The organism is Viridibacillus sp. FSL R5-0888, from assembly GCF_038009105.1.
GTDB lineage: Bacteria > Bacillota > Bacilli > Bacillales_A > Planococcaceae > Viridibacillus > Viridibacillus arenosi.
This window is the reverse complement of sequence record NZ_JBBPAU010000001.1, coordinates 4,037,006-4,094,676: the sequence shown is the minus strand read 5'-3', so window position 1 is coordinate 4,094,676 and position 57,671 is coordinate 4,037,006. Positions and strand designations below refer to the sequence as shown.

59 protein-coding genes, 1 other RNA gene and 2 riboswitches (2 of these 62 running past the window's edge) are annotated in these 57,671 nt (G+C 35.1%); of the genes, 48 read left to right on the top strand and 12 right to left on the bottom strand.

Going from position 1 to position 57,671, the window contains the following annotated elements:
• Nucleotides 1-40, top strand: a riboswitch (Lysine riboswitch) (it extends 139 nt beyond the left edge of the window).
• Nucleotides 41-147: 107 nt separating this feature from the next.
• Nucleotides 148-1,608 (top strand): amino acid permease, encoded by a 1,461-nt coding sequence (locus tag MKY02_RS20220; RefSeq protein WP_038180553.1) that lies wholly within the window; start codon nt 148-150, stop codon nt 1,606-1,608.
• Between the two features lie 152 nt (nt 1,609-1,760).
• Here MKY02_RS20220 and MKY02_RS20215 read toward each other — a convergent pair whose 3' ends face one another.
• Nucleotides 1,761-1,949 carry a hypothetical protein gene (locus MKY02_RS20215; RefSeq protein WP_038180550.1) on the bottom strand — a complete coding sequence of 63 codons (189 nt, stop codon included), beginning with the start codon at nt 1,947-1,949 and terminating at the stop codon, nt 1,761-1,763.
• Nucleotides 1,950-2,191: 242 nt separating this feature from the next.
• Nucleotides 2,192-2,293, top strand: a riboswitch (purine riboswitch).
• A gap of 192 nt (nt 2,294-2,485) precedes the next feature.
• Here MKY02_RS20215 and MKY02_RS20210 point away from each other — a divergent pair.
• The 6 genes from MKY02_RS20210 (at nt 2,486) to MKY02_RS20185 (ending at nt 9,219) form a co-directional block, all read left to right on the top strand.
• Nucleotides 2,486-3,073: a xanthine phosphoribosyltransferase gene (locus tag MKY02_RS20210; protein ID WP_038180547.1), complete on the top strand. Its 588-nt coding sequence runs from the start codon at nt 2,486-2,488 to the stop codon at nt 3,071-3,073.
• Nucleotides 3,070-4,362, top strand: a complete 1,293-nt coding sequence (locus MKY02_RS20205; protein WP_143691037.1) for a nucleobase:cation symporter-2 family protein — start codon at nt 3,070-3,072, stop codon at nt 4,360-4,362. Before MKY02_RS20210 ends, MKY02_RS20205 begins: the two co-directional genes overlap by 4 nt.
• Nucleotides 4,363-4,529: 167 nt before the next feature.
• Entirely contained in the window at nt 4,530-5,495 is a 966-nt protein-coding gene (locus tag MKY02_RS20200; protein WP_038180545.1) for a bile acid:sodium symporter family protein, read from the top strand.
• Between the two features lie 283 nt (nt 5,496-5,778).
• Nucleotides 5,779-7,014, top strand: coding sequence for an amidohydrolase (locus MKY02_RS20195; RefSeq protein ID WP_038180541.1), 1,236 nt, complete (start codon nt 5,779-5,781; stop codon nt 7,012-7,014).
• A gap of 2 nt (nt 7,015-7,016) precedes the next feature.
• Nucleotides 7,017-8,231, top strand: a complete 1,215-nt coding sequence (locus MKY02_RS20190) for an amidohydrolase (protein WP_038180539.1) — start codon at nt 7,017-7,019, stop codon at nt 8,229-8,231.
• 106 nt (nt 8,232-8,337) lie between these two features.
• Nucleotides 8,338-9,219: a DMT family transporter gene (locus MKY02_RS20185; RefSeq protein ID WP_340711641.1), complete on the top strand. Its 882-nt coding sequence runs from the start codon at nt 8,338-8,340 to the stop codon at nt 9,217-9,219.
• Nucleotides 9,220-9,222: 3 nt separating this feature from the next.
• Here MKY02_RS20185 and MKY02_RS20180 read toward each other — a convergent pair whose 3' ends face one another.
• A complete protein-coding gene (locus MKY02_RS20180; RefSeq protein WP_076034236.1) occupies nt 9,223-9,780 on the bottom strand; it encodes an SLOG family protein in 558 nt (185 codons plus the stop codon).
• A gap of 431 nt (nt 9,781-10,211) precedes the next feature.
• Between MKY02_RS20180 and MKY02_RS20175 the strand changes: the two genes are divergently transcribed.
• The 3 genes from MKY02_RS20175 (at nt 10,212) to MKY02_RS20165 (ending at nt 12,238) form a co-directional block, all read left to right on the top strand.
• Nucleotides 10,212-10,673, top strand: a complete 462-nt coding sequence (locus MKY02_RS20175; RefSeq protein WP_038180533.1) for a MarR family winged helix-turn-helix transcriptional regulator — start codon at nt 10,212-10,214, stop codon at nt 10,671-10,673.
• Entirely contained in the window at nt 10,660-11,130 is a 471-nt protein-coding gene (locus tag MKY02_RS20170) for a glutathione peroxidase (RefSeq protein ID WP_038180530.1), read from the top strand. Before MKY02_RS20175 ends, MKY02_RS20170 begins: the two co-directional genes overlap by 14 nt.
• Nucleotides 11,131-11,329: 199 nt before the next feature.
• Nucleotides 11,330-12,238 carry a methyl-accepting chemotaxis protein gene (locus MKY02_RS20165; protein ID WP_038180526.1) on the top strand — a complete coding sequence of 303 codons (909 nt, stop codon included), beginning with the start codon at nt 11,330-11,332 and terminating at the stop codon, nt 12,236-12,238.
• A gap of 146 nt (nt 12,239-12,384) precedes the next feature.
• Here MKY02_RS20165 and ssrS read toward each other — a convergent pair.
• Nucleotides 12,385-12,580, bottom strand: a non-coding RNA gene (gene ssrS / locus MKY02_RS20160) — 6S RNA.
• A gap of 114 nt (nt 12,581-12,694) precedes the next feature.
• Between ssrS and MKY02_RS20155 the strand changes: the two genes are divergently transcribed.
• The 11 genes from MKY02_RS20155 (at nt 12,695) to MKY02_RS20105 (ending at nt 21,335) form a co-directional block, all read left to right on the top strand.
• Nucleotides 12,695-13,570 (top strand): LysR family transcriptional regulator, encoded by an 876-nt coding sequence (locus tag MKY02_RS20155; RefSeq protein ID WP_076034238.1) that lies wholly within the window; start codon nt 12,695-12,697, stop codon nt 13,568-13,570.
• Between the two features lie 173 nt (nt 13,571-13,743).
• Nucleotides 13,744-15,072 (top strand): LLM class flavin-dependent oxidoreductase, encoded by a 1,329-nt coding sequence (locus MKY02_RS20150; protein ID WP_076034239.1) that lies wholly within the window; start codon nt 13,744-13,746, stop codon nt 15,070-15,072.
• A 77-nt stretch (nt 15,073-15,149) separates the two neighbouring features.
• Nucleotides 15,150-15,902: an amino acid ABC transporter ATP-binding protein gene (locus MKY02_RS20145; protein ID WP_038180518.1), complete on the top strand. Its 753-nt coding sequence runs from the start codon at nt 15,150-15,152 to the stop codon at nt 15,900-15,902.
• Nucleotides 15,903-15,926: 24 nt separating this feature from the next.
• Nucleotides 15,927-16,943 (top strand): LLM class flavin-dependent oxidoreductase, encoded by a 1,017-nt coding sequence (locus MKY02_RS20140; RefSeq protein WP_038180515.1) that lies wholly within the window; start codon nt 15,927-15,929, stop codon nt 16,941-16,943.
• A 39-nt stretch (nt 16,944-16,982) separates the two neighbouring features.
• Nucleotides 16,983-17,252 (top strand): glutaredoxin family protein, encoded by a 270-nt coding sequence (locus MKY02_RS20135; RefSeq protein WP_038180513.1) that lies wholly within the window; start codon nt 16,983-16,985, stop codon nt 17,250-17,252.
• A gap of 49 nt (nt 17,253-17,301) precedes the next feature.
• Entirely contained in the window at nt 17,302-18,108 is an 807-nt protein-coding gene (locus MKY02_RS20130; RefSeq protein ID WP_038180511.1) for a transporter substrate-binding domain-containing protein, read from the top strand.
• A gap of 26 nt (nt 18,109-18,134) precedes the next feature.
• Nucleotides 18,135-18,839, top strand: a complete 705-nt coding sequence (locus tag MKY02_RS20125) for an amino acid ABC transporter permease (RefSeq protein WP_038180508.1) — start codon at nt 18,135-18,137, stop codon at nt 18,837-18,839.
• Between the two features lie 18 nt (nt 18,840-18,857).
• Nucleotides 18,858-19,565 carry an amino acid ABC transporter permease gene (locus MKY02_RS20120; protein ID WP_038180506.1) on the top strand — a complete coding sequence of 236 codons (708 nt, stop codon included), beginning with the start codon at nt 18,858-18,860 and terminating at the stop codon, nt 19,563-19,565.
• 26 nt (nt 19,566-19,591) lie between these two features.
• Nucleotides 19,592-20,107 (top strand): GNAT family N-acetyltransferase, encoded by a 516-nt coding sequence (locus tag MKY02_RS20115; RefSeq protein WP_038180503.1) that lies wholly within the window; start codon nt 19,592-19,594, stop codon nt 20,105-20,107.
• A 16-nt stretch (nt 20,108-20,123) separates the two neighbouring features.
• A complete protein-coding gene (locus MKY02_RS20110) occupies nt 20,124-20,723 on the top strand; it encodes a nitroreductase family protein (RefSeq protein WP_076034240.1) in 600 nt (199 codons plus the stop codon).
• Nucleotides 20,724-20,834: 111 nt separating this feature from the next.
• Nucleotides 20,835-21,335 carry a flavin reductase family protein gene (locus tag MKY02_RS20105; RefSeq protein WP_038180497.1) on the top strand — a complete coding sequence of 167 codons (501 nt, stop codon included), beginning with the start codon at nt 20,835-20,837 and terminating at the stop codon, nt 21,333-21,335.
• A gap of 106 nt (nt 21,336-21,441) precedes the next feature.
• On the opposite strand, the gene MKY02_RS20100 is transcribed toward MKY02_RS20105, so the two are convergent.
• Nucleotides 21,442-22,071 carry a YfbR-like 5'-deoxynucleotidase gene (locus MKY02_RS20100; protein WP_038180495.1) on the bottom strand — a complete coding sequence of 210 codons (630 nt, stop codon included), beginning with the start codon at nt 22,069-22,071 and terminating at the stop codon, nt 21,442-21,444.
• 320 nt (nt 22,072-22,391) lie between these two features.
• Between MKY02_RS20100 and MKY02_RS20095 the strand changes: the two genes are divergently transcribed.
• The 9 genes from MKY02_RS20095 to MKY02_RS20055 all read left to right on the top strand — a co-directional run bounded on the left by MKY02_RS20095 (nt 22,392) and on the right by MKY02_RS20055 (nt 31,787).
• On the top strand, nt 22,392-22,829 hold the full coding sequence (locus tag MKY02_RS20095; RefSeq protein WP_076065534.1) for a hypothetical protein: 438 nt from the start codon (nt 22,392-22,394) through the stop codon (nt 22,827-22,829).
• Nucleotides 22,830-23,005: 176 nt separating this feature from the next.
• Entirely contained in the window at nt 23,006-23,197 is a 192-nt protein-coding gene (locus MKY02_RS20090) for a hypothetical protein (RefSeq protein ID WP_076034243.1), read from the top strand.
• 349 nt (nt 23,198-23,546) lie between these two features.
• Nucleotides 23,547-24,026: a PaaI family thioesterase gene (locus tag MKY02_RS20085; protein WP_038180489.1), complete on the top strand. Its 480-nt coding sequence runs from the start codon at nt 23,547-23,549 to the stop codon at nt 24,024-24,026.
• A gap of 123 nt (nt 24,027-24,149) precedes the next feature.
• Nucleotides 24,150-24,521 carry a helix-turn-helix domain-containing protein gene (locus MKY02_RS20080; RefSeq protein WP_038180486.1) on the top strand — a complete coding sequence of 124 codons (372 nt, stop codon included), beginning with the start codon at nt 24,150-24,152 and terminating at the stop codon, nt 24,519-24,521.
• A 556-nt stretch (nt 24,522-25,077) separates the two neighbouring features.
• Nucleotides 25,078-25,872, top strand: a complete 795-nt coding sequence (locus MKY02_RS20075; RefSeq protein ID WP_038180484.1) for a LysM peptidoglycan-binding and 3D domain-containing protein — start codon at nt 25,078-25,080, stop codon at nt 25,870-25,872.
• Nucleotides 25,873-26,028: 156 nt separating this feature from the next.
• Nucleotides 26,029-26,583: a superoxide dismutase family protein gene (locus MKY02_RS20070; protein WP_076034245.1), complete on the top strand. Its 555-nt coding sequence runs from the start codon at nt 26,029-26,031 to the stop codon at nt 26,581-26,583.
• Nucleotides 26,584-26,688: 105 nt separating this feature from the next.
• A complete protein-coding gene (mprF, locus tag MKY02_RS20065) occupies nt 26,689-29,268 on the top strand; it encodes a bifunctional lysylphosphatidylglycerol flippase/synthetase MprF (RefSeq protein ID WP_076034246.1) in 2,580 nt (859 codons plus the stop codon).
• Nucleotides 29,269-29,398: 130 nt separating this feature from the next.
• On the top strand, nt 29,399-30,154 hold the full coding sequence (locus tag MKY02_RS20060) for an ABC transporter ATP-binding protein (protein WP_076034300.1): 756 nt from the start codon (nt 29,399-29,401) through the stop codon (nt 30,152-30,154).
• Nucleotides 30,147-31,787: a hypothetical protein gene (locus tag MKY02_RS20055; RefSeq protein WP_076034247.1), complete on the top strand. Its 1,641-nt coding sequence runs from the start codon at nt 30,147-30,149 to the stop codon at nt 31,785-31,787. The genes MKY02_RS20060 and MKY02_RS20055 overlap by 8 nt, the downstream gene beginning before the upstream one ends.
• A gap of 13 nt (nt 31,788-31,800) precedes the next feature.
• On the opposite strand, the gene MKY02_RS20050 is transcribed toward MKY02_RS20055, so the two are convergent.
• Complete coding sequence (locus MKY02_RS20050; protein ID WP_051448586.1) at nt 31,801-32,091, bottom strand: hypothetical protein; 291 nt, start codon at nt 32,089-32,091, stop codon at nt 31,801-31,803.
• Between the two features lie 178 nt (nt 32,092-32,269).
• On the opposite strand from MKY02_RS20050, the gene MKY02_RS20045 reads away from it, so the two are divergent.
• From MKY02_RS20045 to nhaC, 3 genes are all read left to right on the top strand, one after another.
• Nucleotides 32,270-32,404: a hypothetical protein gene (locus MKY02_RS20045; protein WP_268746455.1), complete on the top strand. Its 135-nt coding sequence runs from the start codon at nt 32,270-32,272 to the stop codon at nt 32,402-32,404.
• 258 nt (nt 32,405-32,662) lie between these two features.
• Nucleotides 32,663-33,769 (top strand): amidohydrolase, encoded by a 1,107-nt coding sequence (locus MKY02_RS20040; protein ID WP_340711640.1) that lies wholly within the window; start codon nt 32,663-32,665, stop codon nt 33,767-33,769.
• A 210-nt stretch (nt 33,770-33,979) separates the two neighbouring features.
• Nucleotides 33,980-35,431, top strand: coding sequence for a Na+/H+ antiporter NhaC (nhaC, locus tag MKY02_RS20035; RefSeq protein ID WP_038180472.1), 1,452 nt, complete (start codon nt 33,980-33,982; stop codon nt 35,429-35,431).
• Between the two features lie 43 nt (nt 35,432-35,474).
• On the opposite strand, the gene MKY02_RS20030 is transcribed toward nhaC, so the two are convergent.
• Nucleotides 35,475-36,719, bottom strand: a complete 1,245-nt coding sequence (locus MKY02_RS20030) for a hypothetical protein (RefSeq protein WP_340711639.1) — start codon at nt 36,717-36,719, stop codon at nt 35,475-35,477.
• A 95-nt stretch (nt 36,720-36,814) separates the two neighbouring features.
• On the opposite strand from MKY02_RS20030, the gene MKY02_RS20025 reads away from it, so the two are divergent.
• The 8 genes from MKY02_RS20025 (at nt 36,815) to rbsK (ending at nt 44,290) form a co-directional block, all read left to right on the top strand.
• Nucleotides 36,815-37,924, top strand: coding sequence for a mandelate racemase/muconate lactonizing enzyme family protein (locus tag MKY02_RS20025; RefSeq protein WP_076034250.1), 1,110 nt, complete (start codon nt 36,815-36,817; stop codon nt 37,922-37,924).
• Between the two features lie 19 nt (nt 37,925-37,943).
• Entirely contained in the window at nt 37,944-38,630 is a 687-nt protein-coding gene (locus MKY02_RS20020) for an N-acetyltransferase (RefSeq protein WP_076065532.1), read from the top strand.
• Nucleotides 38,631-38,768: 138 nt separating this feature from the next.
• Nucleotides 38,769-39,728 (top strand): nucleoside hydrolase, encoded by a 960-nt coding sequence (locus MKY02_RS20015; protein WP_038180464.1) that lies wholly within the window; start codon nt 38,769-38,771, stop codon nt 39,726-39,728.
• A gap of 539 nt (nt 39,729-40,267) precedes the next feature.
• Nucleotides 40,268-40,867 carry an ECF transporter S component gene (locus tag MKY02_RS20010; protein ID WP_038180462.1) on the top strand — a complete coding sequence of 200 codons (600 nt, stop codon included), beginning with the start codon at nt 40,268-40,270 and terminating at the stop codon, nt 40,865-40,867.
• Between the two features lie 107 nt (nt 40,868-40,974).
• On the top strand, nt 40,975-41,718 hold the full coding sequence (locus tag MKY02_RS20005) for an energy-coupling factor transporter transmembrane component T (protein WP_038180459.1): 744 nt from the start codon (nt 40,975-40,977) through the stop codon (nt 41,716-41,718).
• Nucleotides 41,715-42,575: an energy-coupling factor ABC transporter ATP-binding protein gene (locus MKY02_RS20000; protein WP_038180454.1), complete on the top strand. Its 861-nt coding sequence runs from the start codon at nt 41,715-41,717 to the stop codon at nt 42,573-42,575. Before MKY02_RS20005 ends, MKY02_RS20000 begins: the two co-directional genes overlap by 4 nt.
• Nucleotides 42,568-43,380: an energy-coupling factor ABC transporter ATP-binding protein gene (locus MKY02_RS19995; protein ID WP_076034253.1), complete on the top strand. Its 813-nt coding sequence runs from the start codon at nt 42,568-42,570 to the stop codon at nt 43,378-43,380. Before MKY02_RS20000 ends, MKY02_RS19995 begins: the two co-directional genes overlap by 8 nt.
• A 13-nt stretch (nt 43,381-43,393) precedes the next feature.
• The gene (gene rbsK / locus MKY02_RS19990; protein WP_038180448.1) at nt 43,394-44,290 is read left to right on the top strand and encodes a ribokinase; all 897 of its coding nucleotides are present in this window, start codon (nt 43,394-43,396) and stop codon (nt 44,288-44,290) included.
• Between the two features lie 85 nt (nt 44,291-44,375).
• On the opposite strand, the gene MKY02_RS19985 is transcribed toward rbsK, so the two are convergent.
• The 3 genes from MKY02_RS19985 to MKY02_RS19975 all read right to left on the bottom strand — a co-directional run bounded on the left by MKY02_RS19985 (nt 44,376) and on the right by MKY02_RS19975 (nt 46,837).
• Nucleotides 44,376-44,624 carry a hypothetical protein gene (locus MKY02_RS19985; protein WP_038180446.1) on the bottom strand — a complete coding sequence of 83 codons (249 nt, stop codon included), beginning with the start codon at nt 44,622-44,624 and terminating at the stop codon, nt 44,376-44,378.
• Between the two features lie 48 nt (nt 44,625-44,672).
• A complete protein-coding gene (locus tag MKY02_RS19980) occupies nt 44,673-45,962 on the bottom strand; it encodes an Nramp family divalent metal transporter (protein ID WP_038180443.1) in 1,290 nt (429 codons plus the stop codon).
• Nucleotides 45,963-46,126: 164 nt separating this feature from the next.
• Nucleotides 46,127-46,837, bottom strand: a complete 711-nt coding sequence (locus MKY02_RS19975) for a Fe-S oxidoreductase (protein WP_038180440.1) — start codon at nt 46,835-46,837, stop codon at nt 46,127-46,129.
• 1,019 nt (nt 46,838-47,856) lie between these two features.
• On the opposite strand from MKY02_RS19975, the gene MKY02_RS19970 reads away from it, so the two are divergent.
• From MKY02_RS19970 to tatC, 4 genes are read left to right on the top strand one after another with little or no spacing between them, the layout of a single operon-like run.
• Entirely contained in the window at nt 47,857-48,597 is a 741-nt protein-coding gene (locus MKY02_RS19970) for a gluconate 2-dehydrogenase subunit 3 family protein (protein WP_038180437.1), read from the top strand.
• Between the two features lie 17 nt (nt 48,598-48,614).
• The gene (locus MKY02_RS19965; RefSeq protein WP_038180436.1) at nt 48,615-50,327 is read left to right on the top strand and encodes a GMC family oxidoreductase; all 1,713 of its coding nucleotides are present in this window, start codon (nt 48,615-48,617) and stop codon (nt 50,325-50,327) included.
• Nucleotides 50,328-50,347: 20 nt separating this feature from the next.
• Nucleotides 50,348-50,551, top strand: coding sequence for a twin-arginine translocase TatA/TatE family subunit (tatA, locus tag MKY02_RS19960; protein ID WP_038180429.1), 204 nt, complete (start codon nt 50,348-50,350; stop codon nt 50,549-50,551).
• Between the two features lie 15 nt (nt 50,552-50,566).
• A complete protein-coding gene (gene tatC, locus MKY02_RS19955) occupies nt 50,567-51,445 on the top strand; it encodes a twin-arginine translocase subunit TatC (RefSeq protein ID WP_038180427.1) in 879 nt (292 codons plus the stop codon).
• Nucleotides 51,446-51,586: 141 nt separating this feature from the next.
• On the opposite strand, the gene MKY02_RS19950 is transcribed toward tatC, so the two are convergent.
• Nucleotides 51,587-52,168, bottom strand: coding sequence for a TetR/AcrR family transcriptional regulator (locus MKY02_RS19950; RefSeq protein WP_340711638.1), 582 nt, complete (start codon nt 52,166-52,168; stop codon nt 51,587-51,589).
• 275 nt (nt 52,169-52,443) lie between these two features.
• Between MKY02_RS19950 and MKY02_RS19945 the strand changes: the two genes are divergently transcribed.
• The 3 genes from MKY02_RS19945 (at nt 52,444) to MKY02_RS19935 (ending at nt 55,867) form a co-directional block, all read left to right on the top strand.
• Nucleotides 52,444-53,703, top strand: coding sequence for an MFS transporter (locus tag MKY02_RS19945; RefSeq protein ID WP_038180424.1), 1,260 nt, complete (start codon nt 52,444-52,446; stop codon nt 53,701-53,703).
• 100 nt (nt 53,704-53,803) lie between these two features.
• Nucleotides 53,804-54,895 (top strand): LLM class flavin-dependent oxidoreductase, encoded by a 1,092-nt coding sequence (locus MKY02_RS19940; RefSeq protein ID WP_076034254.1) that lies wholly within the window; start codon nt 53,804-53,806, stop codon nt 54,893-54,895.
• Nucleotides 54,896-54,928: 33 nt separating this feature from the next.
• The gene (locus tag MKY02_RS19935; RefSeq protein ID WP_038180420.1) at nt 54,929-55,867 is read left to right on the top strand and encodes an alpha/beta hydrolase; all 939 of its coding nucleotides are present in this window, start codon (nt 54,929-54,931) and stop codon (nt 55,865-55,867) included.
• Nucleotides 55,868-56,299: 432 nt separating this feature from the next.
• On the opposite strand, the gene MKY02_RS19930 is transcribed toward MKY02_RS19935, so the two are convergent.
• Both MKY02_RS19930 and pepT read right to left on the bottom strand, forming a co-directional pair.
• A complete protein-coding gene (locus tag MKY02_RS19930) occupies nt 56,300-57,271 on the bottom strand; it encodes a DMT family transporter (protein WP_076034256.1) in 972 nt (323 codons plus the stop codon).
• 25 nt (nt 57,272-57,296) lie between these two features.
• Nucleotides 57,297-57,671 carry the 3' portion of a peptidase T gene (gene pepT, locus MKY02_RS19925; protein ID WP_038180415.1) on the bottom strand. The gene runs 852 nt beyond the window's last position, so 375 of the gene's 1,227 nt are visible here — the last part of the coding sequence; its start codon lies beyond the right edge, outside the window — the gene reads right to left on this strand; the stop codon is at nt 57,297-57,299.

Sequence of the window (57,671 nt, the reverse complement as noted above, 5' to 3'; positions counted from 1 at the left end):
AACTGTCACGTCTTAGCAGGCGTGTTGAGCTATCTTTATCAAGGTTGATGGGCATATTTCGATACCATCGCATATTCCTTGTGATGGTATTTTTTATGACATCAAGTTAACCTTCTTGCAATGAAAAATGGAAAGAGGAGATTCTTAATGAGTAATAAAAATAATGGCCAAAGCGTAGAAACGCAAGGTCTTAATAGAGGATTGAAAAGTCGTCACGTGACGATGATTTCACTTGGAGGAACAATCGGTACAGGGCTGTTCTTAGCAAGTGGTGGAGCTATCCACGAAGCGGGTCCAGGTGGAGCGTTATTAGCATATTCTTTAATTGGTATTATGGTGTTCTTTTTAATGACAAGTTTAGGGGAAATGGCAGCATTTATGCCTGTATCAGGTTCATTTAGTACTTACGCATCTAAATTCGTTGACCCAGCGCTTGGCTTTGCTCTTGGTTGGAACTACTGGTATAACTGGGCAATTACGATCGCAGCAGAAATTGCAGCGGTATCATTAATTATGAAATTTTGGTTCCCAGACGTATCATCATTTGTCTGGACAGCAGGATTTTTAGTAATCATCTTCACTTTGAATGTCTTATCGATTAAAAGCTTTGGTGAAAGTGAATATTGGTTTTCACTAATTAAAGTCGTTACAATTGTTGTCTTTATCATCGTTAGTTTCTTGATGGTATTTGGTTTGATGGGTGGACAAGACCCAGTTGGATTCAAAAATTTCTTCATTGAAGATGGTCCATTCCATGGTGGTTTCTTCGCAATGTTCGGTATTTTCTTAGCAGCAGGTTTCTCATTCCAAGGAACTGAGCTACTTGGGATTACTGCGGGTGAAACAGATGATCCAGGAAAAAATATTCCGAAAGCTGTTCGTCAAGTTTTCTGGCGTATCCTTTTATTCTACATTTTAGCAATTTTAGCGATTGGCTTATTAATTCCATTTACTGATGAACGTTTAGCTAGTAGTGATATTACAGTTAGTCCGTTCACATTAGTATTTGAAAATGCAGGTATCGCGTTTGCAGCTTCAGTTATGAATGCGATCATTTTAACGGCGATATTATCTTCAGGAAACTCTGGTTTATATGCATCTTCACGTATGCTTTGGGAGCTTGCTAAAGACGGTAAAGCACCAAAAATGTTTACCAAACTAAACAAACGCGGTATTCCGATGGCAGCACTAGTAGCAACTTGTTTAGTTGCTTGTGTATCATTCATTGCATCATTCTTCGGTGATGGTGTTGTCTATATTTGGTTGCTAAATGCCTCAGGTATGTGTGGGTTTGTGGCTTGGCTAGGGATCGCAGTAAGTCATTACCGATTCCGTAAAGCATATATCATACAAGGTCGCGATTTAAACGAATTACCTTATAAAGCAAAATGGTTCCCGTTCGGTCCGATTTTTGCCTTTGTACTTTGTGCAATTGTTGTTGTTGGTCAAAACTATACAGCATTCACAGGTGACCATATCGATTGGTACGGTATGCTTGTTTCATATATCGGATTACCAATTTTCTTAGCCATTTGGTTCGGCTATAAAATTGTTCATAAAACGAAAGTCGTAAAACTAGAAGATTGTGACTTTGATAGTCACCGTTAACCTAAAAAACTACGTAGCCTTTAGGCTGCGTAGTTTTTTGTTTAATTAATTTATACCCATTTGCACTATTAAACATATTCATGAACGTGTTTAAGGGAAGTAAAGCAATAAATTATCTGAAGGGCATTTAATCAATAATGGAATAAGAAGAGTTATTGCAAATTCTTAAGTTCAGTGACATAAAGAGCTTCAATGTATCCACAATCATTACAATACTCTGCTGATACAGGTGAAGATTTCCCTCTAGTATTGCTTGCTGGCACCATTTGAAGTATTACAGCACCACTGTGAAGCACCCCTTTTTTCAATACGTTTCCATCACATTTAGGACATTTACTCATACCACATCTTCGACTCCTTGAAATTGTATTTTTTGTAAAATACCTTAAGGGGAATTATAGCATAAATTCCAATTTGCTGAGTTGAAATGAATGAGATACTTATATAGATGGAACTAGTTAAATACCACATAGTTCCTTTTGGTTTAGTGCTTTAAAAGGGCGAAAAAGATTGAATAGTCTTTCATTATTTGTAAGGATTGAAATTCAAAATTTCAGTGCTATAATAGGAACATTCTATAACGAAAATCTTAATAGCATTCACTCATATAAAAGCGAGAATAAGGCTCGCAAGTTTCTACCGGTTTGCCGTAAACAAACTGACTATGAGAGGCAATGATATAGAAAGTAAATGTCTAAAGACATTATTTTTCTATACCCAAAGAACTTTTAGCTCTAGGGACTTTGCTCCACTCGTAGTATGAATGGATGCATGGTTTCTGAGTTTTTTTATTATATTCTAGTTGATACAAACGCTTATTAATGATTAATATAGTAAAAATTTAGAAACCGCTAGGAAAAGAAGGGAGCGCCTAAACTTGAAGGCACTGCAGGACAAAATCGTACAAGATGGTAAAGTATTATCAGACACAGTATTAAAAGTTGATTCTTTCTTGAATCACCAAATCGATCCGAAACTTATGCAAGAAATCGGTCAAGAGTTTGCCAATCGCTATAAAGATGCAGGTTTAACAAAAATCGTTACAATCGAATCTTCAGGTATTGCACCAGCTACTATGGCAGGCCTTATTTTAGGTATACCCGTAGTATTTGCTCGTAAACGTAAATCTTTAACTTTAGCAGGAAATTTATATTCTTCAAAAGTTCATTCATTTACAAAAAATGAAACGAATGAAATTTCTGTATCAAAAGATTTCCTGAAATCAGATGATGTTGTACTAATTATCGATGATTTCTTAGCGAATGGAGAAGCTGTGAAAGGCTTACTTGATATCGTTGGACAAGCAGGCGCAACTGCTAGTGGCGTAGGTATTGTCATTGAAAAGGGTTTCCAAGATGGTGGCAAGCTACTTCGTGAAAAAGGTATTCGTATTGATTCTCTAGCAATCATTTCATCTTTGGAAGACGGTAAAGTTACATTTGCCGAAGGAGACTCAGCTCGATGAAAAACCTGAAATTAGTGACACTTGGGATTCAGCATTTATTAGCAATGTATGCGGGGGCTATTCTAGTTCCTTTAATCATTGGTAAGTCTTTAGGGTTTGATTCAACGCAATTAACGTATTTAGTTTCCATTGATATTATGATGTGCGGTATTGCAACACTATTACAAGTGGTACGTGGTAAATTTTTTGGTATAGGTTTACCAATCGTTTTAGGCTGTACCTTTACGGCAGTAGCACCAATTATTGCAATTGGTAAAGGATATGGCTTATCCGCAATTTATGGTTCTGTCATTGCTTCAGGCCTAATTGTAGTATTAATTGCAAGTTTTTTTGGAAAGTTAGTACGTTTTTTCCCACCAGTTGTCACTGGTTCAGTTGTAACAATTATAGGAATCACTTTAATACCAGTTGCTATTAACAATATGGGTGGTGGCCAAGGAGCTAAGGATTTCGGTTCTGCTCCTAACATCGCGTTAGCATTTGGTACATTGATTACTATTGTTTTAATTTATCGATTTACAAAAGGATTTGCTCGTGCAATTTCTATTTTAATAGGACTAGTACTCGGAACAATTGCGGCAATCTTCATGGATAAAGTTGACTTTACTCCGGTAATAGAAGCTGACTTTTTACAAATGGTTCAGCCATTCTATTTTGGTACACCAACATTCCATTGGGAACCAATCGTTACGATGACACTTGTAGCATTAGTATCTTTAGTAGAGTCGACAGGTTCTTACTTTGCACTTAGTGATATATGTAAGCAACCTGTGACAGAAAAGGATTTAGCTCGTGGTTATCGTTCAGAAGGTCTAGCTTCTATTATAGGTGGTCTTTTCAACTCATTTCCGTATACAGCATTCTCTCAAAATGTTGGGTTATTACAAATGACAGGCGTACGTACACGCAATGTTATTTTCATCACAGGTGGTTTCCTAGTAACTTTAGGTTTCTTACCTAAGGTAGCAGCATTAACGACAATCATTCCAACTCCAGTACTTGGTGGAGCTATGATAGCAATGTTCGGAATGGTTATCGCACAAGGCATTAAAATGTTAAGTACAACGATCAATCAATCTGAAGGTAATTCAATGATTATCGCTTGTGCAATCGGCATGGGCCTTGGTGTTACAGTTGTTCCAGATATCTTCAAAGTCTTACCTTCTAGCGTTCAAATCCTAACAAGTAACGGTATCGTTGCAGGAAGTGTAACTGCTATCCTATTAAATATTATTTTTAATATGATCCCATGGAGAAGAGAAGAATCAAAGAAAGAATTAATAGATTAAAAGCTTAAGATTATTTTAAGGTACATCATTTCTTTATAGTGGTGTATCTTTTTTTTATTATCGTAAATTACTAAAATACATCGTTTATAAACTAGACCATTAGTTTAGTATGATAATTTAAAACCTCAAGCATATAATCTAATAATATTGTTAAGGAGGTAAGTAACATGCAGACGATAGAAAAGATCGGGAAATTTGTTGGCGATACATTTGCCATTTGGGTCTTGATAGTTGCGGGTCTAGCATTATACGCACCAGAGCAATTTACGTGGATTGCCCCTCATATTTCATTATTATTAGGGATTGTTATGTTTGGAATGGGGATGACGCTATCTATAGGAGACTTTAAATTAATTTTGAAGCAGCCTAAGGGGGTTATAGTTGGTGTTTTATCTCAATTTATAGTCATGCCATCATTAGCATACATACTCGCAAAAGTATTTAATTTATCTCCAGAAGTCGCAATAGGTGTCATCTTAGTTGGAGCATGCCCCGGGGGGACAGCTTCAAATGTTATGACTTTTTTAGCGAAAGGGAATACAGCGTTATCTGTAACTGTCACATCTATTACGACTCTACTTGCGCCGCTTTTGACACCAACTATTGTGTTTTTATTAGCTAGTGAGTGGTTAAAAGTATCAGCAAGTGATATGTTCATCTCTGTTGTTAAAATTGTTTTAATCCCTATTGTTTTAGGCGTTGTTGTAAAATTAATATTTAAAAATAAAACGGATGCTGCAATTGGTGTGATGCCTTTCATTTCTGTTATTGCGATAGTAATGATTGTAGCTGCTGTTGTAGGTGGTAGTCGCGATAAAATTTTAGAAACAGGGCTATTAATATTTGCTGTTGTTATTTTACACAATGGTTTAGGGTTACTATTTGGATTCTTAATTGCAAAAGCACTGAAATTGAATTATGAAGATCAAAAAGCAATATCTATAGAAGTAGGAATGCAAAATTCCGGTCTAGGAGCAGCATTAGCAGTTGCCCATTTCAGTCCATTAGCTGCAGTGCCGAGTGCGATTTTCAGTGTTTGGCACAATATTTCGGGTCCATTACTCGCAACTTATTGGAGCTGGAAGGCAAATAAAAAAACGTTAAAAGTATTAGAAGGAAACAAAGAACAATAATTTAAGGCTATTCCACAGGTGTTAAATACTCGGTGGAATAGCTTTTTTATTTTGTCATCACTAATATGAGTATCAGGCTAGTTGTAGATAGTAAAAACCTATACCAAATTTAAAAATTAAGATAGGCTATACGTCAATATCATATTAATTATGAAACTATTGATTACAGAAAATAGAGAATATAGTGACAATAGTATATGATTTACAGAATGGGTGAAAGTTGCATACAATTCGATGCCCATTGTAGCCAACTTACAATTATAGAATTAGGAGGTAGTAAGCAATGCAGAATCTATTGATAAAAAACGCTAAGTTAGAAACAGGTTTTAGCTATATAAATGGTCATATTGTAAGTACGAAAACAGAGATATTTGATGTATTAATTATGAATGGACAAGTAACTGAAATAGGGAAAGGTATACTGGCTTCAAATATTGATATTTTAGATGCACAAGAATCTTTATTAATGCCTGCCTTTAGAGAAATGCATATTCACGTTGATAAAACATATTTTAGTGGTCCCTGGAAGGCTTGTAAGCCAGCTATGAAAGGTATTTTTACTAGAATAGAAGAGGAGGAGGAATTATTACCTGCTCAACTTCCTATAGCACTTCAGCGTGCAGAAAATATAATTCAATTACTACTTTCTCAAGGGCATACACATATCAGATCACATTGTAATGTGGATCCTAAAATCGGTACAAAGCATATAGAAATTACGAAAGAGGCATTTCGAAAATTTGAAGGACAAGTTACTTATGATATTGTAGCGTTTCCTCAGCACGGATTATTACGTTCGGGTGTTGAACCATTAATACGTGAAGCTATGAAAATGGGTGCCACACTAGTTGGTGGAGTAGACCCCTCTGTTATTGACCGTGATATTGATAAATCATTACATATTACTATGGATATTGCAGTAGAAGCAGGCACAGGCATCGACATGCACATTCATGATCCGAATACACTTGGTGCTTTTGAGTTCTATCAATTAGCGAAATTAACAAAGCAGGCAAACAAAGTTGGTCAAGTAACAATTAGTCATGCAATGGCTTTAGGAGACTTAGAAGGTAAAGAGTTAGAAGCATTAACGGAGACTTTAGCAGATGCTCAAATCGATGTCACTTCAACGGTGCCAATTGGTCGAACAACTATTCCAATTCCATACTTATATGATAATGGGGTGAAAGTTTCGCTTGGACACGATAGTTTAACAGATCACTGGTCACCATTCGGGACAGGGAATACTGTAGAAAAGTTAAATACATTTGCAGAAAGATTTAAATGTATTGATGAATACTCACTTAGTCGATGCTGGAAATATGCCTCAGGTGGAATTACCCCACTAAATGATGTAGGTACGAGAGTTTGGCCTCAAGCGGGGGATTTAGCGAATATAGTATTACTTGACGCAGAATGCTCTGCACATGCTGTTGCTAGAAGAAGACCAATTACGCATGTTATTTCACAAGGTCAGCTGATTTTCACAAATGAAGAACTAGTAGGACAGGAGGGGTAATAATGAGTAAAGTACAATGGCTTTCGAATGTAAAATTAGAAGTAGGAGAAAGAACCTTAGCAGATGGCACAGTTGAAACTGAAACAGCATTATTCCATATTCAAATAACTGAGGGTAAAATAACAAAATTAATATCTACTTCTGAAAACATTCCTTTTAACGAAGATAGTATTGATATGAAAGAGAAACTTGCCGTTCCAACATTTAAAGAAATGCATAATCATCTTGATAAAACATATATGTCATTAGGATGGAGAGCATGTACACCCGTAGCTAATCTAAAGGAACGATTGGCTCATGAAGCAAGTGAGTTGCCATTACTAGCGGATTCTACTCAGCAAAGAGCGACACAAATGATTGAAACAATTTTAGCTAATGGTGCGACACATATCCGTACACACGTTAATATTGATCCTTATATAGGACTGAAGAATTTAGAGGGTGTTATTGCAGCATTGGATTCATTCAAAGGTAAAGTAACAGCAGACATTATTGCATTTCCACAACATGGTTTGCTAAGAGATCATGTTCCTACTTTACTTAGAGAGGCGATGCGTAATGGGGCAACAATGGTTGGGGGATTAGACCCAGCAGGTATTGATAATGCAATAGAAAGATCTTTATATGAAACTATGAATATAGCTACAGAATTTGATGCAGACGTTGATATTCACCTTCATGATGGTGGGCACGTAGGCTATTATACAGTGGATAAATGGGTAGACATTGTTGAGGATGTAAATTATCATGGACGTACAGCTTTAAGCCATTCATTTTGCTTAGGTGATGTCTCTAGCCGTGAACAAGAAAAAATTGCTACACGCCTAGCAGAAAATAATGTAGCAATTATGTCTACAGTTCCTATTAATTTAAAGAGAGTGCTCCCACCAATCGATTTACTTGATCGATACGGAGTAAATGTGAACTTTGGTTGTGATGGTTTCTTTGATTCTTGGAGTCCGTATGGCTCTGGTGATGTTCTTGAAAAAGTAACTCGTTTTTGTGAATTAACGGGTAAAATTGATGAGAAATCACTTAGAAAAGCATTGAAATGGATTACAGGGGGACTTACAGCTCTAGATGAGGAAGGTCAAAAGGTTTGGCCGAATGTTCAAGATGATGCAAATTTTATTTTCTTTGATGCCACTTCATCTGCAGAAGTAGTTGCACGTAAACCACTTAAACGTACAGTCATGGTGAATGGTCAATTTGTATAAATAATTAGAGGATAACCCTAAAGGAAGCAGTGTTTACTGATCCTCTTAGGGGTATCCTCTTTCTAGAGTTATTGTGAAGGCTGAAAAATTATAGAAAGGTATTTTTATGAAAAACCAATTATTTACGTATTTTATTTTATTTTGTTGTGTTTTTGCTTGGGGGAGTAATTTTATTTTTGGTGCAATATTAGTAAATGTATTTGCTCCAAGTGTTATTGCGTTTATTCGATTAATTTTTATAGTGCTATTTTTATGGAGCATTACTTACCGAGAAGTAAGAAATTATAGGCTATCTAAAAAGGGGCTTCTAATATTAGTTGTTGCGGGGCTTATTGGTATTACCCTCAATCAATGGAGTTTTTATGCCAGTTTACAATATTCAGAACCAGTAAAAGCTGCTCTTATTTTAGCGTTATCCCCTATAATGACGGCCATTTTATCTGTAGTCTTTTTTAAGGAGCGAAAGAAAAAAGTATTTTGGTTCGGCTCATTAGCTGCCCTACTTGGTGTTTGGCTAGTCATAACGAATGGTTCCTTTGTGACAATTCACTTTGGTAAAGGTGAGTTATTAATAACATTAACAATGCTATCCTTTTCTATTTTCCTCATTTTTGTTCAACAATTATCAAAATCGATGCCACCTGGCGTCATAACTTTTTATAGTAATATTTTTGGTTTAATTGGGTTGCTACCATTTGTGCAGTGGAAGTATATGGAGCAAGCCCTTACTGTATCATTATCATATTGGTTACTATTAATAGTAACAGCGATTATTATGCACGGCCTATGTACTTATCTTTGGAATAACTCGATTCAAAAAGTAGGAGCATCTGATGCCTCGTTATTGATGAACTTGGAACCATTTATTGCTATGGTTGTGGGTTTAATCGTACTGGGAACTCCAATTGAAATAGTCCAGTTACTAGGTGGAATTGTAATTGTTTGTGGAGTTACTATTTCATTGAGAACTAAAAAAACTCTCCTCTAAAAACTAGTCCCATTCTTTCATCTGTTCTTCTTCAGCAACAACCTGTAAATCATAGGCGTTAATGTTGAGGATCGTGTAATCATGCTTGTCGGCATACAGTTCGGCAAGCTTTTTTATATATTTAGGAGAACCATCGTTTTCTTCATCATAAATAATGAGAATACCATCTGAATTTTTTATAAGGAATTTATTTTTCTCGATAAATTGCCAAGGAGCTTCATATGGTCGCTTCGTTAAACTCGTCACAAAGTTTGCTTTTGCCGCAATCATATCGTATTTTTCTTGTTTTTGTTCATTCCAATTCTTTTGTTGATCCAGAAAAGGTGTGATAATCGCATATTTTAACTCTGAATATTCTATTTGTAGTTCTTGTACAACTTCTGCTGCCCAAGTTTCTACACCGAGTTGTCCACTTAAAATAACCCATTCTAATCCATCATTAATTAAGGAAATCAATTGATTATGTAATGCCTTCTTTATAATCGTTATACCGGGGTGTTGATCATTAAAAATACCAAGTTCATGTGCTTTGTATCCAGTGATAACTAAACGTTTAAGCATGAAGTGCCTCCTCTATAGATTTATTATGTTATAAAGTATTTTACATGCTTAGTGAAGGAATGGAAAAGCATATGCAACAATTATAGTAGAGATAAAAAGAACCTATTTGAAAGTTAACCTCCCAAATAGGTTCTTTAATTGTTATCGCTTCTAAATTGAACAACTTTTTTTGTTTAGTTCAAATCTAAGGCTTTGGTTAATATATTATTTCCCGAACCTACACGGAGGCGAAGGTTTGCTGTTGTACTCGAAACAGATGGATTCAGACGAAGGTAAATTGTTTTTGTTCTACGTCCGCTTTCATCCGCAGTTACATAAAGAAAAAGTCTTATTATAGAATTGGAAAAGATATTTTAACTAAAAATTTACATTTCACGAAATATAAAATAAAATATATATCGTACACGATATATATTTATGGAGAGAGTAATGTGAATAAATCATTTAAATTAGACAACCAGCTTTGTTTTGAAGTTTATAAAGCAGCAAATCAATTTACAAAATTATATCGCCAAGTTTTAGAACCTTTTGACTTAACATATCCACAATATTTGGTACTTTTAGCTCTTTGGGAGAAGGATCAATTATTAGTGAAACAGCTTAGTGAAAAAGTGTGTTTAGGCATAGGGACACTAAATCCGATAATTAATAAGTTAGTTGATAAAGGATGGGTGACAAAGGAAATTTCTATTCAAGATAAGCGAGCTATTATTGTGTCGCTTACAGAAAAAGCACAAATACAAGAATCCTTAATAACCGAAGAAATTCTCAATAAAGTATCGGAATGTGAAACATTAATAGTGCAAGACGGGGTATTGAAATCACGGTTAAACGAATTAAACAAGTTATTAACACAATTAAATGAGATGAGGGATAAATGTGAGTATTTATGATATTGAAGTGAGATTGGATGATGGGACAAAATATAGCTTGGATCGTTATAAAGAAAAGGTTATGTTAATAGTTAATACAGCAACAAAATGCGGATTTAGTCCACAATTTGATGAACTTGAGGCGCTATATAAGAAATATAAAAAAGATGGCTTTGTTGTGTTGGGGTTTCCGTCTAATCAATTTCATCAAGAAGTAGCATCTGCAGAAGAGGCAGCTGCCAACTGTCGTCTTACGTATGGGGTTACATTTCCAATGCATGAAGTTGTCAATGTAAATGGTAAGGATGCACACCCAGTATTTCAATATGTTACTTCTCATTCAAAAGGTTTCTTAGGGAAAAGCGTAAAATGGAATTTTACGAAATTTTTAGTGAATCAAAATGGAGAAATTGTTCAACGTTTTGGTTCAAAAGATAAGCCGTATAGTTTTGAAAGGGAAATTCTAAAATATTTATAGAATATAAGATTTACATAATTGAACTATTTAGTAGGCAATAGAATCATTAAAAATTTTTAGATATATCGCAGAGTTGGTATGTTGGAACGAGGATAATAAATATATTCAATCAACTTAGATGGCTTTTTCATAGTTAAATTAAAGTGAAATACATTGAGTAATAATGACATGAATATTCAAATATAAGGGGTTGAATAATATGAATGTGTTGGAGAATCAGGTGACAGACGAACTTGTAGTGAAAGCCATTGAAAATAATTTAGCAATAATACGTTTTGATTTGAATCGAAAAGTGGCATACGTAAATAATCTTTTTGCACAAACATTAGGTTATAGTGTAGAAGAAATGTACGGGAAGAATCATAAAGAATTTTGCTTTCCATCCTTCGTAAACAGTGTATCCTATGAACGATTTTGGAGAAGTCTACTATCTGGGAGAAGCTTTCAAGATAAAATTGAACGGATGGATGCAACGGGAAATCGAGTATGGTTAGAAGCTACCTATATGCCTATTTTTGCTGAAAATAGTAATAAAATAGTAGGTGTATCAAAAATAGCTACTAATATAACAGAGCGTCAGAATATGATTGTGGAAGTAGCCGACGATTTAAAGAGCATGTCCAAACAGCTACATAATCGTTCCGAAGCCGGAATAATGAGAAGTCATGAATTGCGTGAGACGATTAATCGTATAGCAAGTGAATCAGAGGAAAATACAGTTAATTTAGTGAGTTTACAAAGTCAGGCTGATTCTATTAAAGGGATTGTGAAAACCATTCGTGAAATTGCTTCCCAAACAAATCTATTAGCATTAAATGCGGCAATTGAAGCTGCTAGGGCAGGAGTGCATGGTCGAGGTTTTGATGTTGTTGCAAAGGAAGTAAGAAAACTGTCTGAAAAGGTAGCTCATTCAATTTCCGAAGTGAGGGATAATGTTGAAGGAATTACTTTGGAAATTGAAAAAGTAACAGGAAGTATAAACCGAGTGTCTCAAAGTGTGGAGGAGACGCATGATCAAATCAATGTAGCAATACAAGACTTTGTAGAAATATCAACTTCTGCTAAAGCATTGGATGGAAAAGCGCATAATTTCACAGAGATTGTTTGAAGAGATAGTAAAATGAAAAAAACGTTCATGAATGTACGCACCGTACTAAGTGAACGTTTTTTAGCAATAGTAGGATTTGAATAGAAAGTCGAAATAGAATGAAAAAACCAGTTTCCTTAAAGGAAACTGGTTTGATAATTTAATTTTAATAAGCCGCGTATGCCGTAATTTTTTAATATTGAAAGTTTTAAACCACCACTCCTCAAAGTGGGTGTTCGCAGAGGGTTTCATGTTTGTCCGCATTAACAATGGAATGCGGCATGCCAATCCTTCCTCAATTAAAACTCCCTTTTACAGCTTAAAGGTTAAAACTTAATATGATTACGAACAATGCAGCCTGTATTCATATAATACTGCAAAATTGCTGTAACTGCAAGAATGATGATTACATAGTATTTACTTTCTTTTTCGAGTACACTAAGACTGAAAAATGGAATAATAAAGGGAGGTAAATAGATGAATATTGATCATTTAGAAGCCTTTATGTATGTCGTGCATTTGCAGAGTTTTCATAAAGCATCGAAGGCGTTATTCTTATCACAGCCTACAGTTACAGCACGGATTAAAACATTGGAACGTGAATTGAATACTGAATTATTTGAAAGGCAAGGAAGAGGAGTAATACTAACTCAGCAGGGGAGGGATTTTATTCCATATGCTCAGCAAATAATCCAAACATTTAATGATGGAAAACAGCAGATGAAACATCGGGAGAATCAGCATGAAATTGTAATTGGGGCAAATATAATAACTTCTCAATACTTTATTCCATTTGCTTTGTCTTTTTGGAAAACGCAAAATCCTGAGTTACGCTTTAAAATTGTATCTGCTACAAATGATGTGCTGTTAGAAAAGTTGTTGAATAAGCAAATTGATATGGCTTTTATGAAACAGTTAACAAGTGAAGGTATTCAACAAGATAGTATGCTTGATAATTCAGTGAGATTGATCGTTAGTCCTGGACATGCTTTATTAGGTAAGAAAATAATCACCGCAAAAGTACTAGCAGAGGAACCAATGGTGTTTTTTGAGTGTGGTGCTTTTGATTGGAATTTGATTTATAAATTGTTTGAGGTAGAGCAGGTAGAACCTCTTATTGAATTTAAAGTAGATCATTTAGAAGTAGCAAAATCACTCATTAAAAATAAACATTGTATTGGGTTCTTACCTTATTTATGTGTGAAGGATGAGCTTGCAAGAGGTGAATTAGTAGAAATAGATACTTCTCATTTGTTGTTGATTAAGCAACATGTCTATTTAACATATTTTCAAAGTGAAGCGGTTGAACTACTACGCAAGGATATAAATCGCTCTATAAATGCATTTCTATAATGGAAAATAGATTGATAGAAATTTTTAATCAATTATTAATTTTTCCTATCATTATTACTCTTGTCAGCTCTATATGAAAAATGTTAGTATTATCCACAATTAGAAAACGTATAATTCTTATCAGTTAACTTGTGATTAAAAATTATGCGGAATTGAAAATGGGAGGTATTAGTATGGCTGAAAAACGAGAAATCAAATTCGGTGCGATTATTCATGGTGTTGGTGGTAATATTTCAGGATGGCGTCATCCAAAAGTGTTAACAAATTCAAGTGTAAATTTAGATTTTTATACGCAACAAGCACAGAAGGCAGAGAAAGGGAAATTTGATTTAGTATTTATAGCAGATGGTCTATTTATAAATGAGAAATCAATTCCACATTTCTTGAATCGTTTTGAGCCGATAACTATTTTGTCAGCGTTAGCTGCGGTTACTTCAAAAATAGGTCTTGTTGGTACAGTCTCGACTTCTTATAGCGAACCGTTTACTATTGCACGTCAATTTGCTTCACTTGATCATATTAGCAATGGTCGTGCAGGTTGGAATGTCGTAACAACCCCATTAGAGAACACAGCATTAAATTACAATAAAACTGTTGATGAACATCCTGACCATGCAAAACGTTATCGCATTGCGGAAGAGTATTTAGAGGTTACAACAGGTCTTTGGGATTCTTGGGATGATGATGCATTTGTTGGGGATAAAGAAAATGATCAATTTTTTGACCCATCTAAGTTACATCAACTTAATCATCAAGGAGAATTCTTCTCTGTACAAGGACCGTTGAATATAGGTCGCACAAAGCAAGGGCAGCCAGTCATTTTCCAAGCAGGTTCATCAGAAGCAGGAAAACGCTTAGCAGCTAAAGATGCCGATGCCATTTTTACAATGGCTAAAACTTTGCAGGAAGCACAAGAATTTTACCAGGATGTTAAAGATCAAGTTAAAACCTTTGGTCGCAATCCTGATGAAGTTGTTATTTTGCCAGGGATCTCTCCGATTATTGGTGATACTGAAGAGGAAGCAGAAACAAAATATGAGGAATTAGCAAATTTAGTGTCTATTGAACGAGCACTAGCCTACTTGGGGCGCTACTTTGATCATCACGACTTTTCTCAATATCCACTAGATGAAACATTCCCTGATTTAGGTGATATAGGCGCAAATAGCTTTCGTAGTCATACAGACCGTATAAAGAAAGAAGCAATAGAGCAAAAATTAACTTTACGTCAAATTGCGTTGCGAGAAGCAACACCACGTACACAATTTATCGGTACACCTGAAAAAATTGCGGATTTAGTACAGCTATGGTTTGAGGAGCGCGGAGCAGATGGTTTTATTATAGCAGCTACATTGCCAGACGCATTGAATGATTTTGTTGATAAAGTTGTACCAATTTTACAACATCGTGGTATTTATCGAGAGGACTATGAAGCTGATACTTTAAGAGGGAATTTAGGATTGCCATTCAAACAAAGCCGCTATATAAAGCAAACTGTTTAAAATTTTTAGATTAATACCTAGTTATTCAATTTGAATAGTAATGATTTTTGAATAAAAGTATTGAGAGGAGGTATTAGATGATTGTTATTAAAGAGTTACGTAAAAGTTTTGGGCATAATGAAGTGCTAAAAGGAATTAATATCGAGGTCGATAAGGGCGAGATTATTTCAATTTTAGGACCAAGTGGATCTGGAAAGACAACACTTTTAAGGTGTTTAAATTATTTAGAAAGGCCAGATGGCGGCACTATAACACTCGGTGATATTTCTATTAATTCTGGTAAGGTAAATAAAAAAGAAATTAATAATTTGCGTAAAAAATCTGCGATGGTTTTTCAAAGCTATAACTTATTTCAACATAAAACAGTACTGCAAAATGTAATGGAAGGTTTAATTGTAGTACAAAAAAGAAACGCAAAGGAATCGAAAGAAATCGCATTAGAAGTGCTACAAAAAGTAGGGCTAAAAAATAAAATAGATTCCTATCCTAGTCAATTATCAGGAGGACAGCAACAACGTGTAGGAATTGCTAGGGCACTTGCTTTAAATCCCGATGTTATTTTATTTGATGAGCCTACATCAGCCTTAGACCCAGAATTAGTCGGAGAGGTTTTAGAAGTAATCGCTAAAATTGCTAAAGAAGGAAAAACAATGATTATCGTGACTCATGAAATGAACTTCGCTAGAGAAATATCTGACAGAATTATTTTTATGGATAATGGTGTTGTAGTAGAAGAAGGGACACCAAACAATATATTTGTTGAGCAGAAAGAAGAACGTACAAGACAATTCTTAAAAAGGATGACTCCCGAGTTGGATTATTCCATTTAAGGAGAAAAGAGGAGAGTTGGAACGATGGCATATAAAATTGGAATACTTGATCAAAGTCCAGTCATTGAAGGATCTTCTAATCATGACGTTTTGCAACAGTCAGTAAAACTAGCACAACTTGCAGAAGATTGGGGGTATGAGCGATTTTGGGTATCAGAACATCATAATTCAGTTGATGTTGCAGGTTCATCCCCTGAAGTATTGGTATCTTACTTATTAGCTAAAACAAAAAGAATTAGAATTGGTTCTGGAGGTGTGATGCTTCAACATTATAGTCCATATAAAGTAGCAGAAAACTTTCATGTATTGTCTACTCTAGAACCGGGACGTGTAGATTTAGGGATTGGCAAAGCACCAGGTGGATTACCTTTATCAACGAAAGCTCTACAATATGGAACTGTTAATAATGGTGAAGATTTTGAGGAACGTTTAATATTCTTACAGCAATTAATAGATGACAAAATTCCCGCGACGCACCCACTAGCAGGAATTCAAGCTACTCCAATACCACCTAATAAACAGGAATTATATTTGTTAGGTGCTAGTCCAAACAGTGCAAAATTAGCTAGGGAATTAGGAATAACATTTGTATTTGCACGCTTTATTAATAGTGATGACAGTATTATTGCTGAGGCATCAAAAGTCTATAAGGAAAATAATACGAATGGAAAATTCATTGTAGCTGTAGCAACAATTGCAGCACCAACTTCACAAGAAGCAAGAATTTTAGCTGAGAACCAAAAGATTGTAAAAGTACATTTAGCGAGTGGACGTAGTTTGACTTTAAATTCGTATGAAGCAGCAGACAAATTCGGCCAAGAGTCCGGTCAGGATTATGAGGTGAAGGAATATGCAGCGAATATAATTGCTGGCACAGCTACTGAAGTGAAGAGTACGCTAGACCAACTGCATCAGTTATACAGTATAGATGAATTTATTTTACATACACCTATACCTAAAAGTGAAGAGCGTTTAAAGTCCTTTGAATTATTAAGTCCAAAATCCTTAGCAACAATGGTACGCAAAGAAGTATCAATATAATAGCTATAAAAAAAATATTATATTCCGGGGGTAGATAGCATGTCAGAAAATATATCTATTATAATTTGGTCAAAAGAAGGCTGTAGTTATTGTGATGATGTAAAAAAATATTTAGTTGACAAAGAGTTATCTTATAAAACAGTGGATGTCACTAATAATGATCATTTAAGAGATATTTTAGATGTAAAATACGGTGTACGTCACGTACCTGTTGTAGAAATTGGTCAAGGAAATGTATATCGTGGAGTAACGGAAGTAGGAATAGAGCATTTGCAAGAAGCATTAGATGAAGTATTTGTTTTGGATTAAAACCAAGTAAACAAATAGATATTTAGTTATTTAAGTGGGAGGGAAAATAATGAAGAAACTATGGTTATGGGGTCTTTTATTTGTAATAGCTTTATTGAGTGCTTGCTCATCAAAGGCAGAGTCAGTGGATGATAAAGGAAGTTCAACAAAGGTTCAGAAAATCATTGTTGGTACGGGTACTCAGTTTCCAAATATCTGTTTTATAAATGATGAAGGAAAGTTGACGGGGTATGATATCGAAATTGTAAAAGCGATAGATGAAAAGCTACCGGAATATGAATTTGAATTTAAGACGATGGAGTTTTCAAATTTATTATTAAGCTTAGAAACTGAAAAAATTGACCTTATCGCGCATCAAATGGAAGTGAATAAAGAAAGAGAAGAAAAGTTTTTATTCAATAAAGAACCTTATAATGTTTTTCCGTTAAAGGTGACTATTCATCAAGGCAATAATGATATTAAATCAATTAATGATTTAGCAGGGAAAAAAATTAGTGTTACTCCAACTAGTAATTCAGCCGTTTTCATTGAAGAATACAATAAAAAACATAATTTAGGAGCAAAAATCAATTACGGGACTAACACAACTGATATTATCAATCAACTTAAAACAAAACGTATAGATGCTATTATTTCAACACCTTTTGCAGCTGAATTTTATAATGAGCAAGCAGATGCACAGCAAAAAGTAGTTGGGGAAACATTACTAAATTCTAAAGTGTATTTCTTGCTAAATAAGGATGAAACAACACTTTCAAATAGAGTGGATGAGGCACTTAGAGAATTAAAGAAAGAGGGAGTTGTTAGCAAATTGAGCGAGAAATGGCTAGGAGCAGATTATTCTGTTGAGTTTTAAATAATAGTTTGGAAGGAAGCGAGTGGATGGGGAAAGTATTTGATCCGGCATTAATTATTGAATTTATTCCTACATTAATAAAATACTTGGGTATTACTCTAGAAATTTTAATTTATTCTATAATACTTGGAATTTTAATTGGTATAGTTGCGGCTATACCAAAGTTGTTTCATATTCCAATATTAAAGCAATTGATTACTTTATATATATCATTTATTAGAGGTACACCTATACTTATTCAGTTATTCCTTGTCTACTATGGGCTACCAGCAGTTTTAATGATATGGAATATAGATATTACAAGAATGGATGCACTCTATTTCGTTATTATTACTTATTCACTAAGCAATGGAGCAATTTTTGCAGAGATATTTCGCAGTGCCATTTCAGCTATCAATTATGGTCAAACGGAAGCAGCTTATTCAATAGGAATGACTCGTTTTCAAAATTTCTATAGAATTATATTTCCACAAGCAATTAGAATCGCATTTCCTAATATCTCAAATTCTATAATAGGTTCTTTAAAAGATACTTCTTTAGCTTTTACAATTGGTGTAATGGATATGATGGGGAGGGGCGAGACGTTAATCGCTTCAACTGCACATGCTTTAGAAGTGTATATTTCATTAGCAATTGTTTATTACATTGTTGTAGTGATTTTAGAGAAAGCATTTAAAATTTCGGAGAGATATTTAAATCGTTATCAACCAAGTGAAACAGCTACTATTTGAGAAGGGGTGTAAAGTAATATGACAATTGACTTTCCTTTTATCTGGATTGCATTCAAAGAACTATTAAAAGCTGCCCCGTTAACTCTAATTCTTACATTTACACCTATTATTATTGGTTTTTTTATCGGAATATCTGTTGCAATGATTAGAGCATATAATTTGAGGTTTTTAAGTCAAATAGCTAATGGTTATGTTTCTTTCTTTAGAGGAACTCCTGCAATTATGCATATTATGTTAATTTATTTTGGTGTACCGCTATTACTGGATATATTAATAAAATATTTACATTTACCTATACAATCTAACTCTATTCCTATTGTTTTGTTTGTCATAACCGCTTTATCTTTAACAGCGGGATCCTATTTATCTGAGATTATTCGATCAGGGATATCTAGTGTATCTCAGGGGCAAATAGAGGCAGCGTATGCAATAGGGATGAATACATTTCAAGTACTGAAAAGAATTATTTTACCTCAAGCATTAGCTCAGTCTATTCCTAATTTTACAAACTTAATAATCGGCTTTTTACATACTACATCAATTGCTTTTCTAGTATCTCAAAAAGAAATTACAGGTGCTGCAAATATAATCGCTTCCAAAAATTTAAAGTTTTTGGAGGCTTTCATAGCAGCTGGTCTTTTATACTGGATTATTACAGCAATTATAGAATGGGTATCTTATGCCGTAGAGAAAAAGGCGAAATCCTATAATAATAGTGCAATTTAAATGAAACTAGAAAGGGGTCAGGAATAATGGGGAGTATTATTGCAATAGATGTCTTGTTAGAACAAGAAAAGGATGCAACACGTGAAGTTTTAGTGAAAAGCTATGAACAATATAAAGATAGTTATGAAAATGAGGAAGTTTGGAATACGTATATTGGGGAGATTAGAACTTCATTAGACAACCCTAATTTGGACCGCGTTTTAGTAGCGAAAAGCAACGATAATATTTTAGGAACATTACAAATTTTTTCTTCATCTAAAGAAGCATATGGTTTGCCTGAGTTAGAAATCCATACTCCTGTTGTACGTTTGTTGGCAGTGCATCCTTCTGCTAGAGGGAAAGGTGTGGCAAAAGAACTGTTAAAAGTAAGTATAGAGTATGCTAAACAAAAAGGAGCTGAGTCTCTTTATTTGCATACCACAGATAAAATGTCAGATGCAATTAGATTGTATGAATGGCTTGGGTTTCAAAGAGATCAAACCAAAGAGTTTTATAAATTTAATACATTAGTGAAATGTTACAGATTTGATATAGCAGAGTAGGAAGGAGGTTCTTAAAATGTCAGGTGATTTTTATTCTGCGATAGAAGAAAGACGATCCATTTATGGTATTACGGATGAATTTGTGATTTCTGATGAACGTATTGAGGAGATTGTCCAATTAGCTGTGGCAAATACTCCATCGGCTTTTAATTCTCAAACAGGTCGATTAGTTGTATTGCTTGGAAATAGCAATAAAGACTTTTGGCAAGTGATTTTTGAATCAATCAAAGAAGGATTAGCGGAAGAACACATAGAAAAAAACAAGAGAAAGTTTAATGCATTTGCAAGTGGCTATGGGACAGTATTGTTTTTTGAGGATTATGAAGTAGTTGCATCAATGCAGGAGAAGTTCCCATCATTTCATGAACAATTTACTGAATGGTCGCATCAATCATCAGGAATACTGCAATACTTAGTATGGACTTCATTGGAGTACGAAGGGTTTGGCGCTAGTTTGCAGCACTATATTCCAACGTTTTCATCTGAAATCTGTCAGCAGTGGGGAATTCAAAAAGGATGGAAACTGATAGCGCAATTACCATTTGGAAAGCCAACTGTTGCGCCCAGGGAGAAAGAAATACAGTCGCTCGACCTGCGAATTGTTATTGTAAAATAACTTATAAAATAAGAAATTCTTCGTCATACTCTTGACCGAACCCTTTCGTTAAAAATAAACATATGATAGAGATATCATAATAAAAGGAATTGAAAAATAGGAGTGAATAATATGTCAGAGCAACAGCAAGCGTTTCGTAAAGCTTTAGGTAACTACCCTACAGGCGTTACAGTGGTAACAACATTCAATGGAAATCATGAACCTCTTGGATTAACGGTGAATTCTTTTGCATCTGTTTCTCTAGATCCGTTACTCATTTTATGGTCGATCGATAAAAAATCAAAATCATATAATGAATTTATGAAAACGAAAAAATTTGCCGTAAATATTTTAGCGAATGATCAACAAGAATTGTGTAACCTATTTTCAAGTAAAATTGAAGATCGTTTTAGTCAATGTAAATGGCAAGAGTCTGTACAAAGATTACCTATTTTGAATGATACATTATCAGTGCTAGAGTGTGAAACAGTCCAACAAGTTGATGCAGGTGATCATACTGTTTTAATCGGGCACGTCATTAATATTGAAAATACAGAAAAAGAGCCATTACTCTATCATCGACGTAATGTAGGGCCAATTCCTAAAGAGTTTTATAAAATAGAAGCAAAGTAAAGGGGAAACTGTGAATTCCTAAAGTGTTAGGGGATTTACAGTTTTTCAGTTTTTTTATGAAATCGGGGTAAAATAAAAAAGCTCTTCGCCTTTTTATTTCCAAGGCTTAGGCTTTATTGATAATTTCATGGGTTAATGAGTAAATATCGATTTGCGTTTCTTCAGCAATAACGTCTGCTAACATAACTTCTTTGAAGTATGCGACACTTGTTGGCAGTGGGATACGCAACAACTTTTCTAAAGCCGTTTGATACATATAAACAAATTCTAAATCAGTATTCCCTCGTTTTAGCTCTGCAAATGCTTCGTAGAATTGGTCGAGTTTGTCTGCGAATTCAAGTAAACGACCTTCTGTTGTGGCATCTTTACCTTCCTTCATACGGTCAAAGAAGATGGCTTGGAACTCATCTGGAATTTCTGAGACGATGAATTTTTCCATCATTTTCTCTTCCACATGCGCCAGCATTTGTTTGAGCTCAGGTGATGCATGTTTAACTGGTGTTTTAATATCACCAATGAAAACTTCTGCGAAATCATGGTTGATCGTTTTTTCATATAAAGATTTCCAGTTGATCGTTGCGCCATTCATTTCCTCTAAGGTGCCGAAGAACATAGCGTATTGTGATACTTTCCAAGAGTGAGCTGCTACATTATGCTCCTCGAATTTGAAGCGTCCGGGACAGCGAATAATTCGCTCTAAGTCGTTTAAGCTTGTAAAAAATTTATGAATACCTATAAAAATCCTCTCCTCTATCTTAAGTATATGCTAAAGTGCAACCTTTTATGTGATGGTTTCACCTATATCTGCATTGTACTACAGAAATTTAAAAAACCAGTCCAATTTACGATTTTTTAATAAGTAATTTACATTAGATTAACACTAGTTTAAGTGTATATGATTAAACCATGGAAATGCTACTTTTTTGCTTATGACTGTGGAATAAAACAACATAGTTTTTTGTTCATAATTCAGACATTGCACTCTATTACCTTTTCAATTATCGTGAATATAGAAGGAATATCGAAAAGTAAATACCATTTAAAGGATTCGATCAAATGATATATTCAATAATCGTTTTTATACATGTTATTAGTGCCATTTTGTCGATTGGGCCATTTTTTGTATTGTTACCGATGCTGAAGAAGATGCGAACGACGGAAAATCACCATGCATTGGAAGCATATGTGGGGACATTTTCAACTGCCATTCGTATTGTGAAGCATGCGGGCCATGTTCTCGTCACTACTGGATTGCTTGCTATGTGGCTAGGTGGTTGGAACTTGCTGACGTCATGGATTGTTATGACATTTGCTGTAATGATTAGCTCAATCGTCTTTTTGGCAAGTGCCTTTAAGCCAACTATTCGTACATTTAATACACCAGAATTCGATCAGCAGCAGTTTATCAATAAATTAGTGAAATCTGTTTGGATTTATATTGTACTGTTGTTAATTATGCTATGGTTTATGGTTGCAAAGCCGACATTATGGTAATAAAAATATGAAAGCTATCTATTCATCAAATTTGATGAGTAGATAGCTTTTTTATTTTTTAGAATTTCCTTCTACACCTACAATTATAATAGAAGGAAATCATGGGTTGAGACAATGTGTTTATTATTAGTAGAGGAAAACTACTGGATTTCTCTTATTTAGGTGTGTTTATGACGATGATAACAATGATCTACATTTTAAATGCTACGATTGGTTTTAGTTTTCCGATGAATGGGGCATATATAGGCTCTATAGTCATTATTTTGGGAATTATTTCTATCTTCTTTCTTGCTGCAGCCAAACAAAGGAATGAAAATTTGATCTTATTGGACAAAGATGAATCAGGTTATAAAAAGGACCATATTTAATGGGATGTTGCAATCCTGATTATCGCAAAATCGTAGATGAAGAAGAGCAAAGAGTCAAAAGGGAAATGAAAATACTACTAGGTTATTCAAATTGATTGTTATCATAATCATTTTTTGCGCTACATGGGTAATAGTAAATTAAATTAAAAAAACCATTTCATCGATTAGATGAAATGGCTTTTTTGCTTTTAAGTTAAAGTGAATTCGCTCTGTAATCTAATTATTATTCTAATAAACATTAAAATTTTCTCTTTAAAGCAGAAAAGTTGTTAAAAAGAAAAGGTTTAAGAAGCAGGGTGTCGAATTGTATAGTAGATGGATTATTTTGCAATAAGGGGGATGAATGTGCATGAATAAGGTAGAAAAAATAGCTATTCAGGATGAATATCCGGATGAATTTGCTTGGTGCTACGGTTGTGGAAGATTGAACACTGAAGGTCATCATATTCGCACGGTTTGGGAAGGCGAAGAAACCGTTACTTTTTATGAATCAGGAGATAAATTCACTGCTATACCAGGATTCGTATATGGTGGCTTTTTAGCTTCACTTGTTGATTGTCATGGTACCGGATCAGCAGCATTGGCACTCCATAGAAAAAATGGCCATGAGCCAGGTGATAGTGTGGAACCGCCAAGATTCGTTACCGCGTCATTACATGTGGATTACCTGAAACCGACGCCACAAGGGGTACAGCTAAAAGCTGTTGGCAAGGTAGAAGAAATTCACCCAAAGAAATTCAAAGTTCACGTGAAATTATATGCTGGGGATGAGCATGTAGTTAATGGAGAGGTAGTAGCTGCTTATATGCCAGCTAGTTTTGTTAAATAACAATTTTATTTAGTCATCAGAGTTAGTTTTCAACACTAAATTTCAATAGTGCAAATACGAAAACTTAATAATAGAAGTAATTCAAGAACCACAAAAGAAAATACATTAAAAGGAGTGAGAAAAATGTTTGACGCTCAAGCTTTTGGAATGAAGTTGAAGGAACTACGAGAGTTAAATGATTATTCAATGTTGTCATTAGGCAGAAAAATTGGCACGTCCGCAAGCCGTATTAAAAGTTGGGAGATGGGAGAAAGTGTTCCATCCGCAAGCTGGATTGTAAAGTTAAGCGGGGTGCTACAAGTGTCGGCCGATGAATTACTATTGAATGTAATGGACGAATCAGCTGAGCAAAAAGAAGATAAAGACAAATTTAAAAAACGTAAAGTATTACTTAGAGATATTCATTTATTATTGCCTGAACTTAACAAACAGGACTTATTAGAACTTTATACTTTGGCTGAATTAAAGGCGATGCAAAAAGAGGTTACTTCTTAAATTCATTAAATGTTTGTGATCAAGCATGGTCAGATTAAATTTACTTAACACCTTCCTAAATGATAAAGGAAGGTGTTTTTTTGTTAAGAAAATATATGCTTTAAAATAAAATTTTGTTTTTAAAGTATATATTAGTTGAATGTTTTACCAGAAAGTAAATTGAAAAACATTCTTTTACTGTTTATTTCTTCTAAAAATGTGTATGGACATTTGTAATATTTGAACGCTCAAACCTCTATTTTCACCCTCAAATTTAGTGAAATAACCTCTTTTTGCAAGGAAATAAAAAAAAATGGAGACAATTTCTTTATGTTCTTTGAGCATGAAGCGCTTCAGAAATGAGTGATTGGAGTTATATTCCAATGCCTGTGATAGTAGTCATGACAACCTTTTTGAACACTTTGAAAAAAATTTTTACAGAAAAATGTATAAAATGACAGAATATTGCCAACTATTGTAACAGGATTGATACCCCCCCTACATCGTTTAGAAATATTCATGCAATGTGGGGATGTTAGAGTTATCCGTGTTAGTGAAAAGGAGGTCGTTTTTAACGATGAGAAAACAATTGATTGCACTAGCAGCAGGTTTTTTAATATTAGGATCTGCAACAATGACAGCGCAAGCTGCATCTGTTAGTTATACTGTTGAAAAAGGTGATACACTTTGGGCTATTGCACAGGCCAACAACATTTCAGTCGAAGACTTGCAAGCATCTAACCTGCTAGATTCTTCTTTAATCTTCCCAGCGCAACAACTAGAATTAGAATCTAAATCTGATAAAAAATCAGATGACACATATACTATTAAAAAAGGTGATACACTTACAAAAATCGCCGAAGAAAATGAGGTTACTATAGCGGATTTGATGAGTTGGAATAATTTATCAAGCGATTTAATCTTTGCAGGAGATACACTCGCATTATCGGCTAAGGCAACTTCAAATATTACAAAAGTTCAACAAACGCCTGCTCAAACACAAGAAGCACCACAAGCAAAACAAACAAAACAAGCTCAATCAACATCTACACAATCAGCAACAGCAACACCTCCTCAAGGTGGTAAAACAATGACTGTACGTGCGACTGCGTACACTGCATATTGTACTGGTTGTTCAGGTGTAACAGCTACTGGTTATGATTTACGTGCAAATCCAGGAGCAAAAGTTATTGCAGTTGACCCTTCTGTTATCCCATTAGGTTCAAGAGTGTGGGTTGAAGGTTATGGGGAGGCAATCGCTTCTGATACGGGTGGCGCTATTAAAGGAAACCGTATTGATGTATTCATCCCAGATAACAACAAGGTTTATCAGTGGGGCGTACGTAATGTCACAATCAAAGTTTTAAACTAAACTGATAAGCTATATAAAATGTACCTCTCATGTCGAAAAAATTTCGTTGTGAGAGGTACTTTTTTATTCGCTTTTCTTGAAAAAGAGAGTCATTAGCATTCCTCATACATAATTTTCAACATTTTAGCCATCCTTTTATAAAAGGAGTGGTATTCAATGAGAGTAAAAAAATCGCAATGGATGTTACTAAGTATGACATTATTGCTTGGTGCTTGTTCGTCTAATAAAGAAGTTTATAAGGAAGTAACCGCAATTCCAGCTGAATCTGCACATGCAATGTTCATTAATAGTGAAGGTAAATCTATTGGTGAAGCAGTTTTAACTGAAACAGAAGAAGGTGTTAACATCGGAATTGCTTTACAAGGGTTAGAACCTGGTGAGAAAGCGATTCATATTCATGCAGTCGGAAAATGTGAAGCGCCTACATTCGAGTCGGCAGGTATGCACTTTAATCCAACAGATAAGCAACATGGATATCTAAATCCAAAAGGGTACCATTTAGGTGATTTACCAAATTTACAAATAGATAAAGATGGTACAGTTGATTTAGAATTTTCGACTAAAGCATTTACTTTAAAACAAGGAGATAGTCGTTCTATTTTAGATGGAGATGGTAGTGCTTTTGTTATACATGAATCATCAGACGATTATAAAACAGATCCATCAGGGAATTCTGGTAAGCGAATAGCGTGCGGGGTTATCAAAAAATAGTCGATTTGTGAAAAAAATAAGAATTTAAGCAACGAATTCAGCATTTTTTGCGTTACAACTGTATAGTAGTAGTATAAGAAGTTGACGTAAAATGGGTGGTTGCGAATGAAACTAAACAGATCGACAATTTTTCAATGGCTGAAAATCATTCTTCCGGTACTATTAATGATTTTTGCTATTCATGAAATAGGTAAGATACTTGGGAATGTTAATGGGCAAGAAATTGTTCGAGAGCTAGAGAATTTAGATGTTCGTACTTTAGTATTAATGGCAGCTGTTCCTTTAGCACTTGTATTTCCAATGTTTTTTTATGACTATTTTATTGTAAGAAAACTAAAGCTTAAAAGACCTTTAAGACGTTTGATGAAAGAATCGTTAATTATTAACTCGTTCTCTAATCTAATTGGTTTTGGCGGCTTAATTGGTGTGTTGTTACGAACACATTATTTTAAGAAAAAAGAAATAGATAGTGGTGCCTTTTTCAAAACAATTGCTTCAGTAACTTTATTTTATTTAGCTGGTCTTTCATTATTTGCTTGGGTATTACCAATCTTCTATTGGGATTTCCCATTATTTAATGAACGAAAGATTTTAGTTGTTGCTGTATCAATTATTGGTCTATATGTGCCATTTTTAATTATCAAAGCTATTGTTCAATTAGTTAAAAAAACAACAACACCTCGCCATGTATTAGGTGATGTGGGATTACTAGGTGTATCAGTCTTAGAATGGTTAGGCGCATTTGCATTTATATACTTAATCAGCTATATGCTAGAAGTTCCAATTGGATTTGAACAATTATTGCCGATTTTCATTGTTGCTTCATGTGCTGGTATTGTGAGTATGATTCCTGGTGGTCTCGGATCTTTTGATTTAGTGTTCATCTGGGGAACTCAAAGTTTAAATGTTCCTGAAGAGTCTGTATTATTAATGCTATTATTTTACCGCGTAGGTTATTATATTATTCCTTTTTTAGCGGGGCTTGCTTTGTTCCTTCGAGAGCTATGGGGGAAATTAAATGCCGGTTTTAATAGTGTTCCTAATATTATTTTAGAACGTGCTAGTCATATCACAGCTACTGTTCTTGTGTTTTTATCAGGCTTGTTGCTTTTACTATCTTCTGCAGCTCCTGGAGCCATTGAAAGAATTAAGTATGCAAAAGATGTATTATCTTTGCCGATAGTAAACGTATCTCATCAAGTTGCTGTAGCGACAGGATTTATATTGCTAGCATTATCTAATGGTATTTCATACAAGGATCGACGTTCATACCAATTAACATTATTTGTATTATTGTTTGCTGCAGCATTATTTATTTTAAAAGGTATTCAATATGAACAGGCATTATTTATGATTTTTGTAGCTGGATTATTATTTGTATCGAGAGATCGTTTCTATCGTGAAAGTTATATTGTTACATGGGGTCGCTCAATTATAAATGTATCTATTATTTTGGTTATTACAGCATTGTATGTTGGTATTGGCATTTGGGCGAAGCCATCTGCAAAATATCCAATTCCGGAAAGCATGAGACCATACTTTATTACGGATTCGGGTGATCTATTTCGTAGCGCTTTTATCGCTTTAATTGTTGTAACCATTGTTGTATTAATAGAAGTTTGGTTAAGGAAAGTGACACAATTTAAGAAAATATCTTCATTCCAGCATGAGAAAGAAATATTTTTACATCTCAATAAATATGGTGGTAAAGAGCTATCACACCTTATTTTTTTACATGATAAATATATTTTTTGGAATAAGAAGAAAACTGTTTTATTCCCTTATCAGGAAAGTGCCGATAAACTAGTTGTTCTTGGAGACTTGGTTGGAGAAAAGGCGGATTTTGCGGAAGCGATTGAAGAGTTTGTTGCGCATGCTGATTACTACGGTTATACGCCAGTCTTTTATGAAGTAAGCGATCAGTTTGTACCTTATCTACATGGCTATGGCTACAATTTCTTTAAATTAGGAGAAGAGGGCTATATAGATGTTGAGAAACTTGTATATTCAAACGATGATGCAAAGTCCGTTAGTAAGCTGACAAATAGTTTAGAGCAGGAAGGCTATTCTTTTGAAATCATACAACCTCCATTTCAAAAAAATTTGCTGAAAGAATTGCGCACCTTATCAGATGAATGGCTGGATAATCGAAAGGAAAAGGGATTCTCACTTGGTTATTTTAACGAAGATTACTTACAATTTGCACCACTCGCTGTTGTAAAAAATGGTGAAGCGCAAGTTGTAGCATTTTCAAATATCATCCCGTTATATGACGAAGAACAGACTATTTCGATTGACTTAATGCGTTCGAAAAAGACGGATCTTCCAACAGGAATAATAGATTATTTATTCCTCAATATCTTCATCTGGGCAAAGAGTGAGAATTTCAAACTTTTAAATGTTGGTATGACACCACTTTCACATATTGGGGTTTCCAAGTATGCGACGTTAACAGAGAAAATTGCTGCAGAAATTATATTTAATGGGCAAGAATATTATAATTTCCAAGACGTGCAACATTTTAAAGAGAAATTCGCAAATACATGGAAGCCTAAATATTTGGCTTATCGAAAACGAGCCTATTTACCTTTTACAATGTTACAAATTATGATTTTAATAGGCGACAATAAATACGCTACAATGAGAGAGCAAGTATCTGAAATTAAAAACTCTCGTAAACGATAATATAACCATAAAACCTTAGAGTCATTTATACGATTCTAAGGTTTTATTATAATTAAAGAAAAAAGAAAATTCTTATAAAGGAGTGATTTTGTTGATAGGCGAATCCATTTTACGATTACAAAACGTTGAGATGTCTTTTGGTAATAAGCAAGTCTTAAATGGTATTAATCTAGAAGTAGGTAAGGGACAAATTATTGGTTATATAGGACCGAATGGAGCAGGTAAAAGCACGACGGTAAAATTAATGCTTGGGTTAATTGAAGGCTATTCAGGGAAAATTGAAATTTTCGGTAAGGATATTGCTGATGGAGATTATACATATAAAAAACGGATTGGCTATGTGCCTGAAACGGCAGAGCTATATGATCATTTAACGGCTGCAGAGTATTTGACCTTTACTGGAGAAATGTACGGTTTAGGACGAGAGGAAGCTGAGAAAAAAGCATATCAATTGATGTTCCAATTTGGGTTAGAGCATGCTTTTCATCAACGCTTAACCTCTTTTTCAAAGGGGATGCGTCAGAAGGTGCTGATTATTTCGAGCGTATTGCATAATCCCGATCTATTATTTTTTGATGAACCTTTAAGTGGGTTAGACGCAAATAGTGTACTCGTTGTGAAGGAGATTTTAGCAAAGCTTGCTGAGGAGGGGAAGACTGTTTTTTATTCTTCTCATATCATGGAAGTTGTTGAGAAGATTAGTGATCGAATTGTGCTTTTAGTTAATGGTTTAGTAGTAGCAGATGGTAGTTTCGAAGAGTTACAACAGCAAGGCAAGGAGGGGACTCTAGAGGAAATATTCAATCAAATGACAGGATTTAATCAGCAGGTTGAAATTGCTGAGCGTTTTGTCGAGATTGTGAAAGAAGGTCGAGTACATGAATGATTTTAAATCGTTGAGAGTACTCGATGCGTTCCGATGGATTTTTGAGAAATTCGATATCGATTATCCAATTATGAGGAAACTGATTCAATTGAAACTAACGATGGACAGTCGTCGAATACCGGCTATTTTCAATGGACAAAAGCAGAAAAAAGAGGGTAATCAGTTTATTAAATCACTCTGGATATATCTTTTATACGGACTCTTATTGTTAACCCCTTTTTTATTTTTGGAAAATCAATATATGTTCGCGTCGAGCATTTTATTTACTATGCTAATGTTCATTACAATTACGACGATGGTGTCTGATTTCTCAGCAGTATTGTTAGATGTGCGTGACAAAAATATATTACAGCCAAAACCCGTCAGTAATCGTACACTGAATGCGGCTAAATTAATGCATATTGTAATTTATTTAGCATTGTTGGAAGGTGCATTTGTCATTATTCCACTTGCTGTTGGTATATATCGATTCGGTATTTTTTACGGGCTCATTTTCATCATTAGTATTGTTTTTATTAGTTGTTTTGTCGTTGTCATTACTGCCTTCACATATTTATTTATTCTACGTTTCTTTAGTGGTGAAAAACTGAAGGATCTTATCAATTATGTGCAAATATTTTTAGCTGTCGCAGTTATGCTTAGCTATCAAGTAATGGCACATTCATTTGAGTTAACTCAAATGAATTTACAGTATATGTTTACATGGTGGCATGTTTTTTTACCCCCTCTTTGGTATAGTGCCTTTTTTGAAGTAATGTTAAACCAAGATTACTCGATAAATATGCTTATATTAATGGCATGTGGTATTGTTATTCCTTTGCTGATGCTGCAATTATATATTAAATTGATGCCAGTATTTGAGCGAAGCCTCTCAAAATTGTTGAGTGATTCTGTACGTACAAAAGGTAAATCCCACCTATTTGAGGAATGGACTTCGAAGGTATTATGCCGTAATTCTCAGGAGCGTACATTTTATCGATTTGCATCACTAATGATTCGGCAGGAACGAGAATTTAAATTGAAGGCATATCCACAAATAGGTTTTGCCATTGTTATTCCATTTGTCATGTTTTTTAATGAAGTACGAATCTATTCTTTAAAAGAAGCCATGGCAAATGAAAATGTGTATCCTTTGTATTTTAGTGCGCTTATGATTCCGACTGTTGTTCATTTGTTGAAGTTTTCAGGGGCATATAAAGGTAACTGGATTTTTAGAGCAACACCTATTAGCAATTCGAAAATGTTTTATAGTAGTACACTAAAAGCAGCAATTGTAAAGTTGTTCTTCCCGACATTTACTCTGTTAAGCATTGTATTTATTGCCATGTTCTCATGGGCAATAATTCCGGATTTACTTATAATTTTATTAGTTGCAGTTATGATGACATTGCTTTCATATGTACTTTTGAATGGAGAAGTATATCCTTTTTCAAATTCTCATGAACTAACACAAGATAATAATACGTTAAAGATTTTTGTAGCAATGTTTGCCATTGGTGCATTTGCTTTAGTCCATTATTTAATCGATATGATTCCATATGCTAAGTTGATATATATACTGATATTAATAATTGCGGTTGTTATTGGATGGCGTCTTGTTTTTGGAGAAAAGAAAAATCACGGTCACTCTTAGAGCGACCGTGATTTTATTTTGTTTCTTTAAAAGAGATTGGAGTAGGTTCTATATTTAAGTCTGGTTGAATAGGCTTAAATTCTAACAATGCATCTTTGGATAGTGGAGATGATGAACGAACTTGTTCAATTTCTAAACGAAGCCTTTCAGTTTCAGCTATAAAACTTTGTTGTTTCAGTTTTTCAAGCTCAATTTCATCTTTTAGTATAGAATGTTTAATTCTCAAGCGATCATTGAAAGCTTTCGATGAAATAGCGACAATTGGGATTAACATTGCGAAAATGGGAATTATATAAGGGCTCATGAGCAATCTCCTTCAGTTGTATAATGTTTACATTATTATACTGTAAATTGTTGGATTTAGATTCATATTTATAAAATAACAGAAAATTTAAATTAATTAGGTTATAATCATTGATTTTATGTGGAGAAAATTGTAATATAAAAAAACCATAAAAAATATTTTTAAAAGGAGGATGCTAATGAAAGCATCAAGATTTGAAACGTACTTAGTAGATCAGGATTTTGAGGTTCAAAAAGAAGAGGAAAAACGTGAGGAGATTTGCCATGAGAATAATAGTGAGCAATATCCTGAAGGTTTTTTTACGGAGTTATAATTATTAAACAGCCGTATTTAAGGGCTGTTTTTTTTATGAAACGGGAATTGATTTTACATAATTTAGTTAATTTACATCAAATTCAAGAGATTTAAAATATACGAGTAATTTTAAGAGCTCCATAAACAATGTTAAGTCACTAAACTTTTATTCGTTTCTTAGTAAAATTATTTACAGGAAATTATAATAGGACAGAAAAGCTTAGTTGGAAATCTATTCATTTTTGCAGTATGATGTGATTCAGATGAGGTGTATAACATGACAATTGATGAACAAATAGTAAATTGGTTTGAGTATTTTCATGCGAACCCTGAAATTAGCTGGGAAGAACATGAAACAACAAAAAAAATCGCGTCTATATTAGATGAGTTGAGTATTTCTTATAAACTTCTTGGTGATGTACCAGGTTTACTAGCAGAAATGGGTGAAGGGGAAGATGTAGTAGCAGTACGTGCCGATATTGATGCTTTATGGCAAGAAGTTGATGGTGAATGGCGTGCTAATCATTCATGTGGTCATGATGCCAATATATCGATGGTGTTAGGCGCACTATTACATTTAAAAGAGCAAAAGCAAAAGTTAAATCACCGTGTTCGTTTTATCTTCCAACCTGCTGAAGAAAAAGGAAACGGTGCTGTTGCTACCTTTGAAAGAGGGGCAGTTGAAGATGTAACTCATTTATTTGGTGTGCATTTACGTCCTATTGAGGAACTTAAAATAGGGCAAGTATCTCCAGCTATCCACCATGGAGCAGCGGTATTCTTAGAGGGCAGTATCCATGGAACAGATGCCCATGGTGCACGACCACATCAAGGACAAAATGCTATTGATGTTGTAGTAGCTATCCAACAAATGGTGAAGAATATTTATATATCTCCATTTGAGCCAAATTCAGTGAAATTAACGAAAATTGTAGCAGATGGTGGGAGTATCAACATAATTCCAGGTAGTGCAAACTTCACAATGGATGTTCGCGCGCAGAAAAATGTTGTATTAAAAGATATGCAATCTAAAGTTGAACATGGATTAGAAGCAATTAAGCAACAATTTAATGTGGATATTACTTGGAATTGGGTGGATTTAACACCAGGTGCTGAAGTATCTTCAGAGGCTGCAAAAATGGCAGAAGAAGCGATTGTTGAAGTATTAGGTAAAGAGTATCTAACTCCACCAGTTGTAACACCAGGTAGTGATGATTTCCACTTCTACACAGTATTAAAACCAGAATTAAAAGCGACAATGATCGGTATTGGCGCTAATTTAGCGCCAGGATTACATCATCCTAAAATGACTTTTGAAAAAGAAGCATTACTTGATGCTGCTAAAGTTTTATCGAAACTACTTTCAAAAACTCTAGTAAAATAATTTAAAAACCTATGCGAAGGAATTCTTTGCATAGGTTTTTTATTTTTTAGTAATATCTGTTAGATGAATTTTGCTAGTTTATGAATAATAAATGATAGCGTTTTCAAAAAAGGTTTGACTCAAAAAGAAGTGGCTATTACTATTATTATAATAGTGATTATTTATAGACTATTCTAAACTATTTATATTTTCGCAAAGGGGTTGTGAGAAATGAAAAAGGAGATAAGTGCAGGTTGGGCTGGTTTAACATTTTTGATTATGATTATCACAATGTTAGTGACAGTCGTGGTGTTAGATCAAAGTCCACATGTGCCGCTAATTGTGGGGACAATTGTAGCGGCGATTGTTGCTTGGAAACATGGTTATAAATGGACAGAGATTGAAGGCATGATGTATAAGGGGATACGACTTGCGTTACCAGCAATTGTGATAATTATGTTAGTCGGATTGACGATTGGTGCATGGATTGGTGGAGGAGTCGTAGCGACGATGATTTTCTACGGTTTGAAAATTATTTCACCAGCATGGTTTTTAGTAACGATTATGCTTATCTGTTCAATTGTGTCACTGGCTATCGGAAGTTCATGGTCGACAATGGCTACAATTGGTGTAGCTGGAATGGGTATTGGTTTAAGTATGGGTATTCCTGCAGCAATGATTGCAGGGGCGGTTATTTCGGGCTCTTATTTTGGTGATAAGATGTCTCCGCTTTCTGATACGACGAATTTAGCTGCGGGTTTAACAGATACAAATTTATTTGATCACATTAAGCATATGTTTTATACAACAATTCCTGCGTTACTTATTTCGTTAGTTGTATTTGGCATACTTGGTCGTCAATTTGCGTCATCTACAATGGATATTGGGAAAATTGAAGGAACATTAAGCGTTTTACAAGAAAGCTTTGTTATTTCTCCGTGGTTATTATTAGTACCGGTTATTGTAATTGTATTGGTAGCGAAAAAGGTACCTGCTATCCCTGCTTTAATTGTTGGTATTTTGTTAGGATTTATAGCTCAAATTTTCGTGCAAGGCGGTGCACCAGCAGACGCAGTAAATGCCTTACAAGAAGGATTTAAACTAGAAACTGACAATGAAATGGTCTATGAGTTGTTTAATCGTGGCGGCTTAGATTCAATGATGTTCACTGTTTCTATGACTCTTGTTGCGATGACTTTTGGTGGTGTATTAGAGTATTCTGGTATGCTTCAATCAATGATGAATATTATTGTGAAAGCTGCGAAATCAACGGGTAGCTTAGTAGCTGCAACAATTGCTTCTTGTATTACAACAAATGCAACTTGTTCGGAACAATACATATCTATCGTTGTACCTTCTCGTATGTTCGTTAAGGTTTATAAAGATAGAGGACTGCACTCTAAAAACTTATCACGTACTTTAGAGGATGGCGGTACATTGACTTCTGTGTTTTTCCCATGGAATACGTGTGGTGTATTTATACTAGCGACACTAGGTGTAAGCGCTTTTGAATATGCGCCTTATGCGATATTGAATTTTACAGTACCAATTCTTTCAATTATTTATGGATATATTGGGTTTTCAATCGTTAAATTAACGCCGGAAGAACAGGCATTAATAAAGAGTAATGAAGCGAAGTTAAAAAAGGAAGAAGATTTAAATAGTGTACCTGCACTAGATTAATAGGCAAAAGCCTTCTAGCATATTTGATGTCTAGAAGGCTTTATTAATTGTATGTGGAAAAATTCAGCTCATATAAACTGCGTGGTCGACCTTGCTGATATGTCATCTCTTCTCCAACGATTTTAGCGTAGTTATGTTCAACAAGTTTTTTTAGAATACGCTCTGTTGTTCTCCGTGTTACTTGTAAATGCTCGGATAAATCATGAGCTGTAAATTGTAACGACTGTCTCGCTTTACTAAAGGCCATAATTTTAGAAATGTTGAGTGGGCTAAGTTTTGTTTCCTTCGCCATAAGGACAATATAAGGATCTTTAGCTTGTAATGATAATGTTGAGGCTTTATTAGGAAACGGTCCTTGTAGTTCTTTGTTTTCAGTTAAGATATAAATAGCATTAGGAGATGCATAATTTAAAGCATGTTGTGCATTCCTTTGAGCTTCTAATATAGATTCACCATAACCAAAGACGAGCTTCACCGACTTTTCTGAAACAGTAAAGAAAGACTCAAGTTTGTTTTGGGTAAGTGCATTTTGTAAATGTCCATATGTTGTGAATAATTCAAAACGGCATGTATCTACTTGTTGATATGAAGCATGGATGATAGTAGCTAATTGATCTACCGTTTGTAGTGGATTATGTGTAGCTTCATTGAACTCTATAATTCCGGCAACTGCTTTTGCAGATTCAAATTTTGTTAATTGTGATAAGGATATAGATTCATTTAGATGCCGAATAATTGAACTTTTTGGATCAAGCATACGTATGACAGGAATGTCCAATGCCGTTAATTCATCATAAATAGCATGAATACTCGTTATGACTAAGTCAATTTGCCTTGACTGCCAAAGAGCAATATGATTTGTAAGTAATTGCTTAGTTGGTGTCGATAATTCAATTTCTTGCGTGAAGGGTAATTGCCCTTCAATCTGGATATCATGCAAGACATTTTGTATAAAGGTAGAGCTCATTACATCAATAGATAATCGGTCAATTGTAACATTATGTTTTGCGATGGCAGAAAGAATAGTTGTTGATATCATCGTTTCATCTTGTTTTATATATGTCCAAGGTATTGGCCATTGATGTAATAAGTGTTTAGCATATAAATAAGGCAATGTCCCTGCCAACAGTAGAACATCACAAGGTTTTACTTGTTTCATTAAATTAGGTGTTTCTTCTGGTGAATTGTAAATATAAAAATCTAATTGTATATGTGGTACTTCGTGTGAGATAATATTGAGACGATTCATAAATGCTTTTGAACAAATGACTGCTATTTTTGTTGACATAGAATATGACTCCTTTGTTATATTTTTTTATTAATTAACGACTATTTAACGACAACTATAACAGCTCGTAAATAAAAAGAAAAGAGTGAATATAAATGAAAATTACTGAAATTGAAATTTTTGCTATCGAGCTACCTTTAATTGAACCATTTATTATTAGTTATGACACATATCCATCAATGCCCTCTATAATCGTGAAAATGACTACGGATGAAGGTATTATAGGTTACGGTGAGTCTGTCCCCGATGAACATGTAACAGGGGAGACTTGGGAAAGCACTTATGCTGTATTAAAAAACCAACTTGCACCATTAATGATTGGTCAAGATCCAATGGCTTTCGAAAAGATTCATGCATTAATGGACAAGGCAGTTTATCAAGTACCTGCAGCAAAGGCAGCGATTGATATTGCTTGTTTCGATATAGTTGGTAAAAAATTAGATGTACCAGTCTACCAACTAATTGGTGGGCGTTATCATGAGAAGTTCCCAATAACACATGTACTAAGTATTGGTACACCTGAAAAGATGGCAAATGAAGCAGAAGAGCGTGTGAGACAAGGCTACCGCTCATTCAAAATGAAGGTTGGAACAGAAGTCTTGAAAGACGTAGAACGTATTCAAGCGGTACGTGAGCGTGTTGGGTTTGATATCGCAATCCGAGTAGATGTCAATCAAGGATGGGAAAATAGTTCCACAACTTTACGCGGTTTAAGAGCATTACGTGACGTTGATTTAGATTGGTTAGAGCAACCTGTTGTTGCGGACGACATTGATGCGATGGTAGAAATAAAATCTAAAACAGATATTCCTTTAATGATTGACGAAGGCTTACATGGTGTAAAAGAAATGCGTGAAATTATTGCTAAACGTGCTGCTGATAAGGTCAATATTAAACTGATGAAATGCGGAGGTATTTACCCAGCGATGAAATTAGCAACAATGGCTGAAATGGCAGGAATTGAATGTCAAATCGGATCGATGGTAGAATCATCAGTCGGTTCTGCGGCTGGATTCCATGTTGCATTCTCAAAAAAAATCATGACAAGTGTCGAGTTAACAGGTCCATTGAAATTTTCAAAAGATGTGGGTAACTTAAAATATGATGTACCATTTATTTGTTTAAATGAGCGTCCAGGATTAGGCATTGATATAGATGAGGCTATCCTACAAGAACTTTGCCACTACTCGCATGTAGTGAAATAACAATTGGAGGAGGGCTTGAATGAACAGTATATATAAAGGTCATTTAGGTGAAACACCATTTGATATACGCTTATTAGCAATGGAACATTTAGCGATCATACAACAATTACAAACTATTGTTTATAATGCATTACCAGATCAATCCGTGTTACAGCCTCTATCACAAGAAGAATTTGAATATATTCTTCATGGCAACGGCTTAATGATTGGAGCATTTGTAGGAGAAGATTTAATTGCATTCCGTGCACTTCTTGAGCCTGAAATTGATGATGAGCATCTTGGACGTGATTGTGGAGTAGAAGAATCTCTATTACCACGTGTTTTATACCAGGAAATTTCAAATGTTTCGCCTGATTATCGTGGCTTTGGTCTTCAAAAGACATTGGCTAAAGTTATTATGGACCAGGTAGATGTGGAACGTTTTGATTATATTTGTGCGACAGTAAAGCCGTTCAATATTCCAAGCCTAAAAGACAAATTTTCTCAAGGTATGATGGTTGCAGCTTTAAAATTAAAATATGGTGGAAAGCTTCGTTATGTATTTTTCAAAAAAATAACTGAAGAGGTTTTGTCATTCAATGAATCATATAAAGTATTAATGAGTGATACCCCTATGCAGCAACGTCTATTAAAAGAAGGCTGGCTTGGTGTACAAATGTTTCTAGAAAATGACGAATGGATTGTAGAATATAAAAGAATGAAATGAGTATTTGCCACTTCCGATAAGGGAAGTGGCTTTTAAATATAAATACAAGAATATACTATGATGATACAATCTTGAAAAAGGGTTACAATACTTATTGAAGTAAATATATAGAATTAACTGTATTGAGGAGTGAATCTATTGAATAAAATCCCTGTAATATTAGACTGTGATCCTGGTATTGACGACACAATGATGCTAACACTTGCTTTTGCAAGACCTGAGTTAGATATTCGTTTAGTAACAACTGAAGCTGGAAACGTATCGCAAGATAAAACAACGTATAATGCACTTAGTTTCTTAACGTATATTAAACAAGATGTTGAAGTAGCTAGAGGTCTTGATGCTCCTATGTTCCGTACATTAGAAGTGGCTGAAGAGATTCATGGTGAAGGTGGATTAGGCAATGTGAAATGGGCGGAGCCAACTCTACAAACGAGTGATCGCTCAGCTGTAAATGCAATGCGTGAAACACTTTTAGCTAGTGATGAGCCTATGATTATTGTAGCAACTGGCCCATTAACAAATGTAGCAGCGTTATTATTTGCACACCCAGAAGTAAAACCGAAAATAAAAATGATTTCATGGATGGGTGGAGCAGCAGTAGGTGGTAATGTGTCAACAACTGCTGAATTTAATGCTTATGTTGATCCACATGCGGTAGAATTAGTTTTCCGTGCAGGTTTACCGATTGTTATGAGTGGTTTAGATGTAACGCATAAAGCATATATTACCCTTGATGAAATGGAACGATTAAGCAAGTCAGGAACTCCGTTTGCTGAAAAAGTTGCAGAGATGATGAAATTTTATACATTCACACAATCACAAACACCATTTCACGCTCCAAATTTCGAGAAACAAATTCGTGTACATGATGTGTGTGCAGTTGCATATCTTGTTGCTCCAGAGTTATTCCAGGGTGGAGATTACTTTGTAGAAGTGGAGTTGGAAGGCCGTTTAACAGCTGGTTCAACAATTGTTGATTATGTAGGTAAAACAGGTAAAGCGCCAAATGTTAAAGTACTACATACAGTTAATCGTGAAGGATTTATCGAATTATTCTTTAATGCAGTGAATACGATTGGTAAACAATTAGCTTAAGGAATAAGTATTTAAAAACTACTTGATATCTATTTAGATATCAAGTAGTTTTTTTGTTTTTAATAGTAGTATTTGATAACACTCATAAATATATTAAGTAAAACAGTGATTGAAAAAATAGTAAAAACATAATAATCAAATGTTGTAACTAGATTGATAATAGAAAAAGGTTTTGCCCCCAATATTAAGGATTTTAATTGTTAGTGGGAACATATCGCCTAAAGCATTCTAGATGATGTAGTTTCGAATGAAATACAAAGTGTCCTAAGAATTTTGATTGAGTTTAATGTCACAAAAACCATATTTCCATCATTAGATGAAGTAGGAGAAGACAATGCAATTAATACAGGCTTTCTATATGAAGGAAGGAAATAAAAAAATGTATCCGCTTACACGTCTGTCGTGTGGCTTTATATGTATGATAATCAGAATTATAGAGGGAGTTGACTTCTATGTGAAAACAATATGATAGGTATATGGAGATGCACTTATTGAACAGTTACTTTGAGGTAGAAAAATAGCCGAAGGAGGAAGATGAGATGAAACGTAGCTTTAAAGACGATTTTAATATGTTAGCAATGCTTTTAATTCCAATAGGTGTTGCGGTTAATCTAGTAGGGTTCCAGGTTGCTAATGTATTAAAATTACCTATCTTTTTAGATACCATTGGCACAATTTTAATCGGTGTAGTGGCAGGGCCTTGGGTAGCGCTTTTAGCAGGACTTATTACAAATTTAATTAATGCTATTTTTAATCCTATTTATTTACCGTATGCGTTAACATCTATAGCAATAGGGATTGGTGCAGGTTATTTATCTAAGTTTGGTATGTTCAAACAAATTGGTAAAGTGATTATTTCAGGTATTATTATCACATTTATTGCTGTCATTGTATCTGCACCAATAACCGTTTTAGTTTTTGGTGGCGCTACAGGTAATACATCAGCAATTATTACGGCGACATTTTTAGCAGCAGGCCAAGAGTTATGGACTGCAGTATTCTCTTCTTCATTTATTACAGAAGTAGCTGATAAAGTAGTCTCAGTATTAATTGTATACTTCATTGTTAAAAGTATGTCAGATCGTTATTTATCCAAAATGAATTATGGGGAACTTTATATGAAACGTAAACAACGTTAATACTACTAAGCTCTTTCTATTTTCGTTGTCAGTTTATCAATGGAAAGGAAGGGGCTTTTTTCTCTATGATTTAGATTTTAAGACATATTTTTAAGGAGATGCCAATAATGAAACTAAATCCAATATTAAAATTGCATCCATTGACAAAATTGTATTTTACTTTATTTGTAACAATCTCAGTTATTATCATACCTAGTTATATATTTGCATTTACTTGGTTTCCTATACTACTTGTGATAGCTATTATTGCGGGAGTAGGAAAACAATATTTAGACATTGTTGTGAAAGCATTAGTGTTTTTACTGGGAATCGTTTTTATAATGCAACTTTTTTTCTATCCAGGAGACCAAGTTATAGGTGAATGGTGGATATTTGAGATAACTAAAGAAGGGTTACAGTACGGACTCGTACTAACTTCACGTGTGTTAGCAATGGGTTCAGCTTTCATACTTTTTTTCAGGATTACAGAAATACGTGATTTCGTAAAAGCGCTGGAGGATTTGGGTATGCCACCCATGGGTGCGTATATTGTATTATCAACGCTACAAATAATTCCTGAAATGAAACGCCAAGCAAATACTATTATGGAAGCGCAAAAGACTCGAGGAGTGGAAACGGAAGGATCACTTTTGATACGTGCAAAGGCATTTATACCAATATTAACGCCTCTAATTTTATCTTCTATTGCAAGTACGGAGGAACGTGCTATCACGCTTGAATCACGTGCATTTTCTGCTCCTACTAAAAAAACGAGCCTACATAAGTTAAAGAATAGTAGCTCTGATAGGACAATACCAATTGTATTACTTATTTTGATGATTAGTCTTATTGTTTGGAGGTTTTTCTTATGAAAAATATCATTGAAATAAAAAATATGTCGTATCGTTACCCTGTTAGCGATGATTTTTGTTTGAAAAATATTACATTTTCAATTCAAAAAGGAGCATTTACAGCCATTGTTGGAAATAATGGAGCTGGAAAAACAACGCTGTGCAATGCGATACGTGGTTTTGTTCCACATTTTTATAAAGGTGAATTAGCAGGAGAAGTTATTGTAGATGGCAAGCAAATTGTAGATTATCAACTTGGACAACTAGGTGGAAAGATTGGCTATGTATTTCAAAATCCTTTCAGTCAAATTTCTGGTGTAAAAGATTCTGTTTTTGATGAGGTTGCATATGGTTTAGAAAACTTAGGTGTACCAGTAGAAGAAATAATACAAAGAGTTGAAGATGTATTAAAACTAGTGAACATTGAACATTTAAGAGAAAAAAATCCATTTGAATTATCTGGAGGACAAAGGCAACGTGTTGCGTTAGCCGCCATTATTGTAATGGATCCAGACATTTTGGTAATCGATGAACCGACATCTCAGTTAGATCCCATTGGTACTGAAGACATTTTTAATGTTATTCGTATCATGAAAGAACGAGGTAAAACGGTATTACTTGTAGAGCACAAAATGGATTTAATTGCAGAGTATGCCGATAATATATTAGTACTCCATGAAGGATCACTTGTTATGCAGGGCCCTGTAAGAGAGGTTTTTTCAGATTCCAAGTATTCAACATATAATATTCAATACCCATACGTTACTGAAGTGGCTTTAAATCTTAAAGAGATGGGTGTTCCATTAAAATTTATCCCTATTCAAAATGAAGAACTACCGAAATCTTTAGAGATAGAGTGGGAGGAAAATAATGACTAATATAAAAATAAGTAATGTAAGTTATTCATATCCAGATGGAACTCTAGCTTTAGAAGATTTTTATTTGTCTATATTAAGTGGAGAGCGTATTGCTATTATTGGACAAAACGGTGCAGGGAAAACAACAGCTGTAAAATTAATGAATGGATTATTAAAGCCAACTAAAGGAAATGTTTTAGTCGACGATATGGATACAAATGAATACACAACAGCGCAAATTTCTAGAAAAGTAGGTTATGTTTTTCAAAATCCTGATGATCAAATTTTTCATAATAACATAGAATCAGAAGTACGTTTTGGACCTAAAAATATGGGCTTTCCTGAAGAGAAAGTAGACAAACTAACGGATTGGGCAATGGATTTATGCGGTGTGAAAAAATTTAATGATGAGAATCCATATAATTTACCTTATTCTGTCCGCAAGTTTGTAACAATTGCATCTGTTTTAGCAATGGATTCGGATGTTATTATTTTAGATGAACCCACTGCAGGCCAAGATAAGGTTGGTTTAGAACGTTTGGTACACATTTTAGAAGTACTTGAAGAAAAGGGAAAAACGGTTATTACAATTACACATGATATGGAGTTTGTAAGTGAATATTTTGATAGAATTGTTGTTATGGCGAATCGTAAAATAGTTGTAGACGATAATGTAAATCAAATTTTTTATAACCCTGATGTTCTAGAAATGAGTATGTTAAAGCCTCCTGCCGTAACAAAAATGGCTAAATTATTATCCTTATCGGATGGTATAACTACGCAGGCCCAGCTTCTAGCTGCCATTTCCGAAAAAGTTAAGCCATAAAGGAGCAAGTTAAATGAAGACTAAAAAAATAATAGTAGCAGGTAGTATTAATATTGACCTTGTATATGAAGTACCTCATATAGTAAAAGAAGGTGAAACAATTCACAGTACGAAACATGATCTGTATTTTGGGGGGAAAGGAGCTAACCAGGCAGTTACTGCAGGGCAGCTAGGTGCAGACGTCCAATTTATCGGGAGTGTTGGAGCCGATGACCATGGCATTCGTGCGAAAGAGAATATGGAGAGAAAAGGTGTTAAAACTGAAGCGATTTCTTCTCAAGGCGCAACAGGCCAAGCAATCATTCAGCTTTCTGATGTTGGTGAAAATTCGATTGTTCTATTCCCAGGAGCCAATTTCCTTGTAACACCTGAGCAGATCCAAGAATCAGAAGCTGCTTTTAAAACAAGTGATATATTGCTATTACAGTTGGAGATACCTATTGAAGCAGTAGAAAAGGCTGCAGAGCTTGCATATGCAAATGGGGCGAAAATCATCTTAAATCCAGCACCTGCACGAAATATTCCAGATTCACTGTTACAGAAAGTATCAATATTAACACCTAATGAAACAGAACTTGAATTGTTAACAGGAATTTCAGCAGATTCGGAAGAAAACTTGCAAAAGGCATGTTCTATAATGATAGGAAAAGGAGTACAAGCAGTAGTCGTAACGCTTGGAAGTAAAGGTGCGTTTTATATGACTTCCGAAGAAAGTGGATTCATAGCAGCTGAAATGGCAAAAGCAGTGGATACAACAGGAGCAGGGGATTCTTTTAACGGAGCTTTAGCGGTTGCATTATGTCATGGAGATTTGCTTACAGATGCTATTGCATACGCTTCAAAAGTAGCGGCATTTGTAGTTACTGAAATGGGTGCTCAACCAGATATCCCAAGTACTTTATGTAGATAATTAATTTTAAAGATAAAAGCCTTACCTAAAGTATAGATAAATACTTTAAGTAAGGCTTTTTAATACTTTAATAAAATATTCGATCTTACGTTTCTATATCCTCTTTCGAGCGTGCGTATCTCCGTTTAGTAGAAGAGGTTGATTTTGTTCCATGATGATTGTCTTCATCCTTCACTTTATCATTCAATTCTTCAACAGGAATGGCGTCAACTGTTTGCATATCTTCATGCAAATCGAACAAGCTAATGGAATCTGTATCGACAACATCAGGATTATCTAGATAGGGCAAATCAGTGAAAATCTTTTTATCAGCTGGAATTTCAGGTCTCTCCATTTAGTCACACTCCCTTGTATATAGAAGTGTGCTCGAACTTGTTTATGATTATGCACCGAATGCCATTTGATAAAGTAAATATAAATTTAAGGAAATTACGATTGCAGCAACTATCCAGCCAACAATTGTAGTAATTTTATAATTTACAAGCTCGCCCATGATTCTTCTATTACTTGTAAAGATGATAAGGGGAACGAGTGCAAATGCGATACCAAATGATAATATGACTTGGCTTAATACCAATGCATAAGTTGCATTAACACCAAATGCAATAATAGCAAGAGGAGGCAACATCGTAATTGCTCGTCGTAAATAAATTGGGATTTTTCTTCGTATAAACCCTTGCATTACGATATCTCCAGCCATCGTACCAACTGAAGAACTTGCTAGACCAGCAATCAATAATCCGAGTCCAAAAGAAATACCAGCCATCGGTCCTATATATTGTGTTAAACCTTCAAATGCCACATCTAAATCTTCAACAGCAATACCTTTGTTAAAGAACACGGCAGCTGCAACAATTAACATACTCATATTAATTGCTCCTGCAATTATCATAGCAATGACAATATCAATTAATTCAAAATGGAAAATTTTTCGTTTTTCTTCATTGGTACGGCCAATAACACGACTTTGTGTTAATGAAGAATGTAAATAAATTGCATGAGGCATTACAGTTGCTCCTAAAATACCTGTTGCAAGTAAGATGGAATCTACACCCTCAAATCGTGGTGTGAAAATACCTGAAATGACACCACCCACATCTGGCTTCGCCATAAATGTTTGAAAGGCAAATGCTGCAACGACTATTAAAACCATTCCAGATATGCCTGCTTCAAATGCACGATATCCACGACGTTGTAATTCTAATATAGCAAATGAACCGGCTGCTGTAATAAGTGCTGCAGGTAACATAGGAATACCGAATATTAAATATAACCCTAGAGCAGCGCCTATAAATTCGGCTAAATCGGTTGCCATAATGACTAGTTCAGCTTGTATCCATAAAAATATTGATGTTTTTTTAGAAAAGTTTTCACGAGCAACTTCCGGTAAGTTTTTTCCTGTAGCAATCCCTAATTTTGCAGAAAGAGATTGGATGAGGACGGCCATTAAGTTTGAAACTGCGATTACCCATAATAGTAAATAGCCATATTCAGAGCCGGCAGTGATATTTGTTGCAAAATTTCCTGGATCTATATAAGCGACAGCAGCGATAAAGGCTGGACCAAGGAAAGGTAAAATGCGTCTGAAGCCTTTCACATCGCCTCTTAATACATCCTCTGCTCTAGGTGCTTCGAAGCGTTTGTAGACATTTTTCTCTCTAGTCTTCGTCATAGTTTCCCACACTCCCAAAAATGTTGTATGAACAATAAAGTTTCCTGGAGGAAACTTTAAGTGTTTAAATTATAATCCTCAATTTGGAAATTGTAAAGAAAAATTTACGATTATCCGAATAAAAAAATCATTAAATTTTCAGTCTTCTTATAGATGGGGAAAACTTACTTTAAAGGGCAGAAGCCACATTGTAACCATCCTGGTACGTCTTTTGAGAAACAACATGTTTTACGAACAGGGATATTGACTAATTTAGATGGATGTTGACCACCAGTATACTTTGCAAATTGAGAGCGCTTTAAGAACTTAGACCATACTTTATCATCCTCTAAAATGTCTAAATCAATACGTGCCTGATCTTCAGTTGCAGGATTAGACAGTAGGGTATGGAAATGCCATAACATATAGCCGAAAATGTTTTCCCACAGCATTAATGGAGAAACAGATGTAATTTTTCGTAATTGCTGAATAATTTCCTGACACTGTGTGAGCAAAATATGTGCAATTACTTCTTCGCGTTCTGAATCATCAACAATGCGCCAATCGTTTTCTTTAATAAAAATGCAAAGCGCTGTTCTCCCAAATTCTTCACGTGCTCCAAAATGGATTGAAGAAACATCGCTATCCCAAACTTCGTCATATGTACTAAGCATGTAAAACTGCATAGCGATGAACATGCCATAGCGTTTTGTGAAATATGAAATCGCAGTAGTTTCTGATGTTACACCACTTATGGCATACATAAGATTCATAAAATCAGGAAGAAATGAATCGTCTTGCAATTGATCTAGCCGGAAGAGAACTGTTGATGGCTCGTCCGTATATACGCTGTATGCATTTAGTTGTTGTCTTTGATCCTTTGATAAAGTACCCATTTAATCACCCCTTACAAACTACTATACAATAAAATTTTAAAGACCTATTGGATAAATATTTAGACTTTCGTAGAAAAAGAAAGTAAAAAAATCTAGAGAATAAAATATAAGTGAATTTTCTATAAAATGCTTGACTATTTATATGATAATGATTATCATTATCATATAAAGAAAAACCTCCTTTACAACATAGCAAGTAGAGAAGGACTTTAATTAGCTACTTTTCTCCAAAATTTAGCTAAACAATACAATGTGTTCTTAAACCCCCCTCAAAAGTTTAAGAATATATCGATAAAACTGGAACGGTAAGCCTTTAATGGCTTACCGTTTTTTGTTTTTCTTAACACTTTCGTATAGAAAAGTAGAAAGTAATTAAGAGTGAGAAATGATTTCTAAAATGAAATTAAAACCTCCTTTAACAAGCTAATAATCATTCCGAAAGATTTTTCTGAAAAGTAAAAAACAGTAATTATTATAGGTGTTTTGAGATGTTATTAATATGAAAAATACACTATAAAATTATATTGAAATACTTTTATTCAAAATAAATATATTGATTATTGTAATGATTATGAATTTTGATAAACGAAAGTTTCGGTGTATGAATTATTTTTACTGTATATCTTCATTTTTCCATATTAATTCCTAATTAATGAAAATAAATAAAATATACCAATTTAAAAAAGTCTATAAACCTATAATAAAGCCCTTATAATGTAAAATTTATGATTAATAAGTTCTGTTGTTCTTCTGAAGTGAGATGATTAGAATTGAATATGTGACATTTTTCGAAACTTTTTTATTAAGACATTTTTGTGAACTTATCGATTTCTCTCCAAACAGATGGTTTCTTAATAATCTGTTTGAAGAATAATCGACAACTGTTTTTACATAACGTATTTTATTAATTAAGTTAGGAAAATATTATTTTCAAAAAGTAGTCTTGGGGTAACGGTTGCTTTTTTATGAGTACTTAATGACAAATTTAGTACGAATAAAGTATTAAGGGAGGTTCCTATATGAGTAAGAAAGATTTATCAAGACGTGATTTCTTAAAAACAACAGGTATTGCAACTGGAACATTAGTAGGTGGCGGCTTAATTGGTGGATTAATCGGATTTGGTTCGAACAAGAATAATTCATCAAACAGCGATAAAAACGCATCTAAAGATCAGGCTGCAAATACGAACAGTAAAGGTAAAATGTTCTTTACTACTGATAAAGAATTCGAAATTTTATCAAATGCAACAGAACGTATTTTCCCTAAAGATGACTTAGGTGCAGGTGCGATTGATCTTGGTGTTCCATATTTTATCGATCATCAATTAGCAGGTAACTATGGCAGTAACTCTAGAGAGTATATGCAAGGACCTTTCTATGCTGGTGAAGCTACTCAAGGTTACCAATCACGTTTAACAAGAGCAGAGATATTCAAACAAGGTGTTGGTAAACTTGAAGCGGAAGCTCAAAAACGCTTTAAAAATGGATTCTCATCACTTGATGATAAGCAAATGGATGAAATTCTTACTGCTTTCCAAAAAGGTGAAGTAGCAATGTCTGGAGTAACTTCTGCATTTTTCTTTACATTACTGCGTTCAGCAACAATTGAAGGAGCATATGCTGATCCAATGTACGGCGGTAACTTGAACATGGAAGGATGGAAAATGAAAGGCTTCCCAGGTCACCAAATGTCATATATCAATGTAATTGAAGAAGATAAATTCCAAAAAATTGCACCTAAACCATTAGGTCAACATTAATACAGGAGGTTAGAAAAATGACTAAAACTATGCCCAAAGTAGACGTTGTAACAGTAGGGGTAGGTTGGACAGGCGGTATCGTCGCAGCTGAAAGCGCGAAAGCCGGTTTGAAAGTCGTAGGTTTGGAACGTGGTGCTAAACGTGGAACAGAAGATTTCATGAACGTACATGATGAATATCGTTACGCAATACGTTATGAATTAATGCAAAACCTATCAAAAGAAACTGTAACTTTCCGTAATAATCGTAAACAAAGAGCACTACCAATGCGCCAATTAGGTTCATTTTTATTAGGTGAAGGTCTTGGTGGTTCTGGTACTCACTGGAACGGTCAAACATATCGTTTCTTGCCATATGATTTTGAAATGAAGACAATGACTGAAAAAAAATATGGTAAAGACAAATTAGGCTCAGATTATTTAATCCAAAACTGGGGAATGACTTATGATGAGTTAGAACCTTATTTTGATAAGTATGAAAAAACAGCTGGTATATCAGGTGAAGATAAAAACCCATTCTGGGGTAAACGTTCAAGCGAATATCCAACACCTCCAATGAAGAAAACCCCACTACTGCAAAAATTCGAGAAAGCAGCTGATAAATTAGGCTACCATCCATACATGGTTCCTTCTGCAAACTTATCAGAAGCTTATAAAAACCCAGATGGCGAACAAATTAATGCTTGTCAATACTGTGGCTTCTGTGAACGTTTTGGTTGTGAATACGGTGCAAAAGCTTCTCCAGAAGTAACAGTTATCCCAACTGCTAAAAAGACTGGTAACTATGAAGTGCGTTGTAATTCAAACGTTATCGAAGTATTAACAAAAGGTGGAAAAGCTACTGGCGTTAAATATATTGATACAATTTCTGGTGAAGAATTTATCCAACCAGCTGATGTAGTTGTGTTAACAAGCTTCATGATGAACAACGCAAAATTACTAATGGTATCTAACATAGGTGAAATGTATGACCCTGCAACTGGTAAAGGTACACTCGGTCGTAACTATTGCTATCAAATCATGCCAGGTGCAACAGGTTTCTTCGATGAACAATTCAATACATTTATGGGTGCAGGTGCTCTTGGTATGTGTATCGATGACTTTAATGGTGATAGCTTTGACCATAGTGATTTAGACTTTATCCATGGTGCTAACATTGCACTTATGCAATTAGGTAACCGTCCAATTGGTAATAACCCAGTACCATCTGATACACCAACATGGGGAGCAGAGTTTAAAAAACAATCTATTATGAACTACACGCGTTCATTAAGTCTTGGCGGTCAAGGTGCATCTATTCCACATAAGGAAAACTTCTTAACTTTAGATAGTACTTATAAAGATGCATATGGACAACCACTATTACAATTAAACTATGATTTCACTAAACAAGATATTGCTTTACACAAATTTATCTCTGATAAATCAGCAGGTATTTTAAAAGAAATGGGCGCTAAAAAGGTTGAAGCACGTGCTCCAATCGATCACTACAACATCGTACCTTACCAATCTACACATAACACAGGTGGTACGGTTATGAGTTTAACTCCTGAAGAAGGTGTTGTTAATAAATACTTACAACATTGGGATTGTGAAAATCTATTTGCAGTAGGTGCAGGTAGCTTCTCTAATAACAGTGGTTACAACCCAACTGCTACAGTAGGTGCGCTAGCTTACCGCTGTGCAGAAGGTGTCATTAAATACAGCAAAAAAGGCGGCTCTTTAGTCTAATTATAAAGGAGGAATAAAGCATGGGATTTAGTTCAATAGGTGTACCAGGATTAATTATTATTTTAGTTATCGTTTTAATCGTATTCGGTCCAAAAAAATTACCTGAAATCGGTTCAGCAGTAGGGAAAACTTTTGCAGAGTTCAAAAAGTCTACTAAAGGCTTAATGGATGACGATGAAGATGTTAAAAAAGAAAAAACAACAACTGATAAAAAAGAAATTTAAGTAGAGGGTGTTCGTATGGATCCGTATGAAGAAAATGGAAAAAAGGTACTTAGCCCTTTGGATTTAATCAGTTCGGATGAAAATGAAACTCCAGAAACAACAGAAGATGCTTCTGTTGAAAATCGAGAGCCATCTCCTACTCCACCAGAGGAAAATGAGGAGGAAAAAGGAAGTTTGGTTAACGAATCTCTTGTTGCTCATTTAGCTGACTTACGAAAACAAATCATAAAAGGTGTTACTATTTTTGTCATATTCTTCATCATTGTATTTGCTACGGTGAATAAATGGCTTCCGTATGTAACACGTGGACATGATTTAGTCATTTTAGGTCCGTTAGAAGTGGTTAAATTCTATATGTCTGTTTCTACCACAATTGCACTTGGTCTTTCACTACCATTCTTAATGCATTTTATTTGGCAGTTTGTTAAACCAGGATTAAAAGAAAATGAAAGCCGCTTTTTAGGATTATATTCTCCTGTAATGTTGTTACTATTTTTAGTAGGGGTTTCATTTGGTTATTTCATTATTAACCCGCTTAGCTATCAATTTCTTATTGGTATAGGTGAATCAAACTTTAATGTGATGATATCAGCGAGTGAATATATTCACTATCTCATCATGACGACTGTTCCAATAGGTTTACTATTTGAACTGCCGATTATAGCTATGTTTTTATCAACGATTGGTATTTTGACTGCATATACAATGAAAAGTATTAGAAAATGGTCATATGTATTTATGGCAGTATTTTCTGCACTTATTACACCACCAGATTTTATGAGTCAATTACTTGTTCTCATACCGATGATTTTACTTTATGAAATCAGCATTCATTTAGTAAAAAGAATCGAAGATAAAAAAGCTCTAAAAGCCAGTTTAGAGAATGTAGATTAATGATAGTCTATTTGTCTGAGTATTAAAAAGTCCTCTATGAAATAATTGCAAATTGCAGTTATTATCATAGAGGACTTTTTTTATTGAATAAATTATTAATAGCATTAAATTAAAACAATTCCGTAGTTGAATATACAATCATCACTTAAGTAATGTGAGCGTCGCTGCTATTGCATTGTCGACAAATGAACGTTGGGGGCGAGATTTCAACATAACTGTTAGACCGATTAACGCTACAATCAGTGCCTGTGCCAAAGGCTTTGCATCTGTGTTGGCTTCCAGCTCACCTGATTGGATTCCCCGCTCGAGCGTCTCCTGAAAAATGACGGCTAGATACATTTGATGTTCTCTGGTTAAGATTTCAAATTTCTCATCATGAGGTGCTAGTTCAACCATTGTATTGATACAAAAACAACCTTTACTAAGATCTTCTGCGTATTCTTCAATGACGACATCTGCAAAGAAAATAGAAAATGCCTCTTTTACAGAGGAGTGACTTTGAAGCCTAGTTCGTATATCAGAGGCCCGAGACATTGTATATCTGCGAAGTGCGGCTTCAAATAATTCTTTCTTATCTCCAAAAGTCGAATAAATACTAGGGCGTTGAATACCCATTCTAGAAGTAAGATCACTTAATGAGGTAGCCTCATATCCCTTCTCCCAAAATAACTGCATTGCTGCATCTAAAACTTGATCCTCATCAAATTCACGGGTTCTTGCCATTAAGAATTCACCTCTTCAAACTTTGATTTTATTAATTGCTTAGGATGTATGTGTAGGTAATTACAATTGCTATTTTCAATACCAATCAGTATGTAATTATTATATTATTAGCCATTCAACATGTCAAACCACTCCCCATTTATTTAATGTAATATTAACTTTAATGCAAATAAGTTGTTGACATAATGAATGTGGTTAAGATATATTTACCAGTAATTATATTGTACCGAACGGTATGTTATAATCAAAAATCCAATATGATTGGGGGTTAAGGTGTGTGCGAAACAGAGACGAATCTAGAAAATGATCCACTCTACACCAAGATAAGTGATAAATATTCCATAACGAAACCTAATTTGAATCAACAGCCATCAATGTCTCGCGCGTTGGCATTATTGTTTGCGATTGCCTGTGGAATGTCTGTTGCCAATATTTATTTTGCACAGCCGTTGCTTGATCAACTATCTAATGAGTTTGGTATTGACCATTCCATTATTGGTGTCGTTATTACCATCACACAGATTTTTTATGGATTGGGCTTACTACTACTCGTACCGCTTGGAGATTTACTAAACCAGCGACGTCTAATTGTCGGCCAGATGCTATTATCTATAACAGCTCTGGTTATAGTTGGTACTGCCTTCTCTAGCATGGTACTTTTCGCAGGTATGGCTTTGGTGGGTCTGCTTGCAGTTGTAACACAGACTCTCATGGCGTTTGCAGCGACCATCGCTTCCCCTATAGAACGAGGTCGTGTCGTTGGCATTGTAACAAGTGGGATAGTCATTGGCATACTTCTCGCACGGACTTTTGCTGGTATATTAACAGATCTTGCGGGTTGGCGTTCCGTATATCTAGTTTCTGCTGCGCTCATGCTTTTGATGGTTTGTATGTTTTTAAAGTTGTTGCCCAATGTTGAGCGCGAGGTAAAATCACTATCCTATTCTCAGTTGATTAGATCGGTGCTTGTTTTGTTTATTCAAGAACGAACATTACGCGTTCGCTCCGTTCTAGCCATGCTGATTTTTGCTGATTTCAGTATTTTATGGACTTCACTAGTCCTGCCACTAAGCACACCTCCATTTGCTCTATCTCATAGTGCAATTGGTGCATTCGGTCTTGTAGGTGTGGCTGGAGCATTGGCTGCGGCACGAGCAGGGAAATTGGCCGATCAAGGTTACGGACAACGAACGACAGGTATTGCTTTAGCTTTATTATTGATTTCATGGTTGTTCATCAGTTATATAGAGCAGTCATTAATCGCATTAGTGATAGGTATAGTTCTACTTGATTTGGCCGTACAGGCAATACATGTTACAAATCAAACCATGATCCTTCCATTGCGTACAGAAGCACGGAGTCGACTTACTGCTGGGTATATGGTGTTTTATTCTATCGGCAGTGCTGGTGGTTCCATTGCCTCGACTCAAATATACGCACACTTTGGCTGGGGAGGGGTTTCCTTACTCGGAGCCTCTGTCAGTGCTTTCGCTCTTCTTTTTTGGGCTATGACCAGCCGAGTTAAGACTTCATGAAATAAACATGTGTTAGCCAATATGAATAACACATTACTACCATAAAGGAAATGACTAATTTTTTAGGCTTAAAATCTAATTAAACTAGGAGAGATAACAAATGGAAATAGGTATTACGTCTTTTGTAGAAACGAAACCAGATGTTCATAGTGGCGAAGTGATAAGTCACGCACAGCGATTGCGTGAAGTTGTCGAAGAAATCGTTCTTGCTGATCAAGTAGGACTTGATGTGTTTGGCGTTGGTGAGCACCATAGGAAGGATTATGCAGCATCCTCTCCAGCGATGGTTCTGTCAGCGGCGGCACCACAAACGGAAAAGATACGGCTCACGAGTGCAGTAACCGTGCTTTCTTCAGCAGATCCTGTGCGCGTTTTTCAGGATTTTTCTACACTGGATGGCATTTCAAATGGACGCGCAGAGATTATGGCGGGTCGTGGTTCCTTTATTGAATCCTTTCCATTGTTTGGCTATAACTTGAATGACTATGATGAACTGTTTGAAGAACATTTGGAATTACTGCTCAAAATACGTCAGTCCGAAAAAGTGACTTGGGAAGGCGGACATCGACCAGCAATCAATAATTTAGGTGTGTATCCAAGACCTGTTCAAAATTCTCTACCGATTTGGGTTGGTAGCGGTGGAAATGAGGAGTCTGCTATCCGTGCCGGTCTTCTGGGATTACCACTTATGCTGGCAATTATTGGTGGTAGCCCAATGCAATTTGCACGAATCGTAAAGCTATATAAGAAAGCGGCGGCTCACGCTGGTCATGATGTATCAAAACTTCAGGTGGGATCTCATTCGATAGGATTTGTTGGAGAGAATACGGAATTGGCAGCAGATACATTTTTCCCATCCACTCAGGCAGGCATGAATAAACTTGGCAAAGAGCGGGGCTGGCCTTATTATGATCGTTCCAGCTTTGATGCTGCACGCAGTTTTGAAGGGGCATTGTATGTTGGTGATCCAGATACAGTCGCCGAAAAAATCATCCATCTTCGTAAGCATGTAGGGATTACACGCTTTATGATGTATGTTCCGTTAAGTACAATGCCACATAATCAAGTCATGCGTGCCATAGAATTGCTTGGAACAGAAGTTGCCCCTCGTGTACGGGAGGAAATTGCCAAATGGGAAGCTGAAGGAGAACAGGAGACACATCCAGTCCGTGAATCATTCAATAAGGAATGATTGAAGTCTCATTATCTAACTGGAGGAATTTATATGAAAATTGACAGTAGAGTATTACCAGAATTAAAACAGGCTTTCTCACAATTTCCAGGCTTTCAATTAGCGGAGAATTTAGAGTCGAGTCGAAGTTTCTTGTCGAATCCACATTTGGAAAAATCAAAACTTGTACTCATGACCAATCGAACGATTCCTGGCGCTGCGGGCGAGATGTTAGTTAAAATTTACGAACCCGTTGAGAAAAATCTTGATAAACTTCCAGCTATGCTGTGGATTCACGGTGGCGGATACGTAATGGGACACCCCGATATGGACGATGTTTTGTGTGAACGCTTTGTTCAGACTGCTAAATGCGTTGTTGTGTCTGTCGATTATCGACTTGCTCCCGAACATCAATATCCAGCGGCTATCGAAGATTGTTATGCAGGATTGGTTTGGATGACAAATGAGGCAGACTCGCTTGGCATTGATGTGAATCGAGTTGCGATCGCCGGTGCAAGTGGAGGCGGCGGACTAACAGCAGCGCTTGCGATAATGGCTCGTGATAAAGGAGGTCCATCTATTATATTCCAGATGCCGCTGTATCCGATGCTTGACAACCGCAACATAACACCATCAAGCTATGAGATTACAGAAGACCACGCAACATGGAATAGAGCAAACAATTCAACGGCTTGGAGTATGTACTTGGGCAAGGAGAACGATTCCAACGAGGTATCTCCCTACGCTGTACCTTCGAGAGCAGACAACTTAGCGGGGCTACCGCCAACTTATACATGTGTAGGTCAACTCGATTTATTCCGAGATGAAACCATTGAATATGTAACACGACTAGCACAAGCAGGAGTAGACGTTGAATTTCAACTCTACCCTGGCTGCTTCCATTGCTTTGAGGTATTTGTGCCTGAAGCCGAAGTGAGTCAGCGTGCCAGTCAGAACTATTTGGACGCGATGGCACGGGCACTTCATCCATAATTTATCTATCTGACTGTGGATGATTCTGCTTATAATCGTAAAATGGAGATTATAAGCATTATTTACACTTTTATTAGTAAGTTTAGGAATTTATTTATCAATTCTTTTCAATTTAAAAAGTATTAAGAAAGTAATTTCTATTGTTATATTAAATTGTATTGGGATTGAGATGTTACACCTTTTATTTGAAGATCTTGGTTTGGTTATAGGAGGCTTTAATATTCTTACAATTATTTATTTGTGGCTTAATATTTTTGGAGGGATTCTTGGACTTTTGTTAGCAGGATTAACAATAAAAATTATTAATTCATATAAATATACAAATAAAATTAAAGCGAAATTATTAAACTAACGGGGTGCTTTAGTTTAAAAAAAGGAAAGAGCGTTACATATTAGTCATATAAAATATGTAACGCTCTTTTATTTATCTTTTTAATTTAGTTCTTGATAATTTCGGACAGTGGGCATTTGTTTTTTCTTCATCAACATTGTGTAATAGCTATGTAAGAACATTCCAATGATGATAATAGCTAAGCCGAATAGGGCGAGTGGCTCTGGTAAAGGAATACCTAAGATAATCATCTCTCCTACAATAACGAATAGTATTTCAGTCGATTGTGTTGCTTCAACGGCTGCAAGTTTTCCTTGGTTATTACGGACGCGATCTGTTGCGATAAAGAAAAGAATAGTCGCAATAACACCTGAGCTAATCCCAACAAGAAGTGAATTAATTACTTGGCTAGCAGAAGGCAACCCGACTGTTATTAGAGCAATAACAGCTAATATAATCCAAGCAGGAAGGGAAGCGATGGTCATGCCGAGAACCCTTTGGAAGGTATCTAAACGACCATCACACACATCCATCATCTTACGATTTCCAAGTGGATAAGCAAACGCTGCAACAATAACCGGCAAGATGCCTAACATTAAGCTTTCAATAGAAACTGTTTTAGCACTAGGGATTTGAATTAATATAATCCCAACTAAAATAATGCACGATATAAGCAATGACACGATAGGAATCTTCTGTCGTATTGTTTTCTCACCAAGTCGTATGAAGAAAAGAGGTGCTAATAATACTCCTGCAACAATTGTAAATTGCCATGTTCCCGATACGAGCCAACCAGGTCCATAAGCAGCCGCGAATGTTAACGGTGCATAAAATAGGACAAAGCCAACAAAGCTCCATAATAGCCAAACTTTAGGTCGTTTTTTCATTTCCTTTGTCATTGGTTGTATGCCTTTACGGTACATCACAATAACGAGTAAAAAGGGAATCATGAAAAAGTAACGTAATGATGAGCTCCATAGCCAGCTACCACCATCTAACTCCATTACTCGATTTAATATAAAAGTTACAGCAAAAAATAATGACGCTAAAACACCTAAAGCAATTTCTTTCAAAATATCACCTACCTATAAATACGCTTTATGCTCGTTGCTCAAATAATTGGACAATTTCGATGATAACTTCAGTAGCTTTAACCATCGTCTCAGCAGAAACATACTCGAATCGTCCATGCATATTCTCGCCGCCAGCGAAGATATTCGGAGTAGGCATTCCCATATACGAGAGTTGGGACCCATCTGTACCACCACGAACTGGCAAAATTAAAGGTTTGATATTTAGGTTTTCCATTGCTTTAAAGGCTACATCAACAATATCTTTTTGTGGTTCAATTTTTTCAGCCATATTATAGTATTGATCTGCTATTTCAACTGTAATGGCATCTTCACCGAACTCAGCTTTAATTTTGGCTTCAACTTCTTTAAATAATTGTTTTCTTGATTCAAATTCTTCACG

Bases quoted from the DNA above. Each gene is read 5' to 3' on its own strand.
- MKY02_RS20165 (WP_038180526.1), top strand. From the start codon at position 11,330: ATGAATGTGTTGGAGAATCAGGTGACAGACGAACTTGTAGTGAAAGCC.
- MKY02_RS19940 (WP_076034254.1), top strand. From the start codon at position 53,804: ATGGAAATAGGTATTACGTCTTTTGTAGAAACGAAACCAGATGTTCAT.
- MKY02_RS20215 (WP_038180550.1), bottom strand. From the start codon at position 1,949: ATGAGTAAATGTCCTAAATGTGATGGAAACGTATTGAAAAAAGGGGTG.
- MKY02_RS20095 (WP_076065534.1), top strand. From the start codon at position 22,392: ATGATATATTCAATAATCGTTTTTATACATGTTATTAGTGCCATTTTG.
- MKY02_RS20135 (WP_038180513.1), top strand. From the start codon at position 16,983: ATGTCAGAAAATATATCTATTATAATTTGGTCAAAAGAAGGCTGTAGT.
- tatA (WP_038180429.1), top strand. From the start codon at position 50,348: ATGGGATTTAGTTCAATAGGTGTACCAGGATTAATTATTATTTTAGTT.
- MKY02_RS20140 (WP_038180515.1), top strand. From the start codon at position 15,927: ATGGCATATAAAATTGGAATACTTGATCAAAGTCCAGTCATTGAAGGA.
- nhaC (WP_038180472.1), top strand. From the start codon at position 33,980: ATGAAAAAGGAGATAAGTGCAGGTTGGGCTGGTTTAACATTTTTGATT.
- MKY02_RS20105 (WP_038180497.1), top strand. From the start codon at position 20,835: ATGTCAGAGCAACAGCAAGCGTTTCGTAAAGCTTTAGGTAACTACCCT.
- MKY02_RS19995 (WP_076034253.1), top strand. From the start codon at position 42,568: ATGACTAATATAAAAATAAGTAATGTAAGTTATTCATATCCAGATGGA.
- MKY02_RS20060 (WP_076034300.1), top strand. From the start codon at position 29,399: ATGTCTTTTGGTAATAAGCAAGTCTTAAATGGTATTAATCTAGAAGTA.
- MKY02_RS20010 (WP_038180462.1), top strand. From the start codon at position 40,268: ATGAAACGTAGCTTTAAAGACGATTTTAATATGTTAGCAATGCTTTTA.
- MKY02_RS20045 (WP_268746455.1), top strand. From the start codon at position 32,270: ATGAAAGCATCAAGATTTGAAACGTACTTAGTAGATCAGGATTTTGAG.
- MKY02_RS20020 (WP_076065532.1), top strand. From the start codon at position 37,944: ATGAACAGTATATATAAAGGTCATTTAGGTGAAACACCATTTGATATA.
- mprF (WP_076034246.1), top strand. From the start codon at position 26,689: ATGAAACTAAACAGATCGACAATTTTTCAATGGCTGAAAATCATTCTT.
- MKY02_RS19950 (WP_340711638.1), bottom strand. From the start codon at position 52,168: ATGGCAAGAACCCGTGAATTTGATGAGGATCAAGTTTTAGATGCAGCA.
- MKY02_RS20070 (WP_076034245.1), top strand. From the start codon at position 26,029: ATGAGAGTAAAAAAATCGCAATGGATGTTACTAAGTATGACATTATTG.
- tatC (WP_038180427.1), top strand. From the start codon at position 50,567: ATGGATCCGTATGAAGAAAATGGAAAAAAGGTACTTAGCCCTTTGGAT.
- MKY02_RS20205 (WP_143691037.1), top strand. From the start codon at position 3,070: ATGAAAAACCTGAAATTAGTGACACTTGGGATTCAGCATTTATTAGCA.
- MKY02_RS20130 (WP_038180511.1), top strand. From the start codon at position 17,302: ATGAAGAAACTATGGTTATGGGGTCTTTTATTTGTAATAGCTTTATTG.
- MKY02_RS20040 (WP_340711640.1), top strand. From the start codon at position 32,663: ATGACAATTGATGAACAAATAGTAAATTGGTTTGAGTATTTTCATGCG.
- MKY02_RS19965 (WP_038180436.1), top strand. From the start codon at position 48,615: ATGACTAAAACTATGCCCAAAGTAGACGTTGTAACAGTAGGGGTAGGT.
- MKY02_RS20180 (WP_076034236.1), bottom strand. From the start codon at position 9,780: ATGCTTAAACGTTTAGTTATCACTGGATACAAAGCACATGAACTTGGT.
- MKY02_RS20025 (WP_076034250.1), top strand. From the start codon at position 36,815: ATGAAAATTACTGAAATTGAAATTTTTGCTATCGAGCTACCTTTAATT.
- MKY02_RS20005 (WP_038180459.1), top strand. From the start codon at position 40,975: ATGAAACTAAATCCAATATTAAAATTGCATCCATTGACAAAATTGTAT.
- MKY02_RS20075 (WP_038180484.1), top strand. From the start codon at position 25,078: ATGAGAAAACAATTGATTGCACTAGCAGCAGGTTTTTTAATATTAGGA.
- MKY02_RS20190 (WP_038180539.1), top strand. From the start codon at position 7,017: ATGAGTAAAGTACAATGGCTTTCGAATGTAAAATTAGAAGTAGGAGAA.
- MKY02_RS20090 (WP_076034243.1), top strand. From the start codon at position 23,006: ATGATAACAATGATCTACATTTTAAATGCTACGATTGGTTTTAGTTTT.
- MKY02_RS19980 (WP_038180443.1), bottom strand. From the start codon at position 45,962: ATGACGAAGACTAGAGAGAAAAATGTCTACAAACGCTTCGAAGCACCT.
- MKY02_RS20115 (WP_038180503.1), top strand. From the start codon at position 19,592: ATGGGGAGTATTATTGCAATAGATGTCTTGTTAGAACAAGAAAAGGAT.
- rbsK (WP_038180448.1), top strand. From the start codon at position 43,394: ATGAAGACTAAAAAAATAATAGTAGCAGGTAGTATTAATATTGACCTT.
- MKY02_RS19935 (WP_038180420.1), top strand. From the start codon at position 54,929: ATGAAAATTGACAGTAGAGTATTACCAGAATTAAAACAGGCTTTCTCA.
- MKY02_RS20110 (WP_076034240.1), top strand. From the start codon at position 20,124: ATGTCAGGTGATTTTTATTCTGCGATAGAAGAAAGACGATCCATTTAT.
- MKY02_RS20220 (WP_038180553.1), top strand. From the start codon at position 148: ATGAGTAATAAAAATAATGGCCAAAGCGTAGAAACGCAAGGTCTTAAT.
- MKY02_RS20125 (WP_038180508.1), top strand. From the start codon at position 18,135: ATGGGGAAAGTATTTGATCCGGCATTAATTATTGAATTTATTCCTACA.
- MKY02_RS19985 (WP_038180446.1), bottom strand. From the start codon at position 44,624: ATGGAGAGACCTGAAATTCCAGCTGATAAAAAGATTTTCACTGATTTG.
- MKY02_RS20195 (WP_038180541.1), top strand. From the start codon at position 5,779: ATGCAGAATCTATTGATAAAAAACGCTAAGTTAGAAACAGGTTTTAGC.
- MKY02_RS20150 (WP_076034239.1), top strand. From the start codon at position 13,744: ATGGCTGAAAAACGAGAAATCAAATTCGGTGCGATTATTCATGGTGTT.
- MKY02_RS19970 (WP_038180437.1), top strand. From the start codon at position 47,857: ATGAGTAAGAAAGATTTATCAAGACGTGATTTCTTAAAAACAACAGGT.
- MKY02_RS19975 (WP_038180440.1), bottom strand. From the start codon at position 46,837: ATGGGTACTTTATCAAAGGATCAAAGACAACAACTAAATGCATACAGC.
- MKY02_RS20200 (WP_038180545.1), top strand. From the start codon at position 4,530: ATGCAGACGATAGAAAAGATCGGGAAATTTGTTGGCGATACATTTGCC.
- MKY02_RS20120 (WP_038180506.1), top strand. From the start codon at position 18,858: ATGACAATTGACTTTCCTTTTATCTGGATTGCATTCAAAGAACTATTA.
- MKY02_RS20030 (WP_340711639.1), bottom strand. From the start codon at position 36,719: ATGTCAACAAAAATAGCAGTCATTTGTTCAAAAGCATTTATGAATCGT.
- MKY02_RS20055 (WP_076034247.1), top strand. From the start codon at position 30,147: ATGAATGATTTTAAATCGTTGAGAGTACTCGATGCGTTCCGATGGATT.
- MKY02_RS20050 (WP_051448586.1), bottom strand. From the start codon at position 32,091: ATGAGCCCTTATATAATTCCCATTTTCGCAATGTTAATCCCAATTGTC.
- MKY02_RS20145 (WP_038180518.1), top strand. From the start codon at position 15,150: ATGATTGTTATTAAAGAGTTACGTAAAAGTTTTGGGCATAATGAAGTG.
- MKY02_RS20085 (WP_038180489.1), top strand. From the start codon at position 23,547: ATGAATAAGGTAGAAAAAATAGCTATTCAGGATGAATATCCGGATGAA.
- MKY02_RS20000 (WP_038180454.1), top strand. From the start codon at position 41,715: ATGAAAAATATCATTGAAATAAAAAATATGTCGTATCGTTACCCTGTT.
- MKY02_RS20185 (WP_340711641.1), top strand. From the start codon at position 8,338: ATGAAAAACCAATTATTTACGTATTTTATTTTATTTTGTTGTGTTTTT.
- MKY02_RS20080 (WP_038180486.1), top strand. From the start codon at position 24,150: ATGTTTGACGCTCAAGCTTTTGGAATGAAGTTGAAGGAACTACGAGAG.
- MKY02_RS20155 (WP_076034238.1), top strand. From the start codon at position 12,695: ATGAATATTGATCATTTAGAAGCCTTTATGTATGTCGTGCATTTGCAG.